This window comes from uncultured Methanobrevibacter sp. (assembly GCF_937898925.1).
Taxonomy (GTDB): domain Archaea; phylum Methanobacteriota; class Methanobacteria; order Methanobacteriales; family Methanobacteriaceae; genus Methanobrevibacter.
In genome coordinates this window covers 1-53,896 of sequence record NZ_CALDKF010000014.1, presented here as the reverse complement: position 1 = coordinate 53,896, position 53,896 = coordinate 1, and the positions used below count along the sequence as shown (strand labels likewise).

At 32.5% G+C, this 53,896-nt stretch carries 57 protein-coding genes and 1 tRNA gene; 18 read left to right on the top strand and 40 right to left on the bottom strand.

Going from position 1 to position 53,896, the window contains the following annotated elements:
• Nucleotides 1-85 precede the first annotated feature (85 nt).
• The 18 genes from Q0409_RS01265 to hpt form a co-directional block, all read right to left on the bottom strand.
• Nucleotides 86-526, bottom strand: coding sequence for a thioredoxin family protein (locus Q0409_RS01265; protein ID WP_298534209.1), 441 nt, complete (start codon nt 524-526; stop codon nt 86-88).
• 138 nt (nt 527-664) lie between these two features.
• A complete protein-coding gene (gene hisH / locus Q0409_RS01260; protein WP_298534205.1) occupies nt 665-1,258 on the bottom strand; it encodes an imidazole glycerol phosphate synthase subunit HisH in 594 nt (197 codons plus the stop codon).
• Nucleotides 1,259-1,393: 135 nt separating this feature from the next.
• Nucleotides 1,394-2,497 carry a Ni-sirohydrochlorin a,c-diamide reductive cyclase catalytic subunit gene (gene cfbD, locus Q0409_RS01255; RefSeq protein WP_298534219.1) on the bottom strand — a complete coding sequence of 368 codons (1,104 nt, stop codon included), beginning with the start codon at nt 2,495-2,497 and terminating at the stop codon, nt 1,394-1,396.
• A 63-nt stretch (nt 2,498-2,560) separates the two neighbouring features.
• On the bottom strand, nt 2,561-3,748 hold the full coding sequence (locus tag Q0409_RS01250) for a redox-regulated ATPase YchF (RefSeq protein ID WP_298534203.1): 1,188 nt from the start codon (nt 3,746-3,748) through the stop codon (nt 2,561-2,563).
• A gap of 263 nt (nt 3,749-4,011) precedes the next feature.
• A complete protein-coding gene (locus Q0409_RS01245) occupies nt 4,012-4,803 on the bottom strand; it encodes a proteasome assembly chaperone family protein (RefSeq protein WP_298534200.1) in 792 nt (263 codons plus the stop codon).
• A gap of 139 nt (nt 4,804-4,942) precedes the next feature.
• Entirely contained in the window at nt 4,943-5,113 is a 171-nt protein-coding gene (locus tag Q0409_RS01240; RefSeq protein ID WP_298534198.1) for an RNA-protein complex protein Nop10, read from the bottom strand.
• Nucleotides 5,114-5,125: 12 nt separating this feature from the next.
• Entirely contained in the window at nt 5,126-5,908 is a 783-nt protein-coding gene (locus tag Q0409_RS01235; protein WP_295607410.1) for a translation initiation factor IF-2 subunit alpha, read from the bottom strand.
• A 153-nt stretch (nt 5,909-6,061) separates the two neighbouring features.
• Nucleotides 6,062-6,241, bottom strand: a complete 180-nt coding sequence (locus Q0409_RS01230; RefSeq protein WP_292788071.1) for a 30S ribosomal protein S27e — start codon at nt 6,239-6,241, stop codon at nt 6,062-6,064.
• A gap of 9 nt (nt 6,242-6,250) precedes the next feature.
• Entirely contained in the window at nt 6,251-6,529 is a 279-nt protein-coding gene (locus tag Q0409_RS01225; RefSeq protein ID WP_295607415.1) for a 50S ribosomal protein L44e, read from the bottom strand.
• 456 nt (nt 6,530-6,985) lie between these two features.
• Nucleotides 6,986-8,443, bottom strand: coding sequence for a hypothetical protein (locus Q0409_RS01220; protein ID WP_298534195.1), 1,458 nt, complete (start codon nt 8,441-8,443; stop codon nt 6,986-6,988).
• A gap of 223 nt (nt 8,444-8,666) precedes the next feature.
• On the bottom strand, nt 8,667-9,401 hold the full coding sequence (pcn, locus tag Q0409_RS01215; protein WP_295607420.1) for a proliferating cell nuclear antigen (pcna): 735 nt from the start codon (nt 9,399-9,401) through the stop codon (nt 8,667-8,669).
• A gap of 374 nt (nt 9,402-9,775) precedes the next feature.
• Nucleotides 9,776-11,488, bottom strand: coding sequence for a hypothetical protein (locus Q0409_RS01210; protein WP_298534193.1), 1,713 nt, complete (start codon nt 11,486-11,488; stop codon nt 9,776-9,778).
• Between the two features lie 155 nt (nt 11,489-11,643).
• Nucleotides 11,644-11,979: a transcription factor S gene (locus Q0409_RS01205; protein ID WP_298534190.1), complete on the bottom strand. Its 336-nt coding sequence runs from the start codon at nt 11,977-11,979 to the stop codon at nt 11,644-11,646.
• 463 nt (nt 11,980-12,442) lie between these two features.
• A complete protein-coding gene (locus Q0409_RS01200) occupies nt 12,443-12,859 on the bottom strand; it encodes an NUDIX hydrolase (protein WP_298534217.1) in 417 nt (138 codons plus the stop codon).
• Nucleotides 12,860-13,027: 168 nt separating this feature from the next.
• The gene (locus Q0409_RS01195; RefSeq protein ID WP_298534189.1) at nt 13,028-13,300 is read right to left on the bottom strand and encodes a DNA-directed RNA polymerase subunit L; all 273 of its coding nucleotides are present in this window, start codon (nt 13,298-13,300) and stop codon (nt 13,028-13,030) included.
• A gap of 57 nt (nt 13,301-13,357) precedes the next feature.
• The gene (locus Q0409_RS01190) at nt 13,358-13,924 is read right to left on the bottom strand and encodes an exosome complex RNA-binding protein Csl4 (RefSeq protein WP_298534187.1); all 567 of its coding nucleotides are present in this window, start codon (nt 13,922-13,924) and stop codon (nt 13,358-13,360) included.
• Between the two features lie 393 nt (nt 13,925-14,317).
• On the bottom strand, nt 14,318-15,325 hold the full coding sequence (dph2, locus tag Q0409_RS01185) for a diphthamide biosynthesis enzyme Dph2 (RefSeq protein ID WP_298534185.1): 1,008 nt from the start codon (nt 15,323-15,325) through the stop codon (nt 14,318-14,320).
• 135 nt (nt 15,326-15,460) lie between these two features.
• The gene (gene hpt, locus Q0409_RS01180; RefSeq protein WP_298534182.1) at nt 15,461-16,027 is read right to left on the bottom strand and encodes a hypoxanthine/guanine phosphoribosyltransferase; all 567 of its coding nucleotides are present in this window, start codon (nt 16,025-16,027) and stop codon (nt 15,461-15,463) included.
• A 335-nt stretch (nt 16,028-16,362) separates the two neighbouring features.
• Here hpt and Q0409_RS01175 point away from each other — a divergent pair, with 335 nt between their 5' ends.
• The 10 genes from Q0409_RS01175 to Q0409_RS01130 all read left to right on the top strand — a co-directional run bounded on the left by Q0409_RS01175 (nt 16,363) and on the right by Q0409_RS01130 (nt 24,582).
• Nucleotides 16,363-17,703, top strand: coding sequence for a signal recognition particle protein Srp54 (locus Q0409_RS01175; protein ID WP_298534179.1), 1,341 nt, complete (start codon nt 16,363-16,365; stop codon nt 17,701-17,703).
• Nucleotides 17,704-17,768: 65 nt separating this feature from the next.
• Entirely contained in the window at nt 17,769-19,013 is a 1,245-nt protein-coding gene (locus tag Q0409_RS01170; protein ID WP_298534176.1) for a tRNA pseudouridine(54/55) synthase Pus10, read from the top strand.
• A 453-nt stretch (nt 19,014-19,466) separates the two neighbouring features.
• The gene (locus Q0409_RS01165; RefSeq protein ID WP_292788089.1) at nt 19,467-19,757 is read left to right on the top strand and encodes a 50S ribosomal protein L21e; all 291 of its coding nucleotides are present in this window, start codon (nt 19,467-19,469) and stop codon (nt 19,755-19,757) included.
• Between the two features lie 5 nt (nt 19,758-19,762).
• On the top strand, nt 19,763-20,113 hold the full coding sequence (locus Q0409_RS01160; protein WP_295608214.1) for an RNA polymerase Rpb4 family protein: 351 nt from the start codon (nt 19,763-19,765) through the stop codon (nt 20,111-20,113).
• Nucleotides 20,114-20,507: 394 nt separating this feature from the next.
• Nucleotides 20,508-21,239 (top strand): DUF655 domain-containing protein, encoded by a 732-nt coding sequence (locus tag Q0409_RS01155; protein ID WP_298534173.1) that lies wholly within the window; start codon nt 20,508-20,510, stop codon nt 21,237-21,239.
• Nucleotides 21,240-21,369: 130 nt separating this feature from the next.
• Nucleotides 21,370-22,239, top strand: a complete 870-nt coding sequence (gene rsmA, locus Q0409_RS01150) for a 16S rRNA (adenine(1518)-N(6)/adenine(1519)-N(6))-dimethyltransferase RsmA (protein ID WP_298534171.1) — start codon at nt 21,370-21,372, stop codon at nt 22,237-22,239.
• Nucleotides 22,240-22,253: 14 nt separating this feature from the next.
• On the top strand, nt 22,254-22,838 hold the full coding sequence (locus Q0409_RS01145; RefSeq protein ID WP_298534215.1) for a HemK2/MTQ2 family protein methyltransferase: 585 nt from the start codon (nt 22,254-22,256) through the stop codon (nt 22,836-22,838).
• A gap of 8 nt (nt 22,839-22,846) precedes the next feature.
• The gene (locus Q0409_RS01140) at nt 22,847-23,449 is read left to right on the top strand and encodes a DUF6434 domain-containing protein (RefSeq protein WP_298534169.1); all 603 of its coding nucleotides are present in this window, start codon (nt 22,847-22,849) and stop codon (nt 23,447-23,449) included.
• 113 nt (nt 23,450-23,562) lie between these two features.
• The gene (locus tag Q0409_RS01135) at nt 23,563-24,291 is read left to right on the top strand and encodes a 4Fe-4S double cluster binding domain-containing protein (RefSeq protein WP_298534167.1); all 729 of its coding nucleotides are present in this window, start codon (nt 23,563-23,565) and stop codon (nt 24,289-24,291) included.
• 150 nt (nt 24,292-24,441) lie between these two features.
• Nucleotides 24,442-24,582, top strand: a complete 141-nt coding sequence (locus Q0409_RS01130) for a hypothetical protein (RefSeq protein WP_295608224.1) — start codon at nt 24,442-24,444, stop codon at nt 24,580-24,582.
• Nucleotides 24,583-24,718: 136 nt separating this feature from the next.
• On the opposite strand, the gene dapF is transcribed toward Q0409_RS01130, so the two are convergent.
• Entirely contained in the window at nt 24,719-25,582 is an 864-nt protein-coding gene (gene dapF / locus Q0409_RS01125) for a diaminopimelate epimerase (protein WP_298534165.1), read from the bottom strand.
• Between the two features lie 16 nt (nt 25,583-25,598).
• On the bottom strand, nt 25,599-26,882 hold the full coding sequence (gene lysA, locus Q0409_RS01120) for a diaminopimelate decarboxylase (RefSeq protein WP_298534162.1): 1,284 nt from the start codon (nt 26,880-26,882) through the stop codon (nt 25,599-25,601).
• Between the two features lie 709 nt (nt 26,883-27,591).
• Here lysA and Q0409_RS01115 point away from each other — a divergent pair.
• Nucleotides 27,592-28,029 carry an NUDIX domain-containing protein gene (locus Q0409_RS01115; RefSeq protein ID WP_298534159.1) on the top strand — a complete coding sequence of 146 codons (438 nt, stop codon included), beginning with the start codon at nt 27,592-27,594 and terminating at the stop codon, nt 28,027-28,029.
• 57 nt (nt 28,030-28,086) lie between these two features.
• On the opposite strand, the gene Q0409_RS01110 is transcribed toward Q0409_RS01115, so the two are convergent.
• From Q0409_RS01110 to Q0409_RS01090, 5 genes are all read right to left on the bottom strand, one after another.
• A complete protein-coding gene (locus Q0409_RS01110; protein ID WP_298534157.1) occupies nt 28,087-28,731 on the bottom strand; it encodes a YitT family protein in 645 nt (214 codons plus the stop codon).
• Nucleotides 28,732-28,860: 129 nt separating this feature from the next.
• Nucleotides 28,861-29,862 carry an NADH-dependent flavin oxidoreductase gene (locus Q0409_RS01105; protein ID WP_298534213.1) on the bottom strand — a complete coding sequence of 334 codons (1,002 nt, stop codon included), beginning with the start codon at nt 29,860-29,862 and terminating at the stop codon, nt 28,861-28,863.
• Nucleotides 29,863-29,923: 61 nt separating this feature from the next.
• Nucleotides 29,924-30,697 carry an ABC transporter ATP-binding protein gene (locus Q0409_RS01100; protein WP_298534154.1) on the bottom strand — a complete coding sequence of 258 codons (774 nt, stop codon included), beginning with the start codon at nt 30,695-30,697 and terminating at the stop codon, nt 29,924-29,926.
• A gap of 8 nt (nt 30,698-30,705) precedes the next feature.
• On the bottom strand, nt 30,706-31,788 hold the full coding sequence (locus Q0409_RS01095) for an FtsX-like permease family protein (protein ID WP_298534152.1): 1,083 nt from the start codon (nt 31,786-31,788) through the stop codon (nt 30,706-30,708).
• Nucleotides 31,789-32,080: 292 nt separating this feature from the next.
• On the bottom strand, nt 32,081-33,256 hold the full coding sequence (locus tag Q0409_RS01090) for an aspartate aminotransferase family protein (RefSeq protein ID WP_298534150.1): 1,176 nt from the start codon (nt 33,254-33,256) through the stop codon (nt 32,081-32,083).
• Between the two features lie 214 nt (nt 33,257-33,470).
• On the opposite strand from Q0409_RS01090, the gene Q0409_RS01085 reads away from it, so the two are divergent.
• Entirely contained in the window at nt 33,471-34,514 is a 1,044-nt protein-coding gene (locus Q0409_RS01085; protein WP_298534147.1) for an aldo/keto reductase, read from the top strand.
• Nucleotides 34,515-34,642: 128 nt separating this feature from the next.
• Entirely contained in the window at nt 34,643-35,071 is a 429-nt protein-coding gene (locus Q0409_RS01080; RefSeq protein WP_295608247.1) for a peptidylprolyl isomerase, read from the top strand.
• A gap of 165 nt (nt 35,072-35,236) precedes the next feature.
• On the opposite strand, the gene Q0409_RS01075 is transcribed toward Q0409_RS01080, so the two are convergent.
• On the bottom strand, nt 35,237-35,371 hold the full coding sequence (locus Q0409_RS01075; RefSeq protein WP_295608249.1) for a hypothetical protein: 135 nt from the start codon (nt 35,369-35,371) through the stop codon (nt 35,237-35,239).
• A 159-nt stretch (nt 35,372-35,530) separates the two neighbouring features.
• On the opposite strand from Q0409_RS01075, the gene Q0409_RS01070 reads away from it, so the two are divergent.
• Together Q0409_RS01070 and Q0409_RS01065 are read left to right on the top strand one after the other, a co-directional pair.
• Entirely contained in the window at nt 35,531-36,211 is a 681-nt protein-coding gene (locus Q0409_RS01070) for a TIGR00266 family protein (RefSeq protein WP_298534143.1), read from the top strand.
• Between the two features lie 201 nt (nt 36,212-36,412).
• Nucleotides 36,413-37,003, top strand: a complete 591-nt coding sequence (locus Q0409_RS01065) for a TetR/AcrR family transcriptional regulator (protein WP_298534142.1) — start codon at nt 36,413-36,415, stop codon at nt 37,001-37,003.
• Between the two features lie 349 nt (nt 37,004-37,352).
• Here Q0409_RS01065 and Q0409_RS01060 read toward each other — a convergent pair whose 3' ends face one another.
• The 3 genes from Q0409_RS01060 to Q0409_RS01050 all read right to left on the bottom strand — a co-directional run bounded on the left by Q0409_RS01060 (nt 37,353) and on the right by Q0409_RS01050 (nt 40,439).
• Complete coding sequence (locus tag Q0409_RS01060; protein ID WP_298534140.1) at nt 37,353-38,369, bottom strand: SLC13 family permease; 1,017 nt, start codon at nt 38,367-38,369, stop codon at nt 37,353-37,355.
• 171 nt (nt 38,370-38,540) lie between these two features.
• A complete protein-coding gene (locus Q0409_RS01055; RefSeq protein WP_298534137.1) occupies nt 38,541-39,932 on the bottom strand; it encodes an MFS transporter in 1,392 nt (463 codons plus the stop codon).
• A gap of 57 nt (nt 39,933-39,989) precedes the next feature.
• Nucleotides 39,990-40,439 (bottom strand): MarR family winged helix-turn-helix transcriptional regulator, encoded by a 450-nt coding sequence (locus tag Q0409_RS01050; protein ID WP_298534133.1) that lies wholly within the window; start codon nt 40,437-40,439, stop codon nt 39,990-39,992.
• Nucleotides 40,440-40,673: 234 nt separating this feature from the next.
• Between Q0409_RS01050 and dtd the strand changes: the two genes are divergently transcribed.
• Nucleotides 40,674-41,117 (top strand): D-aminoacyl-tRNA deacylase, encoded by a 444-nt coding sequence (gene dtd, locus Q0409_RS01045; RefSeq protein ID WP_298534132.1) that lies wholly within the window; start codon nt 40,674-40,676, stop codon nt 41,115-41,117.
• Between the two features lie 80 nt (nt 41,118-41,197).
• Here dtd and Q0409_RS01040 read toward each other — a convergent pair whose 3' ends face one another.
• From Q0409_RS01040 to hisF, 3 genes are read right to left on the bottom strand one after another with little or no spacing between them, the layout of a single operon-like run.
• Nucleotides 41,198-42,430, bottom strand: coding sequence for a succinylglutamate desuccinylase/aspartoacylase family protein (locus tag Q0409_RS01040; RefSeq protein ID WP_298534130.1), 1,233 nt, complete (start codon nt 42,428-42,430; stop codon nt 41,198-41,200).
• Between the two features lie 40 nt (nt 42,431-42,470).
• Nucleotides 42,471-43,550 carry a DNA glycosylase gene (locus Q0409_RS01035; RefSeq protein WP_298534127.1) on the bottom strand — a complete coding sequence of 360 codons (1,080 nt, stop codon included), beginning with the start codon at nt 43,548-43,550 and terminating at the stop codon, nt 42,471-42,473.
• Nucleotides 43,551-43,580: 30 nt separating this feature from the next.
• A complete protein-coding gene (gene hisF, locus Q0409_RS01030; protein ID WP_298534125.1) occupies nt 43,581-44,414 on the bottom strand; it encodes an imidazole glycerol phosphate synthase subunit HisF in 834 nt (277 codons plus the stop codon).
• A gap of 246 nt (nt 44,415-44,660) precedes the next feature.
• Between hisF and Q0409_RS01025 the strand changes: the two genes are divergently transcribed.
• Nucleotides 44,661-44,736, top strand: a tRNA-Arg gene (locus Q0409_RS01025).
• Between the two features lie 111 nt (nt 44,737-44,847).
• Here Q0409_RS01025 and Q0409_RS01020 read toward each other — a convergent pair.
• From Q0409_RS01020 to Q0409_RS00990, 7 genes are all read right to left on the bottom strand, one after another.
• On the bottom strand, nt 44,848-45,015 hold the full coding sequence (locus Q0409_RS01020) for a hypothetical protein (RefSeq protein ID WP_295608275.1): 168 nt from the start codon (nt 45,013-45,015) through the stop codon (nt 44,848-44,850).
• Nucleotides 45,016-45,087: 72 nt separating this feature from the next.
• Entirely contained in the window at nt 45,088-45,783 is a 696-nt protein-coding gene (locus Q0409_RS01015; RefSeq protein WP_298534122.1) for a M48 family metallopeptidase, read from the bottom strand.
• A 69-nt stretch (nt 45,784-45,852) separates the two neighbouring features.
• Complete coding sequence (locus tag Q0409_RS01010; RefSeq protein WP_366940035.1) at nt 45,853-47,763, bottom strand: ATP-dependent DNA helicase; 1,911 nt, start codon at nt 47,761-47,763, stop codon at nt 45,853-45,855.
• Nucleotides 47,764-47,999: 236 nt separating this feature from the next.
• Complete coding sequence (locus tag Q0409_RS01005) at nt 48,000-48,797, bottom strand: V4R domain-containing protein (protein ID WP_296856034.1); 798 nt, start codon at nt 48,795-48,797, stop codon at nt 48,000-48,002.
• Between the two features lie 406 nt (nt 48,798-49,203).
• The gene (locus Q0409_RS01000) at nt 49,204-50,430 is read right to left on the bottom strand and encodes an FprA family A-type flavoprotein (protein ID WP_298534116.1); all 1,227 of its coding nucleotides are present in this window, start codon (nt 50,428-50,430) and stop codon (nt 49,204-49,206) included.
• Nucleotides 50,431-50,632: 202 nt separating this feature from the next.
• Nucleotides 50,633-51,790 carry a site-2 protease family protein gene (locus tag Q0409_RS00995; protein ID WP_298534115.1) on the bottom strand — a complete coding sequence of 386 codons (1,158 nt, stop codon included), beginning with the start codon at nt 51,788-51,790 and terminating at the stop codon, nt 50,633-50,635.
• Nucleotides 51,791-51,945: 155 nt separating this feature from the next.
• Nucleotides 51,946-52,830: a hypothetical protein gene (locus Q0409_RS00990; RefSeq protein ID WP_298534114.1), complete on the bottom strand. Its 885-nt coding sequence runs from the start codon at nt 52,828-52,830 to the stop codon at nt 51,946-51,948.
• Between the two features lie 147 nt (nt 52,831-52,977).
• Between Q0409_RS00990 and Q0409_RS00985 the strand changes: the two genes are divergently transcribed.
• Nucleotides 52,978-53,646 (top strand): hypothetical protein, encoded by a 669-nt coding sequence (locus Q0409_RS00985; protein ID WP_298534113.1) that lies wholly within the window; start codon nt 52,978-52,980, stop codon nt 53,644-53,646.
• A 134-nt stretch (nt 53,647-53,780) separates the two neighbouring features.
• On the opposite strand, the gene Q0409_RS00980 is transcribed toward Q0409_RS00985, so the two are convergent.
• The coding region (locus Q0409_RS00980) for a hypothetical protein (RefSeq protein ID WP_366940036.1) at nt 53,781-53,896 on the bottom strand (116 nt) is incomplete at its 5' end.

The following is a 53,896-nucleotide window of genomic DNA, read 5'->3' as shown; positions in this document are numbered from 1 at the left end:
GAGATAATATTGAAATCACTCCTGTAAAAAATGAAATAATCGGCATTATCTCCATCTCATCACCATATTAATAAAATAAATTAAATTATTCAATTTGATTAAGTTCATCTAAGAATTCTTCAGGGTCTAAATATCCATCAATTTGATAAACAAAATCTTCATCTCCACTTACAAATACCATAGTTGGAGTCCCATACACATTATAATAACTTGCTATCATTGGATTTTTATTTACATCCACAATAGTAGGGATATATTTTTCATTTATAACATCCTGAACTTTAGAATCAGTCAAAGTATTTTCTTTAAGTATCTCACAATAAACACAAGAGCTTTGATCAAAAATAATCATGACAGTTTTATTTTCCAATTTAGCATCTTTTAAGGATTGTTCTAAATCAAAACTCACATTTAAACCATCAATATATTGATCATCATAAGCATTTTCTGCACTAACAGATACGATAAATCCACCTATTAGAAATAGTGTAATGAGTGAAATTATAAATAAATTTTTTAATTCCATCTTTCATACCCCCAATATAATCTAAATATACTTAGATTTTATAATAAATAAAGTTTTTTATAAAAAGAGAAAAATTGAATAAAAATTGAAAATAGAATTGACTGAAAAAATGAATAAATTAAAAATATAATAATTAAATTATTCTAAACTTACAAAGTTCTTAAGTATGTTCAATCCTGGAACTCCACTTTTTTCTGGGTGAAACTGGGTTGCAAATACATTATCCTTTGATACAGCAGCAGTTAAATCAATGCCATAATCAACAACAGCAGACAAATTGCTATCATCATCAAGCACTGCATGATAAGAGTGTACAAAATAAAAGTCCTTGCCATCAACACCATCTAAAATAGGGCATTCCTTAACTTGCTTCAATTGATTCCATCCCATATGAGGAATCTTTCTGCCTTCAGGAATCTTAGCGACATGACCTTTGAAAATGTCAAACCCTTTTACACCCGGAGACTCTTCACTTGAGGATAAAAGCACTTGAAGACCTAAACAAATCCCTAAAAATGGCTTTCCATCATCAATATGTTCGAAAATCACATCCTTAAAAGGTTCGATGTTTTCCATAGCTGTTCCAAAAGCGCCTACTCCTGGAAGAACAAGATGTTTAGCATTTGCAATCTCATTTGGATCGCTTGTAATTATCGCCTCAACACCTATCTTCTTAAAGCTATTGGAAATGCTTCTAAGATTTCCACTTTTGTAATCAATAATTGTAATCATAAAATTACCTGCAAATTTTGAAATTAAATAATTTTTAAGTTAAATATATTAAACTATTTTTTGAAAAAATTATTCCATTATTTAAATTAAAATAACGATTAATTAAAATGATAGTTAATTAAATAAATACTAATTTTATTCAAGCTCCCATTCAATAACTGAACGTATCATCATACCAAAGTCTGAATCAACTATCTCATCTACACCTAATGTCTTAGAATGAGCATCTAATTCAGCAATGACATGTGAGTACCCCAATTCATTAAGCGGTTGGACAAGTCTTGGACCATCTGTAACAGCAATGGTTTCACAGTCAAGCTCTTCAACATACAATGCATGTGGAACTCCTGCAACGATCACAAGGTCTGGCTTGATTTCCTTAAGGTATTCCTCTGCATTTCTTGGAGTGATTGGATATTCATCAAGACCACCAGTGATGCATTCAATATCAATTCCAGTATCATTCAATTCTTTAGTAATATTAACTGCATGCTGTCTGATTCTTGGAAGACCAATGTTTTCATCTAAATTAGCAATGAAATGAAGATTTTCAATATCCTTATTAGACTCTGCTCCATCAACAAGTGGAGAGAAATCACAATTTAGAATGTCTGCAAAGAGATATGAGGTTTCCTTTTTAGCATTTAATACAAATGCTACCTTTTTGCCTTCTTGAATCGCTTTAACAATAATCTTTGCTACTTTTTCCTTGCTGTCTCCGAAATTAGGCTTGATGTATTTTCCTTGTGCCATTCCACGAGTCTTTTCAACATGTGTTGCAAGCCTTAGCATTTCATTTTGACGGTCCGCTTCCTCTTGAGGAATTACACCATACTCTACAGCAGCGTTAAGCACTGCAATAGCTCCTTCTGTATTGTCTCCTTCACCGAAACCACCATGGGATTCCACTGGCAAGACAACACAATCAAGGCCAAGGTTTTCAATTGGCTCCTTTAAGTCTTCACCAATGATCATACTTGCACAGGTTCCTACAATACCCATTAATTTTGGATTGAATGTATCATAAGCCTCTTGCAAGGTTTCCTGAAGCTTTTCGCCAGCACCTAAAATAAAATCATTTTCAGCCATAGCTGTTGTGACAACTCTAACCCCATCACTTTCAAGGAGCCTTCCTGTTCTAAAGCAACAGCCATGTGGCCCATGCATAACAATTACATCAGCATTTAAATCTCTTAAAGTGTATAAAGAAGCTGCTATTGGACTTGGACGTGGATGCATCATTTAATTCACCTAATAAATAATAAAATAATCTTAATATATTTTTAATTAATCAAAGTACTTTTAATGTGTAACAATCTTAATAATATCTCTGTCTTGAAGCTCATAATCGCTTGCAATTCTCATGCTCTTTCTTGCATCTACTGCATGCATGAACTTATCACCGATATCTGTGTGAATGATATACGCAAATTCACGAGGAGTGGAACCCTTAGGAACTAGGAAAGCATCTGGGAGCACATTTCCCTTTTGGTCTGTAAGCTTATGCTCATCTCCTACTGGATAGACAACAATCATGTCTAAAAGATCAAAGACTGCAGTGTTCAATGCCTCTTGAATACCAGTGCTACCGTAAACATCAAGAATATTGGTTTGGATGTATTCCAAAGCCTTGATTTGGTTAGCATTTAATTTGTCCTTTTCAAGGATTTCAAAACTGCTGTCTCCAGAAATGTATGAAATCAATCCTGCTCTTGTAGCATTCATAAGTGCAAGCTCGGATTCAGCAGATGTTGGAATTACACGAGGATATTTCTCTTGCATTCTTTCAATGTTTTCACGTGCTCCAGGCAAATCTGCCTTGTTTGCAATTACAAGGGACGGTTTTGCAATATTCAAGAGATTGCGTACAAATTCAATCAAGTCTTCATCTTCCCATTTGCCGTAATTAGGATTTACAGTTCTTAATGCTTCGATTACATCTTCAATTAGGATACCAGTACCAGATAATTGCTCGAAAATGACTTTGGAAAAGTCCAAGTGTTCAGCTTCAACCTTACGGATAAGCCTTACCCAGTTCTTGCTTACGAGTCCAACCATCCACCTGACTATTTCAGGCTCTAAAAACTCAATGTCTTCCAATGGATCATGTGAACCTGGATCAACAGGGTTTCCTTCTGCATCAGTAGATCCTGAAGCATCAATTACATGAATGAAAACTTTAGCTTGCATCAAGTCATCCAAGAACTTGTTTCCGAGTCCTTTTCCTTCGTGAGCTCCTGGAACAAGTCCTGCCACATCAATCAATTCTATTGGAATCAATCTTGTTCCGTCAATGCATTGAGAGTTGTGTGGATTGCATGTGACATTCATTTCCTTACATGGACATTCACTGATAACATGAGCAACAGCCTTGTTTGCATCTATTGTTGTAAATGGATAATTAGCCATTTCCACTTGAGATGCAGTGGCTGAATTAAAAAATGAGGATTTTCCTACATTCGGTTTACCTGTAACTGCAATTTGAAGCATAATATCATTCCTAATTATTATAAAATGTAAATCTAATTAATATTTGATTTTTGTAATTTTTAAAAGATTAAAATTAGTTTATTTGTTTTTTAAATAAACTTATATTATTATAATACTTTATTATATCTATTTTACAAAGTATAAAAAATTATTTAAAAAATAGCATATGAATTTTAAAATTTGAAAAAATAGTAGAATAAAATTGAAAAAAATAAAAAAAGAAAATAGCTAAAAAGCTATCGTTTTAAAATTTAAAAGTTTAATTAACCTATGTATCTGAGGTCATCTTGAGCTTGTTGTGGTGCTTGTTGACCCATTGCCCTTTGAAGCATTTCTTGCTCCATTTGTTGAGCTTGGCTAATCATTTCACGAATTTCTTCAGCTTTTGCTTCTAACTCTTCAGTACTTACTTCGAGTTTTACAAGAATAGCTAATTTTTGTAATATAGCTTCAGCCGCTTCAGCATCAATGAAATAACCAGGAGTTTTACCCATTAAGCAAGCTCCTTTCATTCCTCTGAGTCTACCTAAACCTAAGAATAAACCAGAAGCACCAACAATACCGCCATCTGCAGATCTGATTTCAACATCTGCTTCCTTAAGCATTTCAATACGCTCTTCATCAGTAGCAGCACCTAAAACACGGCCTTCAGTACCTTCTACAGGTTGACCAGTAGCAAGACCACCTAAAGTGTAAAACTCTTTAGCCCCTTTTGATTCAACGAAGTCAAGGATAGAACCGCAAAGTTCATATTGACCTTCAGGTGCTAAAGCTTGACAATTACCTACTAGAAATATGAAATCCCTTTCATCTGCACCAGCAGACTTCAAGTAATACATTTCATTTGTCATATCCTCTACGACTCCCCCTTCACCAACAAGAACTTGTGGAGGGAAGTATGGAGAATAGATTTCTACAAATTTAGTAGCATCAAGTTCATCAATAACATGATCAATTGCTAATTTTCCTACATGACCGATTCCAGGAAGTGCTTCAATAAATATAGGATTGTTTAAACTAACTTCTTCTAATACTTTAAATTGAGTTGTTCTCATAAGATCACCTTTAAGAACATTTTATAATTATAATCAATAATCGTAAATCAATAATTTAATCGTGAAATCCATAAAAATAGAAAAATAAAAAATAGAATAATGGTTTTTAAACTAGCAATAGCTTGCTAATCAAAAACTTTTATTCCTTATTAAGCATCTCTTTCTTTAATTGTCTACGATATTTACCATACTTATCCTCAATGGAAAATTTTGGTGGGTAAATCACTTTAAGTTCACCACCGCAATTTGGACATTGGGATTTAAGTGTGTAAATATTACAAACAGGACACTTTTTCATTTTCATTTTCATCTGATTCACTAATTAATTTTCAATTTCACGTAAGAATTCTCCAGTTCCATCTGCATCTTCTACAATAGCAATAGCTTTTTCTGCTGCTTCCTTCAATTGCTTTTCAGCAACCAAATAATCAGTAGAAGTTACAGTGATTCTGTAACGAGGAGCTCCAACACATTGAACTTCAATGTTTTCAGCTTCTGCTGCCATAAGTGCTTTCTTAATAACCTCTACACCGTCTGGGTTGTAGTTTTTAATATCTACATAACCGCTGATGTGAACTTCAGGAGGTTGAATGTTTTTCTCAGCAACTTCAGTTATGGCATCAGCCCACTCTTGGCTAATTCCCTCTTCAGTAAGAGTTTCTGCCCCTTCTTCAGAAGCGCTTTCGAATGCACCGTAGATATCTCCAAAGATATCCATAAGTTCATATCCCACTTCATCGTAAGCGGTATCCAAGTCTTTATCTAAAGATTTAGCAGCTAATTCCAAGAATTTTTCAGCTTTTTGTTCAATTTTCCATTGTTGGATCTTTTTAGTCCTTTGGTCTTCTCTGATTCTTTTCAAAGAAGCGTCGACATGACCTTTTTTAGGATTAACTCTTAAAACACGAGCAACAATCTTTTGATTTTCTCTTACATGATCTCGAATATTCTTTACCCAACCAGAAGAAACTTCAGAAATATGAATGAAAGCTTCCTTGCCTGCGTATTCTTCCAAGTTAGCAAATGCACCATAGTTAACAACTTTGTAGACAGTTCCTACAATAAGTTCTCCTTCATCTGGCCATTCTTGACTTTTTCTTACCAATTAAAACACCGAAATAAAAACAGTTAAGATATGGTTAGAATAATTAGAATAATCATCATAACCAATCTTTATTCTAAGATCACATAACAGCCAATTACATATTCGGCCAAAATAGCGTGTTTTGATAGTAATTGACTATTAATAATTTTAAGCTTATTGTAAAACTTCATCGATGTGAGCCATGATTTTAGCTTTTCCACCACGGGATTTTACAATAGTTTTACCGCAGATGATACATTTAACATCAGAAGCTGCACGATCGAAAATGATTTGTTCGTTATCACAATCTAAACATTTAACTCTTAAAAAGTTTCCTCTTCCATTACTTGCCATACAAATCACCTAGTTAGATACCCATTCAGGTTTTCCTACTCTGAAAGATTTTCTGATGTGGGATTTTCCACATTCTTTACATTTGTATCTTAAATCTAATTTTTTAACCGGCTTGTTACCACCTGGTAATGGTCTTGGATAACCTCTGTACCCTGCAGTAACTCTTCTGAATTGTCTTTGTCCCCATTTTAATTCACTAGCTTTTCTCTTTTTGGAAGTATGCACTTCATGCATAGTGTGTTTTTTACAATGTGGACAGTAAGTTCTTTTTTCTTTAGGCATTTTCATATTTTTCACCTTTAATTGATTTCTCTGTTAAAAGACTTTTAGAACTTAATTAACAGATTATATAATAAATAATTACAACAAACCACTTGGAACTGTTTAGGTTTCCATTTAGCATGAGGATAAATTATAACATACTAATAAGAACATTTTTCAGTTTCCTACGAGCATGAGAGCATCTACACATTCTTATAAAAATATTTTTACACTCTTTCATAACCCTATTCATTCATAGGATAAACTAAATTGAAAGTTTAAAACTATAAAAAAAGATTTAACAAACTGTAAATCTTGGAATCTAATAATTAAAAAAATATTTTAAAATAAGAAAATATCATATTATTATAGATACATTAATTATATATGATTATTATCTATATATAAATCTTTGTATATTATATATAAATTATAAAAAAAGTTGAAATGATGATGAAATAAAATTAATAGAAATTTAAAAATTTAATATTTTACTAAACTTGCCTTATTGTTATCAATGAGAATCTGAGCAGTTATATTTGGCAAGATAACAACATCATTTGCCAAGAAAGGACCATAAACCTTTCCATCAATTCCTACCATTTCACCGACATCTTCACTGATGACAACAGTTGCATTTTCTATTTCATCTCTAGCAAATAATCCTCCTCTTGTCTTATCAACTGGTTTTTGAGGAGCATCATCCTTTTTAGCACCATCAATAGTACTGTCAATAGCATCATCAATAGCTTTATTAAAACCATCAGTATGGCTAACCTTCTCCTTAGCATCAAGGCCAGATGAAAATCCTAATTCAGATTGTCTGGATTCAATCTTCGCTGAGGCATCATCATTAGTTTCTGCAGTCTCTGCAGTCTCAACATTATCCTGTGCCTTTTCTTCAGCATTTGCAGTTTCTGCTTTTGGCTTTTTAGGTTTTGCAAAAATAAGATTGAAGTCATCCTCACTTGGAGCAGCATAACTGGATCCTGCAGCTATTGAATTATAGTAGTCATCATCATAATTAGGTTCCAATTTATCCAAATCTACAAATTGACTATCTGGATTTTTGTAAAAATCCTCTGGACTAGTGGAAACAGGACTCTCAGTTTTAGTCTCTTCTTCTACATTGGATTGAACTTTTGAGGATTCTTCAGGTTCTCCAACCTCTTGAGTGATAGCAGGAGTTTCTTCAGCTTCTTCCACTTTAGTTTCTTCAGTTTCTTCAAGCTCTTGAGCATTTTCTACAGTTCCTTGGCCAGGATACATTTGATTAGCTACCTGCTTATCAATGTTTTCATAAGTTTCATCAGTGATGACTTTTGCATTCTTGATTTGGTTTAACCTATCTAAAACCTCATCAGATTCCCCAAGAGCATCTGAAATCTCATCTTCCATAGAATCGGAAATGTCACTTTCATCTTCAACGGAACTATTGGATTCGTATGAATCCTCTACAAAGGAGCTTTCTTCATCCTCATCGAAATCCTCGTCATACTCTTCATCATCTTCATAATTTCCTCCTATAGCAGTTTCATCACTATATTCATCTAAGGAAATTCTATATCTGTGGTTTTTAAGAGCATCCATCAATGAGAAATATAATGTTTCCTCTTCAGGCGTAAGGTTTAATGGAGTTGTATCCAATAGGTCAAATTGAGGATTGTCCTTCTTGAACAAAAGAAAAGATCTGTAGATATTGTTATTGGCTGCTTGAGTTATCTTGGATTCTCTAAGCTCACAGATTTCAGTGGCAATTCTTTGAGCATTATTGAGTAGCAATTGCTCATTTCCAAAAGGATCACTAGCTACAGAACGCTCTAAATCCCTAATGTAATCACGTATGTGTTTATAAAAATCATTATCCACTCTTGCTAGAGAGGATTTGTTACGTTCTTCCTTTTGAACTCTGCGTAATACCTGAAAAAAGTCGCCTTGCATAAGAATCATAAATTTGAAATAAAGTCACCAAAACTTAAGAAACTAAAAATTTGACTAAAAATTTAGACAAAAATTAGTTAATACTGATCGTTTTAATAAAGTTAATAATGTATAAAAAATTTAAATGGTGTAAAATAGCTTAAGAGCTATAAAAAATAAATAAAATAAATTAATTTAAGAATAAATTAATTTATTGACTTTAAAAAAGCTTAAATCTTTTCTTTTAGTCTTCAGATTCTATTCTTGGAGCGAGTAAGAAACTGAGTTCCCCATCTTCAGATACCATTTTAAGACTTAAGGTCAATGGCATGTCATTTCCAAGAGAGATAGTTGCGATTTCAGAGAATTTGTCAGCTTTAAGCATTTCTCTGATTTTTTCTAAAGAGAAAATGGATTTAGCTTTAGTGTCTATTTTTTCACCATGTAAATATTCAATGTTTGCATCTCCAAACTCACCTTCAGCAGATGCATAGAAGTTTTCTTGATCTACCATTAAAGTGATTTTATCAGAGAAGATATCCATATCTTGAATTGAGTCTTTTAAAAGTGTGAAAGGAATCTCAAATTCAGTAGGATAATCCAATGAAGGAGGTGCAGGAGAATCATATTCTATATCAATCAATCTGATTTTGAAAGTTCTTGTAGCTTCACCAACAAAAGTGAGAATAAGATTTCCTTCATCTAATGACATTAAGACACGGTCATTAGATTTAGAACGTTTCAATACTTTCATTAACTCATCTGTGTCAATATTGATCTTTTCCGGTTCATCGCAAATGAACTCATCAAATAAACTGGATTTAAGTTCGAGATGAACAAAAGTAATATGACTACGGTCTAAGGCATCTAAACGAAAACCTTCACTGTCAGTTTGGATTTGTACTTCATCTACAATAGATGAAATAGCATCAAAACTGGTTTTTAAAATACTAGAATCACTTAACTCTGCTTTAAACATTAAAAATCAACTCTTGATTTAATTTTAAGCATTGATTATTTATTTTATAAATTAAAATAGCTCATATCAAGCCAATTTTATTTATAAATAATTATTAAAATAATGCATAATTTAATTTTTTTAAATTCTTGAAATTTAATAAAATCATATTATTTTATTATAATATTATATAAGTATCTAATCATTTATAAATCTAATCAAAAGTGAAAATTTTTTAATAAAAAATGAGAAAAATATTGAAAAGAATGACAAGAAAATTAAAAAAAATATTGAAAAAATTTTAAAAAAAGTGTGAAAAAACGAGCATATAAGCTAAGTAAATAAAGAATAGAGATGGAATTTTAAAAAATAAAGAAAAAATAAATTTAAGAAAATTAATGTTTTCTTAAACTATTATCAAAATTGGTACCTTCAATGATTCTTCTTTTTTTCTCTTCCAATTCTTGGGCTTTTCTTTCCTTTTCAGCCAATTCCTCTTCACTTAAAGAATCGCCATCAAACTTTGACAAGTCAACAGACTTTTTGAATTGAGGTTTAGAACTTTTAGATTTTTCAAATATATCATCAGAATCATCTTCGAAATCATATTTTGAATATTTGTCTTCTAAACCATCCATCTTTTCAGCCTCTAAATTGGAATCAACATCTTCAACGATATCTTCCTCAAGAGAATCCCCTTCAATAGCTTCCTCTACAGACTCATCCACAGGTTCATCTATAGATTCTTCTACTGGCTCTTCAATATCCTCATCAACAATCAATTCATCTTCTTCAATTAAATCAGAGTCATCGGCAGGAATTTCTTCGGTGATATCTTCAGGGATATCTTCAGAAATCTCAACAACTGAATCATATTCATCCTCATCATCAAAATCGTATTTGGAATACTTATCCTCCAAATCAGAATCATCAGATTCTTTGTTTAATCTTGAATGAATGGGAATGATCTCATCGGAATCATCATCAGAGTCATCATCAGTTTCATCAATGTCATCTGAAAGTTCTGTTGAATTGGCATTTTCATGCTCTTTAAAAGAAGATTGATTTTTTTGAGATGTTAGATTTGAATCAGAATATAAAGAATTGATATCATCATCAGAAAGTTCTTCTTCCTTGTCATTCTCAAATAAATCTTTAGAGGAATCAACAGATTTGTCATTATCGCCGTTTTCGGAAAAATTAGAATCTTTTTTTCTTTTTAAGACACTAAAAATAGCATCGAAGTCTTCACGAGTAATACCGTCCTCGCTTATTTCATCATAATCAATACTCTTAATGCTGTTGAACGTATCGATAATTAACGAAGACTTTGAAGAAGAGAAGAACTTCAATAAAGAAAATCCAATAATAATAAGTCCAATAATTACCAAGAAAATAGCAAGTCCTGCAGTTTCACCGGATAAAACATTATCCACAACACGATCAGAACTTGAAGCATAATAAGTTATTCCAATGATTAGGATTGCCAAACCTACAATAAAACCAACAATGGTTAAAAGTGTAGAGGAATCAAAAATATCTAAAGATTTTTTAGAGTCAGAAGATTTTTCCTTGTTATTTATCAATACACCTTGAGCAGAAGATTTGCCAATTTTCTCTTCTACATCCTCATCTGCTAATGCAACATCACTATCTTTTATAGTGATAAAGGAATCTTCATCATCAATCTCTTCATCACCATCAGATGATTCGCCAGCCTCATCACTAGCTTCTTCATCGATAGAATCAGTATTTTCTTTTAAATCAACATCCTCAGTTGATTCAATAACATTTGCTTCGATGGAATCATCTAAATTAGGATTAATTATAACTCCTCCTTCAATAGATTCATCATCAAAAGCATCAGATTCATCTAAATCTCTGTATTCATTATGAATAGGAATGATCTCATCCACATCGTCTTCAAAGTCATTAGAAACTTCATAAGATTCGTCATCTTCAAATTCTAATTCCTTAAAAACCTCAGAGATGGATTTGGATTTATTGAATCTAGTTTCTTTATTAGAAGAGGAATCATTAGCTCTGGGAGCTGACTCATCGTTTCCCTTGGAAACATCTTCTAAATTACTATTTTTTGAATTAGTCATTTTATCTCCTTACTTAAAAATACTAAGAATACTCACTCATCAATAATTAACACACCATAATACCCTTAGTAAAATCGCTATAAATACGATTAAATGAATAATAAATATAAAATATTAATTTAAAACTAAAAATTTAAAAAAATGATTAAAATTAATTAATCATAGCCTCTCCATTTATGACCGCATTTTTCACAAGTGAAGAAACGAGTTGGAGCTTCATCTGCACTACGGGTTTGAAGCAATTCGTATGAAGCACGATCATGTCCACATTTAGGACAAATTTCTCTTACAGTAGAACGTAAACCGCTTTCATCTCCTCTCATTATAACGGTTTCCTTGGATTCCACTTTCTTTTCAATTGAATATTCGGCTTTATCCACTTCAGATGAATCATAGCCGCAGGTGGAACATTTCAATACAATCTGTTTATCATCTTCCTCTCCTACTTCCTGAGGAAGAATCATGCCACCACATTTTGGACAAAATTCCATTATTTACCTCCAATATTTAAGATACTACTCTTTAAAAACAGAAATTAAAAAATTTTAAGATTAAATTTAAACACAATAGAAATAATGATTATGAAATAATGATTATAATCTCCAATAATTATAACCCACAACATTTACCTTTCATATAACAATTCAACTTAATTAAAATTTTAAAATTTAAGTTTTTTAAATTTCGTAAATGATTAAATACTTTATATATAACATACTTATAAATAAAGATTATTCAGTCATAGTATTTAAACTTAATTTAAAAATAGGGTAAAAAACGCCTAAAAATTAAGAAAAATTGTAAAAATTTAGTAAAAAATAATAATAAAAACAGATTGTTAGTAGATTGAAAAATACTAAAAAATTTACTATTTTTTTAAAAAAATTTATGCAAAAATCAGTTAGTTTTTTTAAAAAAATTGAATAAAATTAAATGTGGAAAATTAAGAAAAAATTAATTTTTTTCTAAATGTTCTTTCACATCACTTAAGATTGTTTCATGATCAAATGCAAGGCCCATTTCTTCCAAATCATCAAAAGAATATACACCAATATCCTTAGCATCATCATCTGCCTTTGCATCATCAAAATTGCCATGAGCCAAATAGACTATAGACACTGTATGTCTTCTTGGATCACGGTTTGGATTGGAATATACATTGAATAATTTTACTGATTCAATATCAATGGAAGTTTCTTCCTTTGCTTCCCTTATAGCAGCATCTTCAGTTGTTTCACCATAATCAACAAAACCACCAGGCAGTGCCCAACTGTCTTTAAAAGGGTCATTTTTCCTCTTGATGAGTATGAATTCATGATTTTCATTATAAATAAAAATATCAACAGTCAATGATGGAATCTTATATTTAATACTCTCACCCCAAATAAAAATAATAAGTAAAATTAATAATTCATCGAATTTAAATAAAACCCATTAAAACAAAATCATAAAATAAAATTTAAAAAATGATAGAAAATAATAAAAAAAGATAATTAAACTAAAAAATAATAAAAATAAAAAAGAAGAAAGAAATCAAAATTAGATTCCTTCAAGCAATTCCTTGAATTCAGCAGTTTCTTCTTTTAATCTTTGAGCTGCTCTTAAAAGAGAATCTCTTGGTCTTTTTGTTCTTTTAGTCTTAATGGTCATGATAGGTTCACCGGTAAGAGGGTGATCAATACCATAAACAGCATATTCTACATCATTATCTTCCATGAGATATTTTCTTAAAACATTACAAAGAGAGTGGTTTTCTCCGTGAATAATCATTTCGAGTTCTAATTTGGTATCTTTTACAACTTCAATTTCCATGTTATCTTTTCCTTAAAAATTAAATAAACAAGTACAAATCTGTATTCTAATTAAAAATTAATAATCATAATTTTTAGAAACTTTTCTTTTTTCCTTTCTATCACATACAGGACAGTATACTTCAGATTCATTGCAAGGATCCATAAAGGTTCTGCATCTGGTACACATAGCCTTTACAACACCGGAAGTAATGTCTTCTGTGTTCAAATCAAGGTTATCTCCCATGATTTTAACTACTTTAGCTTCAATTAAGTCTCCAATTCTGAAAGCGTCTGTAAGCTTATCGATGTAACCAGGGGTCACTTGAGAGATGTGAATAGCTGCCAAATAAGGAAGAGCCAATTCACGTCTTGTTCCTTTTTTAGCATAGATAGTTATTAAAGCTCTTTGGCCACGTACATCTTTTACCTCACCGTATACAATATCTCCAACTTTCAATAGGTTTGGACCACCAGATTTTGATATTACAGAGATTTCCTTTTCATCTTCATCAATCAATACATTTCCAGGAACACCAGATTTTACACTTCCATCATCTTCATATGCTCCTTGACCTGGTAAAAACTGTTCACTTACACTTAAAAAGTCACCAGGCATTACAAAATCTCCAGATTCCATTTTCATCTAAACACCTCATAACAGGCAATTACGCCATTTTCAACCTTGGGCAATTTTGCCAAGTTCAACATTTTATAATTCTGTTTATAAAACAGGACAATCATCCGAATAATCCCATAACTCCGTTTATAGAATTAGGATAATAAATCCGAAATAAATCCCATAATTCCATTTATAGGATTTATTAAATTATGAAATTAAATTTGTATAAATTTTCATCCATAAAATTATCAATTGTTTATATGTAAATTATTTATGTTTTTTAGTAATATATAAAAAATTCGGTTTTTAGAAATAGTTTTGAAATTATAGAACAAATCTAATTATTCGAAAATAAAAATTGATTTAAAAATAAAATAATAAAAATAGGAAAATAAGTAAAGGAATTTGATTCCAAACTTATTGATAATATCTATCTTCAAACAATATTTCATCAAGTTGATATTTTTCCCATTCCCTTTTGTTTAAGACAATCTCTAACTCTTTAGGAGTTATAACTGGCTTTTTATACATTTGAGAATCATCAATAGCTATTCTAGGACATGCAGTTACAACAAATCCTTCAAGTTCCATATATGGGAGCAATACATCAGGATTTACATGGTCCATAAGAAGAATATAAGCCTCCATTCCCTCATCTTCAAGAAGCTTCTTGATTTCCTTTGCCAATTTCATCCTGTATTGGCCCTCTTTTGAGGAAACTATAATTCCCCATTTTGTAACCTCCCGTGCCTTCACTATTCTTGCAAATCTTATTCTCAATATCCGGTCTGCATAGGCACTCATTTCACGGATGTCTCCGCTATAAGGATCAATAGCTAAAACTGGAGCTTTTGTAAATAAATAGATTCCTAAGGGATGGAAATTGCCACTGCCAATGAATAGGTAAACATCTGCTCCCAAGTTCTTTACAGAAGCGAAATTGCAACCTAAAACCTGACCTTTTCTTGTGCTTCTTGAAGAGCCAATAACAACTTCCTTGCCGTTATCCTCTAAAAAGTCCACTATCTCATCAAGCAAATGCAAGTGCTGTGCAGTTGTTGCAATAGCTATTTTGGAATAAGCCTCCAATTGTTCCAATGCCTCTTCAAGGTAATCCTTGATTTTAACATTGGCTTTAGCTTCTATAAACATTGTAGGAATGCTGTATCTGAGCGGAAGAGGAGTATGCCCATAATGAACAATGAAATCCACTATCCCATTCATCTTTCTGTCTGAAACGTCACAGGCTCCAAAGCAAGGATCTGCTGAGACAATTACAGTAGCTTCAGTTTGCTTTTCAATTTCCCTTGCAAGAGCTACAGCCTGCATCTTAAGTCCTTCTGGAAACTGCAATCCCACATTCCTAACATTCAAAGAGTTGATTTTCTTTATAACTCTCTTAAGCTCCATATCGTATAATGCCATTTTATCAACTAAAATCAAAATAATTTAAAAAAGTAAAATATTAAAATCCATCAAGTAGACTAATCCATAAAGATTAGCCTTAATTAGACTTTAAAAAATTTAAAAAAAATAAAAAATTAAAAAAAGAAGAGGAAATTATAACAATGAATCAGCTACAACTTTTCCATCAACAACATCCAATTTTACAAGAGTCTTGATGTCTTCACCGGTAGCCTCTTCAACAACACCTTTACCTTCACCTTTTTCTACAACAACAACAGTGTCAACCAAGTTTACACCAATTGCTTTCAATTCATTGATTACAGCAGTAAGAGTTCCTCCTGTACTTACTACATCATCCACTAAAAGGATATTGTCTCCTTCATTCAAGTCATTGATGTATAATTTGGAAGTTGCATAACCAGTTGATTTGACGATTTCATGTTCTCCAGGCAAACCGTATTGTCTTTTACGAATAACGATGAATGGAATGCCGGTCTCCAAAGATAATGCAGTTGCAATGTGGATACCCATTGCTTCAACACCTACAATCTTATCGATTTTAGACAAATCTAAAATTTCGTCTATCACTTTAGCAATTTCCTTTAAAACTGCTGGATCCATTGCAGGCACTCCGTCACTGATACCGTGAACGAAATAATCATACTCTCCTTTCTTAACAACTGGTGCCTTTCTTAATGATTCTACTAATTTTTCAAGCATTTTTTAACCCTCAACTACGATAATATTTACCTTAAACATAATATTCAATTCAAATTTTAAATTAATGATAAAAAATAAAAAACTTAAAATCAAATTTATGTATCTATATCAATAATTTTATAATAAAAGATAAATAAACTTTTATATAATATTAATTTATACATTAAAGTTAATAAGATAAACTATTTATTTGTTTTAAAGTGCTGAAACAAAAAATAGCATTTTAGAAAAATTAGCTGAAATTAAAAATAAAAATAAAAATAAAAAATAATAAAAAAATAAGATTACTAAAACAATAATTATTAATCCATTATGAAAAATATCGGAGAGATATTATGTCAATGTTAGGAAATTTAGGAGAAAACCTTACAAACACCATGAAAAAATTGGCTGGAATGAGTGTTATTGACAAAAAGGTTGTAAAGGAAGTAGTCAAAGACATTCAAAGAGCTTTAATCCAATCAGACGTAAACATCCAGCTTGTATTAAAATTATCCAAAACAATCGAAGACCGTGCACTTAATGAAGAGCCGCCGAAAGGAATTACCCCAAGGGAACATGTAATCACAATTATCTATGAAGAAATGGTTAATTTGCTCGGTAGTGAAGCTAAAGAGCTTGAAATCAATAAAAAGCCATTCAAAATATTGTTCTTAGGATTGCAAGGTAGTGGTAAAACCACCACAATCGGTAAATTATGTAAATACTTGCAAAGAAAAGGTTTCTCTCCAGCAGTTGTATGTACCGACACATGGAGACCTGCCGCATATGAGCAGTTAAGGCAATTGACTGAAGACTTGCAAATCCAACTTTATGGAGACCCTGAAAACAAGGATGCATTAGACCTTGCAGAAAAAGGTTTAAAACAGTTTAAGAATCAAAAAATCATTATTTTCGATACTGCAGGTAGGCATAAGAACGAAGAGGATTTAATTGAGGAAATGAACAAGTTGGATAAGATCATTGAACCTGATGAATCCATTCTCGTTATTGATGGTACAATAGGCCAACAGGCAGGAGAGCAAGCTAAAGCATTCTCACAAGCTACCGATATCGGTTCCATAATCATTTCAAAATTAGATGGTACTGCTAAAGGGGGAGGAGCTCTCTCTGCAGTAGCTGAAACCGGTGCACCAATCAAGTTCATTGGTACTGGTGAAAGGATCGATGAGTTTGAAGCATTCGATCCTGAAAGGTTCATTTCAAGATTATTAGGTATGGGAGACATCAGAAGCCTTATCGAAAAGGCTGAAGAGGTTATCGATGAAGACATCGCTACAAAAACCATGAACAATATGCTTAGCGGAAAGTTCACCCTTATGGACATGCAAAACCAGTTTGAAATGATGAACAGCATGGGCCCTATGCAACAGGTCATGAACATGATTCCAGGTTTAGGAGGCAAGATTCCTAAAGAGGCAAGCCAAATGACTGAAGACAAGATCAATGAATTCAAGATCATCATGTCTTCCATGACTGAAGAGGAAATGCTCAACCCTAAAATAATCAAGACTTCCCGTATTACCAGAATTGCAAGAGGTTCTGGAGTAGACGAGAACAGCGTAAAGGAACTGTTAAGATACTATAACAATACTAAAAAAGCTATGAAAGGTATTGGACGTAGAGGAATGGGCGGAGGAGCCATGAATAGAATCATGGGCCAGTTCATGAAATAAACATTCCAAAAACCAAACTAAACTACTTTTATTTTTTATATTCATTTTTTTAAAGAGAGATTTTAATGAATCAGGAAATACTTAATAAGGCTGAAGAATTAATCAATTATGCAAATGGAAATATCTGCAATCATTGCCTTGGACGTAAGTTTTCAGATTGCGTAGAAGGAAATGGCAATGAAGATAGAGGGATTAAAATTAGAGAATCCCTAAATTTGGAAGCTTACGATGGAGAATGTGAAATATGCCACAATATCTTCAATTATATTGAAAATGATGTTCTTGATTTGGTGAATGAAAAGATAGATCTCTTGAAAGTTGAATTTGACACTTTTGTTGTTGGCTGCAAATTGCCTAAGGAAATAGTTGAAAAGGACCAGGAAATCAGCGATAAGTTTGATTTTGATGTTGAAATCATCAAAAAGGAAGTCAACAGGGAAATCGGCAAATTGCTTGAAGCAAATCTCAAGCAGAATGTTGATTTTGATGGAGAGGATGTTCTTGTGATGGCTGATTTTAGAAGAATCCTAAAGGAAGACATTGAAAATCCGGTTAAAGTCCGACTTCAAATCAATCCTATTTTTATTGAAGGAAGATACAGAAAGCTTGTTAGAGGCATCCCACAAACCAAATGGCCATGCACTAAATGTAAAGGAAGAGGCTGTGAGGAGTGCAATTTCACAGGAAAGCAATACCCAGAATCTGTAGAGGAACTATTATCTGAAACTGTCTTAAAGCACACCAATGGATACGAAGCTAAGTTTCATGGTGCTGGAAGGGAAGACATTGACGTTAGGATGCTAGGTACCGGCAGACCATTTGTGCTTGAAATCAAGGAGCCGAAGGTTAGAAAAATAGACCTTGAAAAGATATCTGAAGAGGTTGCTGAAGTCGCTAAAGGAAAAACTGAATACCTAAATCTTAAGTTTACCGAAAGGAAAAGAAAAGCTGAAATCAAAGTATCCTCACCAGACACCTATAAGGTTTACAGAGCATTGGTCAAATGTGATGATGATATAAAAGAGGAAGATTTGGAAAAACTCCAAACACTCCATATGATTCAACAAAGAACTCCAATAAGAGTTTCCCATAGAAGGGCAGACAAGATTAGAGAGAAGGAAGTCAAGAGCATTGAAGCCAAGTTCATTGATTCAAAAACCTTTGAAATGATCATTAAGACAGAAGGAGGATTGTATATCAAGGAACTTATCTCAAGTGATGATGGAAGGTCAAATCCTAGCGTTACTGAAGTTCTTGGCACACAGGCAATCTGTGCAGAATTGGATGTGATTGAAGTTGGAATTAAATAATTCCAATTTTAAAATTAAAAAAGCTATTTTTTAAAAATTTAAAAATAATTTTAAATATACTTTAGAAATCTTTTAAAATATTATAAAATACCTAAAAAACATAAACTTTATTAATATCTTAAAATATATAGTTTATTACTATCAAAAATAGAAGATTGGATTATTGCTGAAATCCAGTCACTAAAATTTTATGATATTTTATAATATTTTTGATATTTTTTTCTTTCAATATATAAAATTTAGATATGTTCTAATCAATTAAACCTACGGTTAGGGCTAAGTCTAAATAAGACTTATATATTGGCTTTTACAATGAATAGCTAAACCGAAGGGCTTAAGCTATGATATTCAACTTAAATATCATACCTGGGCTACTAGCTATTTAAAAAGATATAAAATGATGGGTTTTATATTTTTACCACAAAATTAATTAAATATTAAAGAGGTATAAAAATGCAAAGATCCAGAGGATTTAAAAGTAGAAGTAGAAAAAAATTGACCAAAAGAGTAAGACCTGGTCGTGCAAATCCAATTACCAGAAGAATTCAACAATTCGAAAATGGTGATATGGTACACATTATCATCGACCCAAGTATCCAAAAAGGCCAACCTCATTCCAGATTCCATGGAAAAACCGCTAAAGTAGTGGACAAAAAAGGTAAAGCTTACATACTTGCATTAAAAGATGGTAATAAAGCAAAAGAATTAATCGTTACTCCAGAACACTTAAAATTACAAGAGTGAGTACAATGATTGGGAAAAAAACATTAGAAACAGAACCAATACCTGCAGCTAAAGTGAAAGAAATTCTTGAAGAGTTTTCAGAAAAACATGAACTTAGTTATGAACAAAATTTAACTTTAGCTCATGTAACTAATCTAAATAAACTTTCCCTTGAAGATACTGAAAAATTAATCGAAGAACTTGAAGCTTATGTCGACCACAAGCAAGCTGTTCGTATGGCAGATATTGTGCCAAGAGACATGGCGGACTTAAGATTAATTTTCGCAAAAGAAAGAAATGCTCCTTCAAACGATGAAATGAAGGAAATTCTTGAAATTTTAGAAAAATATGATATTGAAGAGGATTTATTCTTATAAATCTCTTTAAATCAAATTATTTTTCTATTTTTATTCTTCAATGCAGAGATTACTTTTTTAACAATTTTTACTACTTTTAACTATTTCTTATTTTTTATAAAGAACAATTTTACTATTTTTTAAATATTTTTTAAATATTTTTTAAATTTTTTTAAGAGCATACTGTTTTTTCATTCTTAAAATTTTCATTGAACTTCAATTAATTTCGCTATTTTTAACAAAAAAGAATAAAATTATAAATATTAATAAGTTTAAAATATACTAATATTATATTAAAAATTAAATAATAATTAAAAATGAATTATTAAAAAATTAATCGTAGAGAATTAGCAAAAGAAAATAAAAGAATATTGCTAGAACTAATAAACATTTAAAATTAAAATGAGGTGAAAATATGGATAATCCAAACATTGATAATCCGAATCCAAAAAAAGAGGAGTACGTAATTATTTTAGATTATCTTAAATTTGGGTATGTAAATCCAGAAAGACCAACTGCTCATGGCAAACCTATTGCACAAGCTATTGGAGTAGACAAATTCACATTAATAGAAGTTACACCTAAAGAAGGTGTTGATTTAGATATTCATGACAAAGTCTATATAGGATCTGGAAAAAGGGATAAGGTTAATAGAGTAAAAGGATTATTAGACTTTGAAAACTTAACTGCAACCAGTAGAATCGAATTGGAATATGCAATTAAGGAAATCATTTTAGCTCATGAAGACATTTATGTAAAATTCTTCAATGAAATCGATTCACTTAACATCAAAATGCATAAATTGGAGCTAATCCCAGGTATCGGTAAAAAGCACACTCAAATGATTTTGGAAGAGCGTAAAAAAGAACCTTTCAAAAGCTTTGAAGACTTGAAGGAAAGAGTTCCTCTCCTTGGAGAACCTGTGGATATGCTTGCAAAAAGAGTAAGGTTAGAACTTGATACAACTACCGTCAAAAGAGGTAAAAACAAGTATTACATGTTTACCCAAGTTCCTTCCAGACACCCTTCCAACAGAAAGAAAAGATTCAACAAAGGAAGAGGTAGAAACAATAGGGGCAGAGGTAGAAGACCTAATAACAGAGGCAAAAAGCCCCAAAACAAACCAAGTTCCGAAAACAAGGAATAAATTTCCATGAGTGAAACTCTAAAAAGAGTTGAACTCATTTTTCTATTTTTTTATTTTTATTTTTTAACTAAATCATCAATGATTTTCAAATACGATAAACTACTATTTTAATGGCTAAAAAGGTGATTGATTGACTGAAAAAATATCCTTAGCTAAAGAGACTAAACAAATATTGCAGGAAAATGGGATTATTTTAAACAAGAATTTAGGTCAGAATTACCTTATAGACGATTTCAAAAGAAAGAAAATCATTGAATATGCAAAGCTTACTAAAGAGGATACTGTACTTGAAATTGGTCCAGGTATAGGTACTTTGACAATTGAACTTGCCAAGAAAGCTGGAAAAGTAATAGCTATAGAGCAAGACACCGCTATTTTTAACATATTGAAGAAACGTTTGGAAAAAGAGAAAATCGATAATGTAAATCTTATCAACGGCGATGCCGTTAAGGTGGATTTCCCAGAGTTCAATAAAATCGTTTCAAACCTTCCTTACCAAATATCATCCCCTATTAGCTTTAAGTTCCTAAAGCATGACTTTGACCTTGCAATCCTAATGTATCAGAAAGAATTTGCAGATAGGATGAATGGAAAAGTGGGAACAAAGCAATATTCCAGACTTTCTGCCATGCTATACTTTAAGGCAAATATCAAGTTCCTAACAAAAGTTTCTCCTGAGTCTTTTATACCATCTCCTAAGGTAGACTCTTCTGTTGTGGAATTAAAGCCAAAGGAAAACCAGATAGCAGATGATGACTTTAAGATCTATTCAAAAGTCGTTAAGGCATTATTCCAACATAGAAACAAAAAGGCACGTAATGCATTGATTGATTCAAGGCATATAATTGGCTTTAAAGACAAAAAAGAATTGAAATCCATTTTAAACAATTTGGAAGATGAGAATCCAAGAATCAAGGAATTATTATTGGAAAGAACAATCAATCTATCTCCAGAAAGCATTATGGAACTATCTATTTTATTAAAAGAGCATATTAACTGAGGCTTAAAATGAAAATGGGAAAATTTGAAATTGAAACAGATGATTTGGTTTACATACCTTCAGATGACACCTTTCTATTGGCTGAAAATCTTGAAATAAAGGAAGGTCAAAGCGTTCTTGAAATAGGAACTGGATCAGGCCTCGTTTCCATGTATGCAAGTCTATTAACAGACGATGTTACGGCAACTGACATCAACTTCAACGCCCTTGAACTTGCAGAGAAAAACTTCAAACTAAACAATATCAACACCATAAAACTTGAGTTCGGTGATCTCTTTGAACCTGTAAAAGATAGGAAATTTGATGTTATTCTATTTAATACTCCATATCTCCCTACTGATTCAGATGACATTATCAATGACGATTTAAATTATGCATTTGACGGGGGATTAGATGGAAGGAAAGTTATTGATAGGTTCATAAAAGAAGCACCAAATCATTTAAATGATAAGGGAATTATACAGATGATTCAGTCCTCATTATCTGACAATGACAGGACCTTGGATATGTTTGATAGAAATGGATTTGTTGCAGAAATAGCTGAAAGCGAGACGTTCTTCTTTGAAGAGATTGTCTTGATAAACGCTTACAAGATCTGACTGATAAAATGAGTTCAAACAGCCACAAATTAAATAAAAATCTGAAAGTTTCAGAATTTAAGGAATACTATTTTTTAAAAGAGGAATTGAAAGAATTCTGCAGAAATGAAGGATTAAAGGTTAGTGGAAGCAAAAGTCAACTGGAAGAAAGAATTATTCACTATCTGGATACAGGAAAATCCTTAGATGACAAAAAACATGCTCAAAACAAACCTAATTTTCAAAAATCCAATCCAAATAAAACCACTGACTTTGAAGAAATCACATTGGATTCCATTTTAGGTGAAAACTTCAAATGTAGTGAAGACAAAAGGGAATTCTTTGAAAAGAAAATAGGAAAAGGATTCAAATTTAAGGTAAAATTCCAAAAATGGTTAAAGGCAAACCCAGAAAAGACATATCAGGATGCAATCAATGCTTATTATGACATTCAAAACTCAAAGGAAAAAAACGAAATAGAAAAGCAATTCCAATACAATCAGTACATTAGAGATTTCTTCAAGGATAATGATGATAAAACTTTAAATGATGCCATAAAATGTTGGAATTATAAAAAGAGTTTAAAAGGCCATAACAGGTATGAAAAATCAGATTTAGATGCTTTAAACTAATCTAATTAAACCAACCACTATATTAAACTAAGTAAAGAATATATTTAAAGGTTTAAAAATCATATTTATTCATATAATCTAGCAAAATTAATCAAAATCAAGAGGGAATGATTATGGATTTAGAGGAGAAAAATTCAAAAGAAATAGAAGAGTTTCTTAAATCAGAAGGAGCAGAAGTAGTAGGTTTTGCTAGTTTAGAAGGTATAAAAAACGTTCCTAAAGAGTATCCGAATAGCATTTTAATCGGAATTCCAATAGAAAAGGAAGCATTGAAAACCATTTATACAGATGATCAGTCCAAATATGTGGAATCCATGAAAAGTTTAGCATTGAAGCTGAACGACATAGTTCTTGAAGGTGAAGACTACATCAAAGATCATATGAATTACAATGCATTGGCAATGTCTCGTGAAAGAGTTGCAAAGGATTTTGAAGGTTTGGCAAGCAAAATCCCTCATAAGACAACTGGAACAAGATCAGGGCTTGGATGGATTGGAAGATGTGCATTGCTTATAAGCCCAAAATATGGGGCTGCACTTAGATTATCCACAATTCTTACAGACATGCCTATTAAAGTGGGAACACCTATAGACGACTCATTATGCGATGACTGTACAGAATGCCAGGATGTATGCCCTGTTAATGCGATAAATGACGTGAAATGGGACTCCCGAAAAGAAAGGGAAGAATATTTCGATGCAGAAAAATGCTTTGAATTCATTAAATCAGAAATGCAAAGAACTCACGGCAAAAGCTTATGCGCCAAATGTGGTCTGGCTTGTCCTTACACTAAAGAATACTTAGGAATAGAAACCAACAGGGATTTGATTAAGGAAATATAATTTAAAATTTAATTAAAGTTTAATGAATTAATTTACTCCTATAAATAGGAGTTTTTAGGGGGTTTTACTATTTTTAATGGAAGTCCATTAGATTTTTACAAGCAAGAGCTGCCAAGATTCATGATTTTATCAAAAAACATTTTGAATTATTTGAAAGAGGGAAAAACACTTGAAGAAGCTTGCGCTAAGGCAGGTGTTGTTCAAAATGAGTTGAATATTTGGAAGCTTTGGGCAGATAAAGGTTTGCAGCCTTATGCAGATTTCTTTAGGGAAATTCAAAATTATAGATGATTTCAACAAGCTATGAAAATAAATTGCAATTTGAAAAAATATTAAAAATAAAGTTTAAAGAAAATAAAAAAATATAAAAAAAATATAAAAAAATTAAAAAAAAAGAAAAAGAAAATTTATTTAAAAATAAATAAATTTATTGGATTTCAGCATTGAATACCAATGCTGCAGGTCCTTTCATGAATGCTCCGAGTTCTCCGTCTTCTTCATAGACATTAAACTCTAAGTCTCCACCAGGTAAGTGAAGAAGAACTTCATTATCAAAAAGACCTAATTTTACACCAGCAAGTGCAGTTGAAGTTGCACCGGTACCACATGCAAGGGTAACACCAGCACCACGTTCCCATGTTCTCATTTTTCCTTCATTTTTGCTTAATACTTCAACAAAATGAACATTGATCTTTTCTGGGAATACTTCATGGCATTCAATAGCTGGGCCGTATTTATCAATGTCTATAGCATCAACATCATCAACAAACAAGATTGCATGAGGGTTTCCTACATTGACACAAGTTGCCTTGAAGGTGGTGTCAATGACTTCAAGGTCACCGTCGACAAACTCCTCTGAATCTGCAATCATTGGAATTTGTGGAACTTTGAATGTTGATTTGCCCATATTGACCTTAAAGAGAACAGGTTCGCCATCTTCTACAGTGATTTCAATGGTCTTGATACCTGATTTGGTTTCAACAGTCATTGTTTCCTTTTCAACGATTTTATTTCTGTAAACAAAATCACCAAAACAGCGAATACCGTTTCCACACATTTCCGCTTCAGATCCATCTGGATTGAACATTCTGTATCCAATGTCTGCCACTTCAGATGGTACAACGAACAATACTCCATCTCCACCTACACCAAAGTTTCTGTGGCATAATTGTCTGCATGCTTCAGCTTTATCTGCCTCTGGAATCTGTTCCCCTTGGCTTTCATCGATAATAGGGAAATCATTACCGATACCATGCATTTTAGAGAATTTTAAACCTTTTAAATCTACCATTCTATCACCTTAACGTCTATTGTAAATGGTCAGGAATGGATTGTTTTTCAAAGATGTCATCGTAGGTTTGTGCTTCACGAATTACGAAAGACTCTCCATTTTTAACAAGAATCTCTGCAGGGAGAGGTCTTGAGTTGTAGTTGGATGCCATTGTGTAACCGTATGCACCAGCATTTAAAATACCTAAGATGTCTCCTTCTTCAATGTCTGGAAGAGGTCTGTCTCTTGCAAACAAGTCACCTGATTCACATACATTTCCTGCAACATCCACTTCTTGAGTTGGCTCTTCATTCATCTTGTTTGCAACAACAATGTGATGATAGGAGTCGTACATAGCAGGTCTTAAAAGAGTGTTGAATCCAGCATCCACACCGATGAATTTTCTGTAGCTTTCCTTTACACTGTTTACTTCAACTAAAATAACTGAAGCATCACCTACAATGTATCTGCCTGGTTCAAGGTATAAGGTAGGTTCACCCATGTCAAACTCTTCTAATTTTTCTTTGAATAATTTGACGTTTTCTTCTGCAAAGTGTTCCAAGTCAAGCAATTCCTCATCAGGAGTGTATGGAATTCCTACTCCTCCACCGAAGTCAATGAATTCAAAGTCAATTCCTGCTTCTTGGTGGACTTTTCCTGCAATGTTCATAGTGGATTCAATAGCTAATTTGAATGGTTCTGGGTCTAAAATACCTGAACCGATGTGAGAGTGCATACCTACAGGTTCAAATCCTAATTCTTTAGCTAATTTGTAAATCTCTACAGCTTCGGTTTCCATAATACCGAATTTACTCATTTCTCCACCAGTGATACAGTGGCCGTGGTGACCAGCACCTACCATAGGGTTTACTCTGAATGAGATTTTTTTACCATTAGGATCAATGCTTTCTGCAAGTCTTTTAAGTGCGGAAACTGAGTCAATGTTCAAGATTACATCTTCACTGTTTACGTAATCCATTTCATCGTTTCTGATGTTGTTTCCTGTGAATAAGATTCTGTCTCCAGAGAATCCCATTTTTTTACAGATGTAAACTTCTCCAGGAGATACAGCATCAATGCAGCATCCTTCTTCCTCAAGGATTTTTAAAACAGCGATGTTTGTATTTGCTTTACAAGCATAGAATACTTTGAATTTAGGATAAAATTTAGTGAAAGCATTATAGAATCTGTTGTAGTTGTCTCTAATTCTTTCTTCATCAATTACATAGATAGGAGTACCGTATTGCTCTACTAAATCGCAAGCATCAGCACCGCCAATATCTAAATGGCCTTTGTCGTTTGTTTTTATGTTTAAATCCATTTTGCGCCTCCGATAAAACTAATGTATAATGAATAATTATCTTCGAATAATTATCTATAATAATCTAAAAATAAGTTTTCAATAAATATCTATTTAAACTAATATATAAAATTATTTAAGGAAATCGATTAGCCGACTTGAGAAAAATATGAAATAAACTATTTAAAAAAAGGATGAAAGCCTACCTAAGGTAAGAGTAAAACTAAGAACTTTTTGTAAAATTCGACTGTCTAAAAAATCATTTATTCAACAAACAATAAAATCATTTGTATGAATAGAATTAATAACAATAAAAATTGTTTGAAATTAAATTCCATGATTTTTCCTCCTTTTTATCTGAAATGGTATTCTTTTTAAGGTAGTGAAACCTAAAAAATAATTTTTAAATGGCTATTAATAAATATAACGATTTTATGAACTTTAAATTTAAAAATAACAATTATATTGACTTAAAAATAGAAAATTACATTTATATTGAAAAAAATAATTAAATTAAAGAATTATAAAAAAAGTAAAAAATTATCAAGGTTTAGTGAATTCAAAAGAATTCAAAAACCTTACCATTTCAGATAATTGGAGATTTACTCAAAGAGAAAAACTCCTTAAAAATACTTTAAACATCATAATATATAAATCTAATCAAAGTTAAAGACTAAAATAACGAAATAAAAGCAATATTATAATCTAATAGATTTTCATAGGTGAGAAAATGAATGGCAAAAAAGACTGGGGATTGACTGTAAGAGGAGTAGTTAAAAAGGAAGATAAGATATTAATCCTCAGGAGACATCCAAAATCAAGAAACAATCCTCATAAGTATGAACTCCCTGGAGGAAAAGTGGACCCTGGAGAGTTCTTTGATGTGGCATTGATAAGGGAATTCAAGGAAGAGACTAACCTTGATGTTAATATAGAAAGCTTGTTTGAAGTTGTGCAAGATGAATTCATTAGCAGAAGAACAAACCAACCTATAAGTACAGTGCAATTGATGATGAATCTTGAAATACTAAGTGGAGAGCTTCAGATTAGCGATGAGCATGATGATTTCAAATGGGTAGACATTGAAGAATTGAAAGAGCTTTACAATGAGGATATGCTTACTCCTACACTTAGAAAAACTTTGGAAAAAAGAGATTTTGAGATTTGAATTAATCTCAATTATTTTTTTATTAATCTACATTAAACTTTTTTTAAAACAAGCATATTATTTTTCATATAAGCGTTCAACATAAGGATTTAAATAAGTTTGAAGAACCTTTACAATAGGCCCAATTATTAGAGCAGAAATGATTGTTCCTTCACGAACTCCTGCAAGGTATCCTAAGAATACAATTGACAAGATAGCTGCAGTAAGTACAAAGCTTGTGTCAACAAATGGCTTTACCTTTGGAAACTCCTTTTTTAGAACCTTTGAAATGGCTACGATTATTCCATCAGGAGGAAGATAAACCACTTCTGTTTGAACCTCAAGCATCACACCAAATGCAACCACTAGACAACTTAAGAGAAGTGTTGCAAATTGACTTAAATAATCTGCAGGATTCAGGAAACTCACCAACATCATTGAAAAGTCTATGGAAAGGGAGAAGATTGTTCCCACAACTATCTGCAAATACTGTCTCCTTTCAAACCCACTTCTTAAAAGGATTACCTGAACAGCTATAAAAATAACGTTAAAGATCAAGCAGACAGTTCCAACACTCATTTTCAAAATCAAGCTTGAAACATAAGGAAGGCAAATTATTGGAGAAGTTCCTAAATTAGCCTTGATGGATATCGCTGCTCCTAAAGATATGAAAAATAGTGAAATTAAATAAATGACATATCTTGAAATCTTTTTTATTTGCATAAAATATAGTTTGCTTTAGAATACTTAAATAATTTTTTAAAAAAATAAGAAAATAGCAACTAAAATAAGAAAAAAATAAGAAAAAATAAAGAATTAATAAAAAAATAAAGAAAAAAGAGAAATTATAAATTATTTAAATTTAAAACAAGTGCTCTCTTTTTTGGAGTAACAGTTATTGCAGCTTTGACAAATTGAAACTCCATCGCCATTTGCTTTCCAATCAGCCAAGAAGTCTGGCTGTGCTACAAATGGCTTAGACATGGATAAGAATTCTACTTTTGAATCATTTAAAACATCATTCATTGATTTCATATCCCTCATTGAACCACCTAAAATGATTGGAACATCCACTTCATCTATTAACTTATCCACATACACAAGGAACGGATTTCTATCATTGCCATCATAAAGATAGGATATTGTCCTTGCAGTCAATTGAATGCTATCGACACCTGCCTTTTCAAGTTCCTTTGCAACCTTGATACTTTCTTCAGGAGTCATTCCATTTTTCCTGACATCCCAAGGATTTATTCTGCAACTGACATGGAAATCCATAGTCTTTTTAAGAACCTTGATTATCTCTGAACAGATTCTTACACGATTTTCTGTATTGCCACCATATTGGTCTTTTCTTTGATTGAAATAAGGATTTATAAATTTAGCAAGATAAAAATTGTTTCCAATGTCTATTTGCATTCCATCAAATCCTGCAAATGAGAACTTCTTAGCGGCCATGATAACATCTGCCTGAAGACGTCTAATTCCTTCCAAGCTAATGTCATTCGCTTCCACCTTTTGATTCAAACCATCATTATAATAAAAGAAAGCTAATTGGCCAAGAACCGGCACATCATGATTATGACAGATGTCTGTAATTTCCTTATAGTCCTTTACAAAACCTCTATAATTCACATTATTGCAGTACTCGGCAAATCTGTCTCTTGGATCAAATACAAACATTTCTGAATTGATTAATCCTACACCACTTTTAGCCATCTTTTCATATCTGTCAAAGACTTCACTCTTTAAGAATCCACCATCTTCGGTTTGTCTTTCCCAAGTTCCAGTTCTTACAATACGGCTTTTTAGCTTTAAATCCCCTAAACTACATTCATCAAATATATCCTTCATAATAATCACGATTACCTCTTAGAAAAATAAAATGTTAAAAAAATAAAAAGCGAGAAAAATACTAGTAATTGTATTTATCCTCTATCACTTGACCATCCTTGATTTTTATGGTTCTCTCTGCCAAAGCGGCAACACCATTGTCATGAGTAACTATAATCAAAGTCACATTATAACGCTCATGCATTTCCATAAGCAGATTCAATATCATTTCTCCTGTCTTTGAATCAAGAGAACCAGTTGGTTCGTCTGCTAAAATTATAGATGGGTTATTCACCAATGCCCTTGCAATAGCTACCCTTTGACGTTGACCACCAGACAACTTATTAGGCCTTTGCTTTTTCTTATCCTCCAAACCTACAGCGCGGATGATTTCACTTGCTTTTTCCTTCATCTCCTTATTTGACATTCCAGTAGGAAGCAGTGGAATCTGGACATTGTCAAAAACAGACAAGTTAGGAATCAGGTTATGCAATTGGAAAACAAAGCCTATTTTTTCCTGTCTGAATTCGCTTAAATCCTTCTCTTTAACAAGGTCAATGCCATCAATGTAGATCTTTCCTCTTGTAGGCTTATCCAAAGCGCCAAGCATATTCAAAAGGGTGGATTTTCCAGAACCTGAAGGCCCAATGATGGATACAAATTCCCCTTCAAAAATATCCAGGTTTATTCCATTCAATGCCTTAACAGTTCCTTTATCGTATTCCTTTACAACATCAAATAGGCTGATTAATGGCTCTTCATAATAATATTCCTCACCATCCTCACCGATGAATGTTTCATTATAGATATATTCATCATCAGGATATGCATTCTCATTTTCTATGTAATCATCCATAAAATCACCTATTCATACCTCAATGCTTCTGTTGGAGCAAGCTTGGATGCCTTATAAGCAGGATAGATTCCACCGATTATTCCAACGATAATTGTAATTCCAAATGCGAGAATGAATGTCTTAGGAGAGTAACCTAATGCAAAATCTGTAACATCAAACAATCTAAGGCCAACTTCAGGTATCAATATTCCAAATATTGATCCTATTATTCCAGATAAGGTTGTCAGTACCAATGTCTCACCTAAAATCATTGTTAAGATCTTTCTGGATTTCCAGCCCACAGACTTTAAAACACCGATTTCCTTTGTCCTTTCATAAACAGCCATGACCATTGTATTTATGATTCCAATTGCCCCTACAATGATTGCAAGAGCTGAAACTGCTAGGGTGGCAGTGTCCAATATTCCTAAAACATCATTAGCTATTGAAGAGATTTCCTCACTGGTCAAAGTTGTAAAGTTCTCATAATCCTCTTCAATTTTTTCACTGATTGCTGAATCGTTTACATCTTCACCTGTTTTTACAAGAATACGTGAAACTCCATCCTTATCTGTTATATCCTGCAAAGTATCCAATGGAACATAAATTCCACTGTCTACAAATGGACTTCCAGTCTCAAAGATTCCTGAAACATTAAATTCCTTGCCTTGTAAGGTAATGTCATCTCCACGGCTTACATTATTTAGTTCAGCGTATTCCGCTCCAACAATTGCATCTCTAGAGCCATTTTCATACACTTTACCGTCAATGTTCTTAATTCCCATCATATAAAGTTTCTCAGGTGCCAATCCTACAACAGTGGTTGCGAAACTGTTTCTGGAATCTGAACTGCCTGATTTCAGCCGATCCATATTCATTTCAGTGACCGTTAGCGAACCTGCAGCATCTATGACTCCAGTCCTATTTTTCATCTCTTCAACTATTTCACTGTCTATCATACCTGTGTTTGTGCTGACAGAACTGGAATTGCTGACAGTTATCTCAGCACCAACATCATTCAGCGAAGTTTGAACTGAGTCCTCCATTCCAGTAGTGATAAGGCCCAATGCCACAATAGTGGTAATCCCTATAGCAATACCAATAATGGACAATGCACTACGGGTCTTATTCCTAAATGGATTTTTTAAAATTAAATTAATGAATCTTATAATAACAACCCCTTATAAATAATTATTATTTTACTTTTTTAATAATTAAACTTAACTAAAAAATTATTGAATATTAAGTAAATTAAGTTTGAATAATCTGATAAAACTGATTAAAATAACTATTAAAAGGATTTAAAGCTTAAAAAAGAAAAAATAGGTAAAAATAGGAAATAATAGATAAATAAATAAAAAATGAAATAAATAAAAAAGAAAAATTAAAGAAAAATGAGACTGTTTAAAGGGAAGCGAATACCTTATCAAGTGCTCCCACAAGTGCATCAATTTCCTCTTCCTTAACCACTAAAGGAGGTGCAAACCTTAATACGTTTCCTGCTGTACAGTTGATCAAGAATCCTTCTTCAAGCATTTTGCCAACTATATCTGCCCCTTCAAAGTTAAGTTCCAAACCTACCAAAAGACCAGAGCCTCTTGCATCGGTGATGAAATCGTATTTCTCTTTCAATTCAGTTAATTTTTTAAGGAAGTATTCACCCATTTCCTTACTGTGCTCTACAAGGTTTTCCTCTTCAAACACATCAAAGACTGCATTTGCTGCTGCACCTGCAAGAGGACTTCCTGCAAAGGTTGTACCATGGTCACCAGGTACAAAACCACCAGCCACATCCTCTTTTGCCAAGAATGCTGCCATTGGGAATCCTCCACCAATACCTTTAGCCACAGTCATGATATCTGCATCTATTCCGAACAATTCATGAGCAAACATTGCACCGCATCTTCCGAAACCGGATTGAACTTCATCTACAATGATTAAGACTCCTTTTTCCTTACATAAGTCATTCAATCCTTTGTAGAACTCTGCACTTGCTACATTAACTCCACCTTCACCTTGAACAGGCTCAATGATAATAGCTGCAGTGTTTTCAGTGATAGCTTCCTTTACACTGTCCAAATTGCCGAATTCAACTTTCTTGAATCCTTTTGGCAAGTTTTCTGTGTAAGGTGCACTGTATTCTGGGTGATCGGTTACAGACAATGTCAAGAAAGTTCTTCCATGGAATGAGTCCCCACAGAATAACACTTCATGCTTTCCGCTGTATTTTATAGCAAGCTTAAGTGCTCCCTCATTAGCTTCAGCACCGGAGTTTGCAAAGAAAATTCTATCGAAATTTGTAGCATCCACCAATCTTTTAGCATAAAGGGTAGCAGGCTCATTGTAGTAAATGCTTGAAATGTGAATGAGCTTTTCAGCTTGATCTTGAATAGCTTTCACAAGCTTAGGATGATTGTGACCTAAACAGTTTACAGCAATTCCCGCCAAAAAGTCCAGATACTCGTTACCGTCAATATCCCATACCTTAACCCCTTCTCCATGGTCAAGCACGATTGGGACTCTGTTGAATGTGTTAATGAAATATTTATCTTCAATATCAATGATTTCTTGTGTATTCATAAATAAAAACTCCTAATTCTTAAAATTATTTAGTAAAATTGAAATGTTTAAATAATCGATTAATTAATCAATTGTAAAAGTTATAAATAATTTAACACAATTATATTTATAGTTTATAATATAAAAAAATAATTAAAGATTAATTAAATTAAAGACAATTATGGATTAAAGAAATATTTCAAAATAAGTGATAGAAAATATTCGGATTGATTATATGGCACAGATAATACTTGGCAAAACTGGACTAAAGATAGAAAAGAACGGTTTTGGAGCTCTCCCTATTCAAAGGGCTTCATTTGATGAAACCAAAGAAATCGTTCAAAAGGCTTATGCAAATGGAATTAACTTTTATGATACTGCAAGAGCATACACCGATAGTGAAGAAAAGCTAAACTATGCTTTTGAAGGATTCAATGAAAAGTACCCGAGGGAAAGCATAATAATAGCTACAAAAACCCAAGGGGAAAACAGAAAGGATATTGAAAAGGACATTAAAGTAAGCCTTGACAATCTTGGCACTGATTACATTGACCTTTATCAAATCCACAACCCATCATTCTGCCCTACTGAAGGTGATGGGAGCGGAGCATATGATGCATTATTCGATCTCTATGATGAGGGAATCATAAGACACATCGGCTTTACATCCCATAAGGCAGAGCTTGCTAAGGAAGCTATTGAAAGCGGATTATACGAAACCATCCAATTCCCATTTTCCTACCTTACAGGTCCAAAGGAACTTGCTATTGTTGAAATGGCAAGAGCAAACAATGTAGGTTTCATTGCAATGAAAGCAATGAGTGGAGGATTGATTGGGAGCTCTAAAGCAGCTTACGCTTACATAAATAGCTTTGATAATGTGGTTCCTATCTGGGGAGTCCAAAGAATGTCTGAACTTGATGAGTTCCTATCCTATATGAAAGATGAACCGGCTCTTGATAACGAATTGGAGGAAATCATCAAAAAAGAAAGAGAGGAATTGCAAGGAGATTTCTGCAGAGGCTGCGGATACTGCATGCCTTGTCCTGAAGGAATTGAAATATTCCAATGCGCTAGAATGTCCTTATGGATTAGAAGATTCCCATCAGCTCCAAGTCTCACTCCAGAGTCTCAAGAGAAGATGAAGAAGATTGAAGAGTGCACAGAATGCAGGCAATGCGTAAGCAGATGCCCATACGAATTGGACATCCCAGAACTCTTGAAGAAAAACTATGAAGATTATAAAAAGATATTATCTGGTGAGATAAAAGTAGATTAATTTTAATTTAAAATAGTTTAAATATTAAGTAAAATAAATTATAAATAGTATTTTTTAAAATATGTTTTAAAAATATGTTTTAAACAAAATAAAAAAAACTATCATTAAACAATTGAAACGTGATTATAATGAAAAAAGCAATTATTGAAACTGAAAAAGGAGACATCGTATTGGAATTATTCCCTAATGAAGCTCCTGGAACTGTAGCAAACTTTGAAAAATTAGCAAACAGCGGATTCTATGATGGTTTAACCTTCCATAGAGTTATCCCTAACTTTGTAATTCAAGGTGGATGTCCTATCGGTAACGGTACCGGCGGTCCTGGATACACTATCAAATGTGAAACTGAAGGAAACCCACACAAACATGGAACTGGAGCATTATCCATGGCACACGCAGGTAAAGACACCGGTGGAAGCCAATTCTTTATCACTCACAGTCCACAACCTCACTTAGATGGTGTTCACACAGTGTTCGGACAAGTTATCGAAGGGATGGATGTTGTAAATTCCATTCGTGCTGGGGATAAAATGTTAAAAGTGACCGTACAAGGTTAGATTAAAAATTAAAGCAGTTTTTAACTGCTACTTATTCTTTTTTTTAAGATTTTTTCATGCATTATTTAAATAAAAACTTTTTTTAAAAACATTACAATACTATAAAAATGAAAAAAAGAAGATAAAAATTAAATAAAAATTAAAAAAATTAATAAGAAATCAAAATCAATAGCCATACTCTTCATCGGCTAAATCCAAATCATCAGGATTTCTAATCATATATCCGCATTCATGACATTTGTATGTATTGTAGTTGATCTCTTCAATAGCTTCAGAACCACATCTTGGACATCTTGCCATTAATCACCCTCCTTTAATGAATGATTATTTTATATGCTTTGCAGTTTATAAAACTTTCTAAAAAATTTCAACTAGAAGAATAATTTTATTTATCAAAACAATTATATATTATTAAAATTAATTCAAAATTAAATAATAATAACAAAAGTAGGTGAAAATATGGAATATGAAATACGTGGCGGAGCATTTCCTATTGTAATCTGCACATTGCAAGAAGGGGAAACCATTAAAAATGAAACTGGGGCAATGTCCTTCATGACTTCTGGAATGAAAATGGAAACCAATACAGGAGGGGGCCTTTTAAAAGGGCTTGGAAGAGCATTGTCTGGAGATAGCTTATTCTTAAACTTCTTTACTGCAGAGTCCGGCACTCAACAAATAGGATTTTCAGCACACAGCCCTGGAAAAATCATCCCTTTCAAATTGGATGGAACCAATACCATAATCGGTCAGAAAAATGCATTCTTGGCTGCAGAGGATTCAGTAGAAGTTGAGATATTCTTTAAAAACAAACTTGGAACAGGAATATTCGGTGGTGAAGGATTTATCCTTCAGAAGTTCTCTGGAGAAGGAACTGTATTTTTGGAAATTGATGGTGAAGTCATTGAACATGAACTCCAAGAAGGAGAAACCTTGCTATTGGATCCAGGACATCTCGCTGCAATGGAAGAGACTGTTGGATATGAAATCGAAAGAGTTAAAGGCGCTAAAAACATATTGTTCGGGGAAGGACTCTTCTTCGCTAGAATACAAGGCCCTGGAAAAGTTTGGATTCAAACCATGCCTATCAGCAAATTAGCTGAAGCAATCATCCCATTCATTCCAACAAGCACTGGATAATAATGATAATGTAATAAAAAATTTTAAAAAGTTTATTATTTAATAAACTTTTTTTCTTTTTTAATATTTGAACCATCCAAAAATCAATATTAACTTCATTCCCCTTTTTTAATTTTTCTAAACAATTTATCTCATTATTTCTCGTCTTTTTTTAAAAAACTTTTAAACAACATTAAATAATATAAAATCATATTAATAATTATGTTATTTGAAAAGGAAAACACAGAAGAAAAAATCATAACCGCTACTTTTAACATTGTTCAAAAAGAAGGTGTTCAAAAAGCAACCACTAAGAAAATAGCTGCTGAAGCCGGAGTGAATGAGGTAACTATCTTTAGGAAATTTGAAAATAAAAAAAATCTCATAGAGGCTACTAAAGATTACTATATGTCAAAGCTTCTTTCCAGACTGGAAGAAACCTTCGATTATGATGAGGATGAAAGCATCGAAGATTATCTTAAACACTGTTTTCATGGAATTCTAGATTTTTCACAAGAGGACATTAGCATTATCAGAGTTGCTATGCAAGAAATTACAGGAGAAACAGATAAAAAACTTTTAATTTCCCACATCACTGATACAATTATCAATAAAATCGAAGAATTCTTTAAATTGCAATTGGAAAAAGGCGTTATAAAAAATGTTAACTCCAAAGCAATATCCGTAATGTGCTTTAGCATAATATTCCAATCCACTATTTTATGGCAGATATACGGAAACAATGCAGATATTGATTCAGACATTTTCGCTGATGACTATCTCGATATCATCTTTAATGGAATAAAACCTTAATTAAAGACTAAATTGCTACTTATTTATCAAATAACGACCATTTATTGTTGTTTTTAGGATTTTAACATGCAAGTAAGCACTTACATTCGAAAATCTTTATATAATAAGGTTTTTAAATATAGTAGTGTGAACTATAATCACACTATATCCAAAAAAAGAATTCATATATTAGACCTTTAAAAATTCGTAAAAAATTAAAAAATTTGTTTAATTTTTTTATCAACCTTAATTACTGTAAGAAGTGTTTCTGCATCTATGATGTGGATCACTACAGTAATTCTATTTATAAAATACTTTTTTTCAATATAAAATTTCCTAAAAATAATAATTTATTTCTATTTTTTCAAGATCAATTAGTTAAAAAATATACTGCTAATAAAATTAAGAGCAAAGCTATATTCAGAACTGTGAATACTATCAAATATCTGATTTTAAAATCATTGAACTCTCTAGCAAGTATCTTATAGGAAATAAGATTAGCCATTGACGCAATGAGAGTGCCTAATCCCCCGATATTGATTCCAACAATAATGGATTCATAATTTGAACTGAAGCCACTGAGCAATATGGCTGCAGGAACATTTGAAATGATTTGTGATGAAATAATGCCAAATATGACCTCATTGCCTATGATCCATTGCTTAAATAGGGAATTTAAGAAAGGAATGCTTTGCAGATTTCCTATCAAAACAAATAATGCTATAAAAGTTAAAAGCAAGTAATAATCCACACCTAAAAACACCCTTTTCAAGAATCCTTCCCACTCAACTTCAATCTTTCCAAACCTTGGCAAACTGACCACATCACTTGGAATAAAGAATGACAAAATAATCAAGAATATCACTGATACGATTATATAAGGCAGAAGCAGAAGGAAAAATGATTGAAATGGAATATGGGACACAGTATACATTACAATATTGTGCGGAGCACCAATTGGAAGAACCATACATCCCACATTAGCTGCAATGGTTTCTAAGCTAACTGCAAATATTATCAAATCAAGCCTTTCCACTTTTTTTAAGGCCAATAATGTAAATGGAACAAATATAATCAATGAAACATCATTTGTAATAAAAATGGAACTGAAGAAACAAGTGAAAACCAAGAACAAAACAAGTCCACGAGTGTTTTTAACTTTATCCAATAGCTTACGAACCAATATCTCAAATACAGACAGATTCTTTAAAATCTCCACTATAAGCATTATTGCAAAAAGAAGAATGATTGTTTCCCAATTGATGTAATTCAAATAATCCTTATTTGGTAAAACAAAAAAGCATGAAACAATAGCCAATATCAAAGAAATGGAGAAGATTGTTTCCTTTTTAAAAAAGTTTAAAAATCCGTCTTTCAAATTATTCATAATATTATTTTAGTGAATATATTTAATAAAGTTTTAAAAAAAGTAAAGAAAGTTTAAAGAAATGCTAAAAACCAAAAAATGTTTGAAAAAATAAATAAAAAAGAAATACAAAAGAAATACAGTAAATGAAAAAAGAAAAAAGGGAATATAATTAAAATAATTATATTCTCTCTAAGTTGGTCTGTCTGTATTGAACTTATCTTTGGATCTTACACCAACCAATGAAGCAAATACAGCGAGGATACAAGCTACTGCACATATTCCACAAATGATTTGAGATGCTTGAACCACCATTCCAGCATATTTGGTTGCAAGAGGCAAGGTTCCCATGACCCAAGCGAATACAAGGGTAAGAAGACCTAAACTCATGGTCTGACCAATTGTCCTCATGGTTGCTTGAGATGCTGAAGCTGTTGGAGCATCTTTTGGTGGAACTGAACTCATGATTGCATTCATGTTTGGACTTGAGAAAAGTCCCATACCTATACCTTGAAGCACCATGGCTAAAATAACCAAGTAGATTGGAGTGTCTGCATTCAAGAATGTCAAAATCAACAGCGCTACGGTTGCAATTCCCATACCAATAGCTGCCAACTTTTGAGGATGTATCCTATCTGAAAGCTTACCTGAATTAGGAGCCATGATTGCCATGATGATTGGGGTGATAATCAAGATCATACCAGCCATTTGAGCATCCCATCCCCTTACATACTGGAAGTGGTAATTCAATATTGTTGTAACTACCATAACTGCAATGTAACTGCATAAAGCTGCAATATTGGATGAAGTGAACTTCTTGTTTTTAAACAAGTTCATATTGAATACAGGAGACTTTTGCCTAAGCTCATAAGCTCCAAACACAACCAATATGATAAGTCCAAGAACAGTCAAGAGAAGACCAGTGCTTGTTGTTAAAGTAGTAAATCCATAAATGAACAATAATATTCCTATTCCATACAAAATGGAACCTATTGTATCGATTTTATCGTTTTCATATGTTTTCCACTCATCAGTGATTTTCCAAATCATAAGCGCAATACAAAGCACTAGGAATGGAATTACAAAGTAAAACATACTTCTCCAACCAAGATTATGTACTAAGAATCCACAAATTACAGGAGACAATGAAGTTGCCAAGTAAACACCAGTTACTGTAAATCCTAAAGCCTTACCTCTGTTTTGAGGTTTAACAGCTTGAACCACCATTGCCATAGCGGATACATTCAAGAATGCTACACCTGCACCTTGAAGCATACGGAAAATCAAGAATGATTCTGTTGAAAATGAAAGCACCGCCCCTATTGAAGCGAATAGGTAGAGCAATACTCCACCAAGCAAAGACTTCTTAACACCAAACTTACCTGATATCTGTCCTGCAGGAACTGTAAATACAGCAACCACGAGGAAGAATATGGTAGGTACCCAATTCTGAATAACGTTATTCATTGCAAATTCCTGTGCAATAGCTGGAACACCTATAATAATCCCATTGGATAAGAATACCGCAAAGAATGAAGTAATGAACGATACCGCTATTACCACAGTTTCTAAATCAAATTTCATAACAATCCCTCTTTTTAAAACGTAAATTGTAAAATATTAAATTCATAAATCTTTGACCTATAAATCATCTACTAATTTCATGCCATTAATGGCTATTTCCTTAATTCTTTCAATGACTTCCCAATCTTCTTCTGTTATTCCCACTTCCTTTTCCCAGTCCTTAGAGATTTGCCTAACCTTAGGAACCAATTCATCACCTTTGGAAGTGGTCTTTAACATGTATTTTCTTCTATTTTCCGGATTGACTTCCCTTCTAATGAATCCATCATCCTCTAATTTCTTTAAGGATTTGGCAATGTTTCCCTTGCTTTGACCAGACATTACCACCAAGTCATCCTGTGAAATGCAAGGGTTGTCATAAATCATCATGATGTATCTTACTTCATGGCCTAAATCAAATTCAGCAATCTTTGACTTTAAGTATTTAAAATGATTTTTAGATAGATTATGAATCCATGCAACTAAAGGAGAGGTATCCATTATACCTTGAAAGCTTTCACTTTCCATTATTTCACCTACTTTAAAAATTTAACAAGTATCACTTTCATGATTATATTGTATTTTATATGATATAAATGTTTCATTTGAAACAGTTATAAATGAAACAGTGAAAAAATAGGAAAAACTGAAAAAATAGAAAATAAAAAAATAAAAAATAAAAAATAAGAAACAATAGCTAAGAGTAAAATTTTAAATCATGAAAATTAAATAAGAATATATAGAGAATTTTGGAGAATAATAATGAAACTAGTCATTCAAAGAGTAACAAATGCCAGTGTAGAGGTTGAAGGAGAAATCACAGGGAAAATTGAAGAAGGATTAATGGTTTTAGTCGGCTTTGGTCAGAAAGACACTGAAAAAGAAGTTGAATATTTAGCAAGAAAACTATGCAAGCTTAGAATATTCCCTGATGATGAAGGCAGAATGAATAGATCAGTGCAAGACATAGGGGGAAAACTTTTACTTGTTCCTCAATTTACATTATATGGAAAGACCAAAAAGAACAGACCTTCATTCCATAAGGCATTGGCACCGGATGAAGCTACCAAATTATTTGATTACTTTGTAGAAAAATGCAGTGAAGACGTCCCATGCGAAACTGGAGTCTTTGGAGCATTCATGAAAGTAAGCCTATTGAACAATGGCCCAGTAACCATCTTGCTTGAAAAAGAGTTTGAAGAGTAAAAAAAATAAATAATAGTAAAAAATAAATTAATACCTTTATTTAAAAAAAGCAATAAGACCATATAGGCCTTAGATTTAAATCAAAGAATCTTATTGTATTTCAAAAGTGTTTTCATCATCAATAATGACTTGGAAACAGATCCTTTTTTAATCTTTCCATGAGGACTAAGGACTTCACAGGTTACAGCAGGAATCCCTTTCAAATTAACTTCGTCCTCTAAAGCTCCAGAATACTCCGCTCCTGCTCTTTTATAAATTTTGTATTTCACCTTTGCATTTTTTGCAATGTATTTTGCGATTGTTGCACTTTTTTTAGTTGGATTATATGAACCAAAAACAAGATTCCTGCCTGGTTTTCCACCTGGCCTTGTAGCATGAAAATCACCGTAAGCATCACATTTGAACTTCTTAATCAGTTTGACTGTCTTATAGGAAATGGTTCCTTTCTTATTAGCCTTTTTATTCAAGTGAACTCCCTTGTAATCCCTGACATTTGCTGCAGTTCCCTTAGGATTCATGAAAGGCATTACATAAACTGTTCCTTTAATGTAATGAGTCTCCAAATACTTGATCAATTTCATTGCAGCGACTTGAGAAGGTATCTCATTGCCATGGCATCCTGCAGTAATGAATACTATTTTTCCTTTTCCACCTTTGAATTTTATTACAGGAGTGCCTGATTTTGCAAGTTTAATTATCTTCCTTACAAGTGCAGAGTTTGGAACATTTGCCTTGATCCTTTTATTCTTTAAGACATTAGCTCCTGATTTCCATTTGTAATTGGTTATTTTATAGTAATTCTTTACAGTGCAGTAGTTTTTACCTGAAATGCCGCTTGCATTATATTTGATTGCATATTTTCCTGCATTCAAGTTAAGGTAAACATAAGCTATACCGCTGGCATTTGTGTAACGATTATAGGTTTTTCCAGAAACCTTAAAAGTCACTAATGTATGGTTAATAGCTTTTCCTTCATTATTTAGGACTTTTACAGAGAATTTGGCCTTTTTTCCATATGTGGAACTAATATTCTTGGCTGATGAAAACTTATAAGGGACTTTTGAAGAATCAATGCCAGAGCTGCTATTTGTAATGTTATCTGTATTGTTATTTGACTCTTCATCAACATCCAAAGAACTATCTGAATTAGCACTATCACTAGAGCTATCAGAAGTTTCAATTGATTGTCCTTCATCAATGACTTCAATATTTGCATTGGAATCATCAGAACCTATATCTTCAGCACTAACTGAAGATACCAATAAAAATAAGCTAATTCCAAATAATGCCAATGCTAAAAATCCTTTATTCATACAAAAACCCTTAACCCATAAAAATATAATCATAAAAAAATTATTTCTTGATTTTTTCCATTAAGCCTGACTTACGAGCATAATGGAATAAGTAAAGTTGAGCATAACCTGCATAATCGCCAAAGTGATCTATTCCAAAATCTCTTGTCTTTTCTGCAGAAATTTCCTCTCCATCAAAGTATAAGTGAGACACGATCCTTTTAATCCAAACATCAGATGGAAATGCCTCTTCGAAACCAAATCCATACAACAATATGCAGTCTGCAACTTTAGGCCCTACACCAGGCATCTTTAAGATCAAATCGAATGCTTCATCATAATTCATGTTAAAAATATCATTCAAATCCATCTCATCAAGAATCATTTGACTTGCCTTTTTCATATAAGGTGCCCTATAACCAACACCACATGACTTCAGATTATGGGTATAGCAATCGATTTCATAGCTGTGCCCATCCTCATCAGCTTCCTCAATTGGAGTTTCATAGAAGTCCAGGAATTGATTTGGATTTGGGAATCCATAAAAGATTCCACTATCAAATTCAACTTTCTCTCCCCAATTGTGCTTTATCTTATCAATTGACTTTGTCCAGCGTGCAATGGAATTGTTTGCAGAACATATTGAAGAGATGATGCATTCAAATGGATCTTTTGCAATGAATAGTCTCAAGCCATTGCAGAAATCTACAGAAGGAGCCAATTTCTCATCATCCAATAAGAATTCATAGAATTTTTCCAAGTCAAAGTCCAAGTCATAGATTTTGTCCAATTCCTTATTGATTTCATTTTCGATGGTCTTGATTTCATTATTTGAAAAGTTTTTTTCATCAAGAATTTGAGAAAATTGATGATTTCCCACTTTTTTAGGAAACTCATATAGATAAGAAAATTCATTAAAATTAGATTTGTCTTGTGATAGCTTTAAAAGAATTGGAAGTTCATTTAAATTAATAGTTTCATCATTAAGTCCATTAATAATTGAAGGAACTTTTAAGTAAATTAATTCATTAAACTCATCCATATCTCCAACTGAATTATGCCTCCATGGAGCTTGTGAAGTTTGACCTGATTCTTGGGTCAGCTTAAGATTGATTAATGAATTGAATTTAAGATTTGACATGAGATCACTATTTTGAAATAGACTATTGAACTAAAAGGTTTCTCTGATTGGAACACCTTTTTCCTTTAAGTATTTTTTAACTACTGGAACTGGGTACTCATCAAAGTGGAAAATACTTGCTGCAAGTGCTGCACTAGCATCAGCTATTTCAAAAGCTTCAAGTATGTGTTGAGGGTTTCCTACCCCACCAGATGCAATTACAGGAATATCCACATTATCGTTGATTGCTTTTGTAAGGACAAGATCATATCCATCCTTGGTTCCGTCTCCATCCATTGAAGTGAGAAGAACTTCACCTGCACCTCTGTCTTGACATTCCTGAGCCCAAGCTATGGCATCCATGCCAGTGAACTCCCTTCCACCATAGATACTGCAATCAAACCATACTTCCCCTTGGTCTGTATCTACAATGGTCTTGCCTTTAGCTGCTTCCTTGTCTTCTTCAACATATCTTCTTTTAGCGTCAATTCCTATTACAACCGCTTGAGAACCTACAACCTTAGAGGCATCTGTCAATAGCTGAGGATTGTGAATGGCTGCAGTGTTTGTAGAGCATTTGTCCGCACCTGCCTTAAGCATGCGAGTGTAATCTTCCACCTTTCTTATTCCTCCACCTACACAAATTGGAATGAATACATTTTCAGTTAATCTTTCTATAACATCCACCATAGTTCCTCTGCGTTCATGTGAAGCGGTGATATCCAAGATTACAATCTCATCTGCCCCATCTTCGTAATATTTGGTAGCAAGTTCCACTGGATTTCCAGCATAACGAATCTGTTTGAATTCGACTCCCTTCACCACTCTGCCTTCTGGAACCTGCAGGTCACAATCTAAACAAGGAATAATTCTTTTAGTAAGCATGATAATCACAAAATGTTAAAAATTCTAATTAAGTATATTTCATTTAATAAATTTATTTATTGAATTTTATTTTATTATAAAAAATTTTATCTAACTCTATTTTTATTTAATATAATTAATATTTTTAACTAAAAATAAAAATTTATTGCTCATTAAAACTAAAATTTTAAAAAAGATAATAAATAAATTAATATAATAGACAAATTATTGATACTAATATAACATTAATATCAAAAAACTTCTTTTGGGCCTATAGTCTAGTCAGGATTATGACGTGGGACTTCGGATCCCAAGGTCGGGGGTTCAAATCCCCCTAGGTCCGTTTTAAAAAAAATAGCTATTTTAAAAAAATATTTGAAAAAAATAAAAAAAATAAAAATAATAATAGAATAATCAAATAAAAAATAAAAAAATAATAGAATAAAAAAATTAATTATTCTATTGATTCTAAAATCAGTTTTCCTTCATTAAACAATACAATATCTAATCCTTTTTCTATACATGCCTCTAAAATGTCTTCCAATTTTTCATATCTGGCAAGTACAGTAGCATCATAATGAGTACTGTCTAGTTTTATTAGTTGATAACCTAATACTTCCATCATATCACCCCAAATTTCTTTATAATTTTAATAGTATCGGTTTTATATAAATGTTCTCTTCCTATTTTCTAATTATTGCTCTTCATTCAATAATTTCTTTATCTCTCTCCAGTTCGGACAGAAATTGTCCATAAGTGCCTTGAATCTTGGGCCATGATTGAATTCAATCAAGTGGCACAATTCATGAATCAGAACATATTCAGTGCAGATTGGAGGTTTTTTAGCTAATTTTAAATTTAATGTAACTCTCTTATCCTTTCTGCAGTTTCCCCAATTTTTCATGTTTCTGATTTTAACTTCCTTAGGCTCCTTTCCAACAAAATAAGTGCACTTTTCAAGGAAATAGTCAATATTTCTATTCATTTCCTCCCTATAAAGTTCAAATAATATCTTTTCTCTCTGCTTTATATTGGATCTTTTAGGAACTGGGAGATAAATAATGGACTTATCACTATCATAAAAAGCTTTTTTGACATCTTCATTGCTGATTAACTGGAGAGTGTATGGCTCACCCCAAATATAGTGGGTTTCCCCATCCTTATATTTCACTTTAGGCTTTGGTGGGTTTTCAAGCATCTTTGCCCTTGTATCCTTAATCCAATCTATTCTTGACAATACAAAATCAGTTATAGCTTCATCGGATAATCTCATTGGAGAAGAAACCTTAACAGTGCCATCAGGCTTGATTCTAAGGTATAGGTTCTTTATATTCTTCCTCTCTAGAATTATAGGAATTCCCTCTACTTCAATTTCTTCTCTTTCTACCATCTTATCACTCATTGTTGAGGAAAAAGTTTTGGTCCAGGTTTTGCGCTCCGAAGGAGCGGAAAAGCTGGGTTAGATAATACGATCATCATTGATTACAATAGCTTCCTTAAAGAAATCTGGAATCAATGACTTGTACAGAGGACTCTTAAGGAGCATTTGAATATCAGAATCAAGAATATAAGTTACACAGGAATCGTCATCTGCTCTCATTCCCCTACCGTAAGTCTGCACTAAAGTCATTGCAGTCTTATATGCATACCATCTTTGGTCCTTTTTCATTCTCATATTGATTTGCTTATCACCAAGGTATGGGAACGGTATCTTATAGATTATCTGGAATCTGCACTTGTCATAAGGCAAGTCAACCCCTTCACTCATGGATGGGCTGACAAGAACCAATGGATTTTCATCCTCTTCAAAGAATTGCAAGACCCTTTCCCTATTGTTGGTTCCGTGTGCAATCAATCTGTTGTTATATAGATTGTTGATGATGTACTGTTGGCACTTATAGCTGTGGGTATGAATCAAACCCTTTTCCCCTTCATGCCTTTTCAATATTTTCTGCATTATTTCAATGGATTTTGGTGCTGATTGCTTTACCCTATTCTTAGACATCTTTCCAGCTAAATTCAATTCGATTGGCCTTTTTTCGACAGAGAATGGGCTGTCAACTTGAATATGATAAACGTCACGAGGATCGAGCCCTAACCATTTTGAAAACATTTTATGAGATAATATTGTAGCACTTAAGAAGATTACAACATCCCCATGCTTGAATAGATAATCTTCAGCATAATGATTTACTCTAAGTGGCTTGAAGGATACTCCATGCTCATCTGCATCAATCACCCAATTTCCAGGTTCCTTTTCAAGATTGGTTTTAAGAGCCTTTAACTTGGAGATTGTTGAATTGATCCTGTCTGCCTTATTGGTAGGCAAATCCTTTATTTCAATATCTGAGTAATGACCTTGAATCGCTTCAATTTCCATTATCCATTCGCCTTTTTCAGCGCTTTTCAGAGTTTGCGGACTTATGACTTTCTTGATGTCCTTTTCAAGCTGGCGATTGTATAAGTTGATTTCCATTGTTCTCATTAACTTGTCTTCAATGTTATGTGCCTCATCAAGAATCAATAGGCTTCTTTTTCCGAAGTGCTTTACATAATTCAATTCCAATATGGCATAATCATAATTCATCAATGTTATTGGGGAATTGATTGCATTTGCCTTTTGTTGCCAGTATTTACAGTGGTCAGTTGTTTGGAAGAAGACATCACTTCCAAAGGAATCCTGGAAAGCCAATTCTCCAGTTAAGGTTGGATTTTTGCTTATTCCATAAGGACAGAAGAACTTAGAGGATTTTGGTGCTGTTTTACAAGCCCCCATATCACAGGTAACTTCAAATCCATCCTTTAAACAGTCAAAATTGCCTCTTCCCTTTACAAGAGGAAAATCAAACTCATCTGCATATTGCTTTTGAAGCTGCTTTGTCATTGTCAAAATATATGCAGATTCATACATACGAGCCAATGTGGAGGCAATAGCTGATTTTCCTGTTCCTGTACCTGCTTCCAATATGATGTATTTGTATCCTTTTGAAATTGCCTCTTCAATATCTGCAATAATCTCCAGTTGGCCTTCCCTTGGCTGTTCAAATGGAAAATTCTCGATTATCTGTTCTGGAATTTCAGGATATTCTTCCTTTAACCTATCAATGACTTCTTGAGGAAGGTCATGCTCTGCAATATCATAAATCTCTGCAATAGGAACGTCCGGTTCTTCGCTAACAGTTACAGGCTTTCTATTTTCATATTGATAAATCCCTTTAGCGCCTTTAGATTTATTATTGATTGAAGAAGAACTTTGAGATTTCTTTTCCTTCTTTTGATAAGGTTTTTTAGTCCTATCTGCAACGTATTTTCCACATACGCAATTTTTCTTAAGCATCCCACAATTGGGACAAAATAATGAGTCTGACATTACAATTATATTAGGATTAAGTTATATAAAAAGGTTTTAGAAAGACCAATTGAAAGGTAATATTTATTATAAAAAATTGATTTTAAGTAGTTAAATCGATTTTCAGTTTAATATTGCAATCAAATTTGAAAATCATAATTACAATAGAAAAATCAATAGAAATAGGTAAAATAGAATGAATAAAAAATTATAAAAAAAGTAAAATAAAAAGGAAAATTAATTAAAAAATTAATTATCTAGTAAGCGAAAGCTTCTCCATCTGGGGATTCCACTAAGAATTTACAGCAGTCGTCACCCATGGTGAAACATTTAACTTCAGTTACATCAACATCTTTCTTGAGATAGTTTGCAAATAATGCTTCAAAAATACCTGCATCTAAGTAACAGGTTGGTTTTCCTTTCTTAGGAAGCAAACTGCATTCGAAACATTCATAAGCAGTAATGTTAATGATGTCTCCCAATTCAATCTCGAGTTTGCCTAAACCATTGTCATCCCAGAATTGGATGATATTGTCACAGAACTTGTTGATGTCCTCTTCGTAAAGCTTTTCATACATTGCTGATCCTATATTCTTACCTGATTGGTTCAATACAGGGTTTATATTGATTCCCTCTTGAATTAAGTTAGACCTTAAGGTGTGGAACAATAGGAAAGAGAACTTGAAGTTGTCTACATCCATGATGTTTTTAACAAGGAATTCAGCTTGCCTTTCTTCCAATTCCTTTTCATCCCCAGATTGAACTTCACCTAAGAATTTGGAATTGATGAAGAAGATTTTCTTTCTGTGGTCGTTTGCATCAAATCTGTAGCTTACGATTCCATCTTCTCTTAATGATTTCAAATGAACGGAAATGGTAGATTTGGATTTGCCGGTGTTTTTAACGATTTCATCAAATTCCATATCTGTATCTTTCAACATTGAAAGAATTGTTAATTTCACTGGACTTTTAACTACATTTACACCAAGCTCACCAGGAGCCTTTGCAAAAATTTGAATTGCTTTTGGTTGGATAGTTTTTTCTTCATTTTCCATAATAAACCCTCAAAAAAATAAAAATTTTTAATATTATATAATCCTGTATAAAAAATTTAAGATTTATAAAAAATCTTAAATAGTATAAACAAAAATTGTTTGATAATTATAGTATAAACTTTCTTACATATATACTTGTTCTTATGTTTACAAAATGTTTTATTATATTAGATTTTAGTACGAATAGTTTTTAAAAATTATATGGTTTTTTAGTTAAAAATACGAACATTCGTTATAAAATACCCAAAATAGGGAAAAAATACGAACAAATTTAAAAAAATAACATATGTTAAGAGAGTTTTGAAAATAAATAAAAAAAGTGTATTCATAAGAAATGAATTTAAAAATTTTTTACAATAATTAATATTTCTTACAAATACTTAATTCAAATCATCAAGATCTGAAATTAAAGTTCTAATTTTTTAGCTTCTTCAACTAATTTTTGACCTAATTTGAAGCTGGTGTCATCGTCTTCTCCATCAGGTACGTAGTAGATTTCCTGTTGGTCGAGAACTTCGAATCCACATTCAGTGAGTTCGTTCGCGATGAATTCTACAGCTCCACCTCTTCCTCCCATGGAACCGAAGGTAACAGCAGGTCTTTTGAATCCAGTTCTGTTGAAGTGGAGACCTTTCAAGTAGTAAATGATGTCACCAATGCTTGGGAATGGGAAGTCGTTAATGGTTGGAATACCGAAAGCAACTGCCTTACTGGTTAAGATGCTTTTTACGATTTCACTTCTTTCATCTTCGTGCAAGAAGTACATATCCACATCATATCCTTCTGCAATGATTCCTTCAGCAACTTCGTGAGCCATTTTTTGGGTAGAGTAGTGCATGGTATCGTAAACAATGGTTACTTTGTCTTCTGCTCTCTTACCGGTTGCCCAGTCACTGTAAGCACCGATGATTTTCATTGGATCGGTCCAGATTTGTCCGTGGGAAGGGGCAATCATTTTAACTTGTTCTAAAAGGCCTAATTCAATGATTTCATCAAATTTATTAAGTACTTTTTTGGATAATGGGGTAATCAAGTTACCGTAGAACTTTTGTGCTGCATCCATAAGTACAACTTCTGGAATGTCAGTGTCAAATCTTTTTGCGAAACATAAGTGTTGACCGAATGCATCGTTAGGGAATAAGATTCCGTCTTCTGCAAGTAAGGTAAACATGCTGTCAGGCCAGTGAAGCAAGAAAGCATCCAAAAATGCTAATGTTTTTCCGCCTAAGTCAAGGGAGTCTCCAGTTCCTACGATGTTGAAGTCTGCTCCTTCTAATTTAGGGTAGTGTCTAAGTAATCCGCCTTGAGCGATTTTACTGCAGTAAATTGGTGCATCGAATTTTTTCCATAAGTCGTATAAGACACCACTGTGGTCTTTTTCCACGTGGTTTTGAACAATGTAGTCAACTTTCATAACTCTACCTTCTTGTTCAAATGCGTCTTCGATACGAGCCATCATTTCTTCAGTTTTTCCAGGATAAGCGTTATCAATAATAGCTACCTTTTCACCAAATACAATGTATGCATTGTAAGTGGTTCCATCTAAAGTGTATCCGTGATAAGATCTTAAGTCCCAGTCAAGTACACCAATCCAGTATACTCCCTCACCTATTTTTTGTGCTTTTGCTTTCATTTCAATTCCTCAAAATATTTAATTGAATAATTTTTATACATAACATTTTATGTATTACATTTTAGCATATTTTCCTAACTAAAGTATTATTAGTTCGTAAATGCTTAAACATTTATTTATATATTTTTCTATATATATAAAGTTTTGGTTTGATAAAATACGAACAAAATTATCATTGAAAAAAATATAAGATAATAATATCTTAAAATGGGACTCCAACCAATCCAACAACCAGACTAAGCACAATAATTATTCCCATAAAGAAAGACATGAAGGTTACGATTGGCTTAAAAGCGCTTTCAGGCATTATATAGGACAATATATTCTCAAGCAAATGCCCACCATCCAAAGGTTTCATTGGAAGCAAGTTAAAAGTTCCCACAGCAAAGTTTAGGAAATAAATCCAAAACAATAGCTCGGACAAAGGCATTAAAAGCCATAATAAAGGAGTGTAGAACTGGTTATCAAAGCCATCAGCAATTACATTGTTTGCATTGACTTGAATTCCCATGAATCCTAATGATTTGTTCATAGGATTGGTCTTCAATTGGAAACTGTAATCCCCTTGATCCGTTTGAATATTTACCGTTTCATTTGGCTTTAAGGTGCTAGTGGCTTTTTGGAAAGATGCCATGTCATTTACGGTGAGATTATTTATTGATCTGATTACCATTCCTTCAGACATGTAATTTTTAGCATTCGCATCTTCGGTTAATCTGTTGATTACAACCCCATCATCTTCAAATACCACCGGGATGATAAATGAAGAGATAACTAACATTATAATCAATGCAATAGCTGCCAATGTTAAATTTGCCATAGATCCTGCAACGTAAATTCTCATCTTGGCTGGACGGCTTAATTCATTCAATTCCTCTTCATTTGGCTCTACAAAAGCTCCTGGAATAATTGCAAACAATAAAAGACCTATTGAATTAATATTGATCTTTTCCACTCTTGAGAGGATTCCATGACTGAATTCATGAACTATTAAAACTGTTGCAAGTGCTATTAGTCCAGAAAGCAATGGAATGAATATAGGAGAACCTGGAACTTCAACACCAGGAACAATCAAGCTGACTGTAGGGGTATCCATCACCATCTTTAATGAATAAACCAATGCAACAGCCATAAGAATCATGAATCCAGTAGATATGACAATCCCTAAATTCATATATGCTTTCCAGAATCTTGGGGCACGATTAGCCAATCTATCTATAAAACCTCTTAGTCGTTGAGTTTTCCACATCAAAAGAGGAAAGTTTACTTCAACTCCATAGTCTGTGAGTTTATCCTTAAATACAATTGCAATAGTCCAAATGACTATAAACGCAATTACATAATACCATATACCATTCATATTAACACATAAAATTGATTTTTGATAATTACATTTTCATTATACCCATCGATTGACAGATAAAATGATTCTAAAATTTCAGATTAGATTTGATAATATTATTAAGTTTTCATAATATAAAAAAGTAATTATTTAAAAAATTTTTTTAAATTTTTTTAAACATTATATTTTAACCAAAAGGTTGCTACCACTATTGCTATAGTAGTGCCGACAACTAATAAAACACCGGAAATCGCATCAGTTTGATTTACAGTCAGTCCTAAAAAGCCATTATGCCCTAGACTATTAAACAGAAAAACTAATCCCATCCAACCTAAAATAATCATAAAAAATACGAATACTTTCTTATCATAAATAAATACAAATATAACTATTGATAAAAGGAATAACCCTTTTAAAAGCAGCCTTAAATCAATGCCTAAGCTTAAAAAGCTATTTATTGCTAAAATTATAATTACCGCTATAACATATGCAAGCAGAAATTTTGTTTTCTGACTATCCCATTTATCTCTTAGTTGACTATTATGCTCGTAATATTTTATAGTTTGTTCTTGATCTCTTTTTAAGAAATTTTTTTCCTGAGCCTTTAAAACCTTGTATAACTCCTCACTAGCAACATATAGATAAAATCTATAGCTTAAAAATAATGTAAAAAGAAAACTCATAGGAATTAGCATAATTAATATTAAACTTAATATGGCTCCTAAAACATTTGGGATATAAGGAGCGATTTTTGAAAACATTGCCAAAATAAATATCCAAAACACTAATAGATATGCATAAAAAACTATTGTGACAAAAACTGTTAAAAGTATATCTTTTATTCTGCTGCTTAATTTGGATTGAATTGTTTTATAAAATTTATAGCTTAAAAGAAAGGAAACTATAAATTCAAGGAAAAATAACAATAGATAAATCAAATCTCCAACATAAACTGCATAAACAAAATAAGTTCTTAAAATAGAAATATTAAATAGTAAAAAAAAGAAAACAGCAATTGTTAAAATGATTTCGTAAATCTTTTCTTTATTTTCAATCATAATATCACCATTTAAGATTTATGAATATATCTTTAAAGAATAATATAAAAAAGTATCTGGTTTGGGTAATTGAAAAAATTATTTAAAAGCAACACATAAAAATTTAAAAAGAAATTTTTAAAAAACATGAGAAAAATAGAATTAAATATGGATAAAAAAATTATTTTTTTAATATGTGTAATTGGGATTATAGCGCTTTTAGCCATTAGTGCGACAAGTGCTGAAAAAAGTGATGTGGATACTTCAGATTGGGTGAATATAACTGTATATAACGCCAATTTTAAGATTCCTCCAGAGTATGGGGGAGGAAGCGAATCTGGAGGAAATTATGTTAAGACAAATGTATTCACATTTGGACTTGTAGCTTTGGAAGATGACAAGTCCCTTAGAAACAATTATGGATATGAATCCACTCTTGATGAACTTTATGACGTAGAAGAGCTGGAAATTGACGGCCATCATGCAGTTGCATATTACAGCCATAGAAGCATAGTTGACCATGATGTAACCTATCTCTACTTTGAATCAAACAAGACATTCTATGCATTGAGCTACGATGGAAACGATGTTAATGATACAATGAAAAAGATTGTTTCTTACAGCCCTAAATCAAATTTCACTAAAGAAAAATTTGATGAGAAATTGAATCAAATGCAAGACGACTACATTGAAGAGCAAAATGAATATGCAGAATCATATGCTTACGATCAAGGTTATAATAATGGATATTCCCAAGGAAGCTTAAACAGCAGAAACAATCACAATGACTACTTTGCATACTACTTATTCTATAGATTAGGAAAAAGAAGCAGATGATGTAAAAATAATTAAAAATAGCTAAATTATACAATAATAATTAAAGTAAAAAAATAAAATAATCAATAAAAATAGCAAAGATAAGAATTTGAAATTCTTATCTAAATTCTTTTTTTAATAACAACTTTAAATCACTAAAGGCTAGGCCATGCCATATCATTGAAGAAGATCAAGTCAACCTCATCTCCTTTTTCGATTCCTTCATGGTTTTCATCAATGATAATGTAACAGTTTGCCTCTACCATTGACC

Excerpts from the sequence above, each read along its gene's own strand:
- Q0409_RS01165 (WP_292788089.1), top strand. The coding sequence starts at position 19,467 with ATGCAAAGATCCAGAGGATTTAAAAGTAGAAGTAGAAAAAAATTGACC.
- Q0409_RS01225 (WP_295607415.1), bottom strand. The coding sequence starts at position 6,529 with ATGAAAATGCCTAAAGAAAAAAGAACTTACTGTCCACATTGTAAAAAA.
- Q0409_RS01160 (WP_295608214.1), top strand. The coding sequence starts at position 19,763 with ATGATTGGGAAAAAAACATTAGAAACAGAACCAATACCTGCAGCTAAA.
- Q0409_RS01020 (WP_295608275.1), bottom strand. The coding sequence starts at position 45,015 with ATGGAAGTATTAGGTTATCAACTAATAAAACTAGACAGTACTCATTAT.
- dapF (WP_298534165.1), bottom strand. The coding sequence starts at position 25,582 with ATGGTAGATTTAAAAGGTTTAAAATTCTCTAAAATGCATGGTATCGGT.
- Q0409_RS01245 (WP_298534200.1), bottom strand. The coding sequence starts at position 4,803 with ATGAGAACAACTCAATTTAAAGTATTAGAAGAAGTTAGTTTAAACAAT.
- Q0409_RS01070 (WP_298534143.1), top strand. The coding sequence starts at position 35,531 with ATGGAATATGAAATACGTGGCGGAGCATTTCCTATTGTAATCTGCACA.
- Q0409_RS01140 (WP_298534169.1), top strand. The coding sequence starts at position 22,847 with ATGAGTTCAAACAGCCACAAATTAAATAAAAATCTGAAAGTTTCAGAA.
- Q0409_RS01190 (WP_298534187.1), bottom strand. The coding sequence starts at position 13,924 with ATGAAAATGGAATCTGGAGATTTTGTAATGCCTGGTGACTTTTTAAGT.
- Q0409_RS01015 (WP_298534122.1), bottom strand. The coding sequence starts at position 45,783 with ATGGTAGAAAGAGAAGAAATTGAAGTAGAGGGAATTCCTATAATTCTA.
- dph2 (WP_298534185.1), bottom strand. The coding sequence starts at position 15,325 with ATGGCATTATACGATATGGAGCTTAAGAGAGTTATAAAGAAAATCAAC.
- Q0409_RS00995 (WP_298534115.1), bottom strand. The coding sequence starts at position 51,790 with ATGAATGGTATATGGTATTATGTAATTGCGTTTATAGTCATTTGGACT.
- Q0409_RS01205 (WP_298534190.1), bottom strand. The coding sequence starts at position 11,979 with ATGGAATTTTGTCCAAAATGTGGTGGCATGATTCTTCCTCAGGAAGTA.
- hisF (WP_298534125.1), bottom strand. The coding sequence starts at position 44,414 with ATGCTTACTAAAAGAATTATTCCTTGTTTAGATTGTGACCTGCAGGTT.
- Q0409_RS01220 (WP_298534195.1), bottom strand. The coding sequence starts at position 8,443 with ATGCAAGGCGACTTTTTTCAGGTATTACGCAGAGTTCAAAAGGAAGAA.
- Q0409_RS01055 (WP_298534137.1), bottom strand. The coding sequence starts at position 39,932 with ATGAAATTTGATTTAGAAACTGTGGTAATAGCGGTATCGTTCATTACT.
- Q0409_RS01170 (WP_298534176.1), top strand. The coding sequence starts at position 17,769 with ATGAATCAGGAAATACTTAATAAGGCTGAAGAATTAATCAATTATGCA.
- Q0409_RS01115 (WP_298534159.1), top strand. The coding sequence starts at position 27,592 with ATGAATGGCAAAAAAGACTGGGGATTGACTGTAAGAGGAGTAGTTAAA.
- Q0409_RS01265 (WP_298534209.1), bottom strand. The coding sequence starts at position 526 with ATGGAATTAAAAAATTTATTTATAATTTCACTCATTACACTATTTCTA.
- Q0409_RS01065 (WP_298534142.1), top strand. The coding sequence starts at position 36,413 with ATGTTATTTGAAAAGGAAAACACAGAAGAAAAAATCATAACCGCTACT.
- Q0409_RS01000 (WP_298534116.1), bottom strand. The coding sequence starts at position 50,430 with ATGAAAGCAAAAGCACAAAAAATAGGTGAGGGAGTATACTGGATTGGT.
- Q0409_RS01005 (WP_296856034.1), bottom strand. The coding sequence starts at position 48,797 with ATGGAAAATGAAGAAAAAACTATCCAACCAAAAGCAATTCAAATTTTT.
- Q0409_RS01230 (WP_292788071.1), bottom strand. The coding sequence starts at position 6,241 with ATGGCAAGTAATGGAAGAGGAAACTTTTTAAGAGTTAAATGTTTAGAT.
- Q0409_RS01110 (WP_298534157.1), bottom strand. The coding sequence starts at position 28,731 with ATGCAAATAAAAAAGATTTCAAGATATGTCATTTATTTAATTTCACTA.
- Q0409_RS01135 (WP_298534167.1), top strand. The coding sequence starts at position 23,563 with ATGGATTTAGAGGAGAAAAATTCAAAAGAAATAGAAGAGTTTCTTAAA.
- Q0409_RS01145 (WP_298534215.1), top strand. The coding sequence starts at position 22,254 with ATGGGAAAATTTGAAATTGAAACAGATGATTTGGTTTACATACCTTCA.
- Q0409_RS01080 (WP_295608247.1), top strand. The coding sequence starts at position 34,643 with ATGAAAAAAGCAATTATTGAAACTGAAAAAGGAGACATCGTATTGGAA.
- Q0409_RS01105 (WP_298534213.1), bottom strand. The coding sequence starts at position 29,862 with ATGAAGGATATATTTGATGAATGTAGTTTAGGGGATTTAAAGCTAAAA.
- Q0409_RS01090 (WP_298534150.1), bottom strand. The coding sequence starts at position 33,256 with ATGAATACACAAGAAATCATTGATATTGAAGATAAATATTTCATTAAC.
- hpt (WP_298534182.1), bottom strand. The coding sequence starts at position 16,027 with ATGCTTGAAAAATTAGTAGAATCATTAAGAAAGGCACCAGTTGTTAAG.
- Q0409_RS01175 (WP_298534179.1), top strand. The coding sequence starts at position 16,363 with ATGTCAATGTTAGGAAATTTAGGAGAAAACCTTACAAACACCATGAAA.
- Q0409_RS01210 (WP_298534193.1), bottom strand. The coding sequence starts at position 11,488 with ATGACTAATTCAAAAAATAGTAATTTAGAAGATGTTTCCAAGGGAAAC.
- Q0409_RS01075 (WP_295608249.1), bottom strand. The coding sequence starts at position 35,371 with ATGGCAAGATGTCCAAGATGTGGTTCTGAAGCTATTGAAGAGATCAAC.
- Q0409_RS01060 (WP_298534140.1), bottom strand. The coding sequence starts at position 38,369 with ATGAATAATTTGAAAGACGGATTTTTAAACTTTTTTAAAAAGGAAACA.
- Q0409_RS01040 (WP_298534130.1), bottom strand. The coding sequence starts at position 42,430 with ATGAATAAAGGATTTTTAGCATTGGCATTATTTGGAATTAGCTTATTT.
- Q0409_RS01085 (WP_298534147.1), top strand. The coding sequence starts at position 33,471 with ATGGCACAGATAATACTTGGCAAAACTGGACTAAAGATAGAAAAGAAC.
- Q0409_RS01050 (WP_298534133.1), bottom strand. The coding sequence starts at position 40,439 with ATGGAAAGTGAAAGCTTTCAAGGTATAATGGATACCTCTCCTTTAGTT.
- Q0409_RS01100 (WP_298534154.1), bottom strand. The coding sequence starts at position 30,697 with ATGGATGATTACATAGAAAATGAGAATGCATATCCTGATGATGAATAT.
- Q0409_RS01195 (WP_298534189.1), bottom strand. The coding sequence starts at position 13,300 with ATGGAAATTGAAGTTGTAAAAGATACCAAATTAGAACTCGAAATGATT.
- Q0409_RS00985 (WP_298534113.1), top strand. The coding sequence starts at position 52,978 with ATGGATAAAAAAATTATTTTTTTAATATGTGTAATTGGGATTATAGCG.
- Q0409_RS01240 (WP_298534198.1), bottom strand. The coding sequence starts at position 5,113 with ATGAAAATGAAAATGAAAAAGTGTCCTGTTTGTAATATTTACACACTT.
- Q0409_RS01250 (WP_298534203.1), bottom strand. The coding sequence starts at position 3,748 with ATGCTTCAAATTGCAGTTACAGGTAAACCGAATGTAGGAAAATCCTCA.
- Q0409_RS00990 (WP_298534114.1), bottom strand. The coding sequence starts at position 52,830 with ATGATTGAAAATAAAGAAAAGATTTACGAAATCATTTTAACAATTGCT.
- hisH (WP_298534205.1), bottom strand. The coding sequence starts at position 1,258 with ATGATTACAATTATTGATTACAAAAGTGGAAATCTTAGAAGCATTTCC.
- lysA (WP_298534162.1), bottom strand. The coding sequence starts at position 26,882 with ATGGATTTAAACATAAAAACAAACGACAAAGGCCATTTAGATATTGGC.
- cfbD (WP_298534219.1), bottom strand. The coding sequence starts at position 2,497 with ATGCATCCACGTCCAAGTCCAATAGCAGCTTCTTTATACACTTTAAGA.
- Q0409_RS01010 (WP_366940035.1), bottom strand. The coding sequence starts at position 47,763 with ATGTCAGACTCATTATTTTGTCCCAATTGTGGGATGCTTAAGAAAAAT.
- dtd (WP_298534132.1), top strand. The coding sequence starts at position 40,674 with ATGAAACTAGTCATTCAAAGAGTAACAAATGCCAGTGTAGAGGTTGAA.
- Q0409_RS01155 (WP_298534173.1), top strand. The coding sequence starts at position 20,508 with ATGGATAATCCAAACATTGATAATCCGAATCCAAAAAAAGAGGAGTAC.
- Q0409_RS01035 (WP_298534127.1), bottom strand. The coding sequence starts at position 43,550 with ATGTCAAATCTTAAATTCAATTCATTAATCAATCTTAAGCTGACCCAA.
- pcn (WP_295607420.1), bottom strand. The coding sequence starts at position 9,401 with ATGTTTAAAGCAGAGTTAAGTGATTCTAGTATTTTAAAAACCAGTTTT.